Source organism: Corallibacter sp. (assembly GCF_048381695.1).
GTDB classification, from domain to species: Bacteria; Bacteroidota; Bacteroidia; order Flavobacteriales; family Flavobacteriaceae; genus Corallibacter; species Corallibacter vietnamensis.
Window position 1 is genome coordinate 1 of sequence record NZ_JBLXHI010000006.1, and the last position, 57,671, is coordinate 57,671.

The window sequence follows — 57,671 nt, forward strand, 5'->3', positions numbered from 1 at the left end:
GTGGGTTGTCTGTTGTTGGTTGTGGGTTGACTGTTGTTGGTTGTGGATTCCGCATCAAGTGCGGAATGACAGCGTGTGGGATTTGAGTAGGGAGTGGTGCGTAGTGAGAATGGAAAATAGGTAATTGATAATGGGGAATTGAGGATTATGGAGATCGGTTGTTGGTTGGTGGTTGACGGTTATTGGTTGTATGTTATTGGGTGTGGGTTGTCTGTTGTGGATTATTACATAGAGCCTGTAAAAATGTATCCCATTTTGCAGCTACGTTTTTGGGGTGGTAGTTTTGTAATGTTTCTTCTGGGTATGTATAGGTGTTTTTATACATTTGGAATGCTTTGTTTAAGGCTTTTGTTACACTACTTATATTATTAGGGTTGTACATAGGTAAGTTAAACCGGTGTAACACTTCAGATATGTTCCCTATTTCTGGTCCTACAACGACTTTATTAAAGGTCATGCCTAAAAAGACTATACCGGAGTTTAGGGAGTTTATTCGAGGTATGAATACTACATCAGCAGCAGCCATTAGCAATGACAACTGTTCTGGTGGCACAAAACCATACGAAAAGCGATATTTTTTGTTATATTCATTATTATGTATGTACTCTAGCAGACGTTTTATATCGATATATTTTCTAATTCTGTATCTCCCAGGGAACTCACACGATACTTTTTTATAGTACATATGTGGCGCTAGTAATAGCTTGTTTTTAATTTTTAATTTATTGAAAGCCTTTAGTACTAAATCACGTTCTTTAAGCGACCTGACTGCGCCTGGTATAATAACCACATGCTGGTTTGATTTTATGCCCAATTTCTGGCGTGCATAGGTTTTATCATAGTTTTTAAAGGGTACTTGATATAGTGGATGCGGTATAACCACCTGTGTTTTTTGAGGGTACTTTAGTTTGTATGTCTCACAACTAAAAGCACCTAAGTGTACAATAGCATGGCAATAATTATAAACTAATTTATATAGCGTTTCAAAATTGGTGGTCATCCCATAATGCCGCTTTTCATTATGCATTATATACACTATACGTGTATTGTTTTGCCATATTTTAAGTCGCTGTTCTAGTAGATTTAGTTGCTCTTTTGTAGGCTCTTGCCAATTAAACAGGTGTTCTGGCCAGTGTATTAAAACCACTGCATATCCTTTTACAGAGGTGTTTAAATTACCATAATGAAACTGCCATGTACTTGCTTTTTCAATACCATCAAAAAATACGTTTTCTGGTTTTAGTGCTGGTATCAAGACCCGTTTTTCCATACTGTATTAGCGTATTTTTTTTAAAATAGCTTTCACTAGTGTTTTAATACTATGCGTGTTTTTTAAGGTATTGGTGCTTAACAAACGTTTTTGTTCTTTGTTATAAAAGTCAAACAACAAGTCTCTAGATGTTTTTATGCCGCCCATAGATGCAATCATAAGGTATGTTTCCATAAGCATTTGCTCAACATCGGCGGTTGTTTTTGCTTGCTCATGTATATAAGCGTGGGCTATTTGCTGTGGTATTCGTAAAAACTTAAACTGCTTTGAAATTGCAATCCACAGCGCTACATCCATGCAATAGTTAAGCTCGGTATTTAAAGGACCGCAAGTATCCCAAGCGTTTTTAGAAAAAAAACAACTAGGCTGCATAAAATTTTTACCTTTTGTCCACATAAAGAGTTTGTCCGTTGTTATGTTTTCGTAATATTGAGGTGTATAAACAATGCTTTTATTTAAAGCCACCTTATGCCCTATACCCACTACCGCACCTATATCAGGCTGCCAATTGGCATTTGCAATATGAAACAAGGCTTTTGGCAACAAATAATCATCACTGTTTAGCCACCCCAAAATGGTGCCTGTTGCTTTTGCAAATCCTTTGTTTATCGCATCGCTTTGACCTTGATCTGGCTCACTTACCCAATAGGTAATTTGTTTATCATATTTTTTTAAAATAGCTAGTGTATTGTCGTTACTACCACCATCTATAACGATATACTCTAGGTTAGGATATTGTTGTGCCAAGACCGATGTTATGGTTTCTTCAATAAAATCGCCTTGGTTATACGATGGTGTTACTATTGATATTTTTGGATAATGGGCTTGACTCATATAGATTACATTATACTATGACAAACATACTTATATTGTCATATTAAGATAAGAAATGTTTTAAAGTTTTTATAGGCTTTAAGATGATTGTTCCAATTTTATAAGCTCTTGATGTTTTCATAAATTTTTGTGTTATTTCAAAACGATCGAAATCTAAATACGTATTAAATGCATCGGTTTCTTTAAAAGGCACATTACATTTATAGTTACCATAATCTTTCAAAAAGTTTTCACCTACATATTTTGCATAACCTGACAGAAACGCCATAAATAAAGGGTCAAGTGGTTTCTCTTTAGCTTGCTGTCTTAAAGCATCTATATTTTTTGCATCAGTATTTTGATAAGGGTCTCCATATTTACCTTTATACTTATTATTTTTAGAACTATCCAGCACTTCAAAAGTAAACGGAACCTCTAACCAACTGTAAAGTTTTTCTACTTCATGTTTTGTATCTGATATTAAATCTTCATAACGTAACGTGTAAACTTGCGGGTTTGTTTGGTGTGTGTTACAAAAATCTTGCAGCACTTTTGGGGCTAATAAAATATCGCGATGGTAATAACGTAATGCTTTTAGGGAATCAACCTGCCATGTTTTGATAATAGATGTTATGACATGAAACGGGTTTCGTTTTAATATAATAAATCTACTTTTTGGGAATAACGCTATAAGTTCATTTAGCAACTCCCAATATCTTGGTGTTTTATCAATAACATACGTATAGCCATCTTGCATAGGCTGATATAAACTCAATAAAAATTGCTTTTTCTTTTCTTGAAAGTTTAACGCTTCATGTGTTTTTAAATACTCTTCAAAAGCTTTATTAGCTAAAGCACTATCATAGGTAGCTTGTGATAACTCGGGCTTAATTAAACTAGACAAATGTAACATAAGCCAAGGTTCACTACACGTATTTACCTTACTGTTGTTAGACAACAAGTTTTGCAAATACGTAGAGCCTGCTCTTGGTTGCGATATTATGAATATGAGTTGTGATTCGTTCATTTACAAACGCTTAATAATATTTATGAGTTTGTTTTTTATACGTGTTTTTAACCGATTGCCTTTAAGGTTTTGTGTGGAGCCCTTTTTAAAATTTTCTATTTTAATTAATAGTTTTTCTTTCTTGACTTTATCTAATTGATCGATATCATTTTTATATTTATTTAATATATAATTTAATGATATAAGATGATTTTTTAAGGGCAATTTAGATAATCCATTTTTACTAATTCTAATTTTAGAAGTTGGTTCTATAGAGCAAGTAAAACTCAATTCTTTTGCTAATCTAATTCTTAAATCATAATCCTCATAAATCTTTAAGTTAGGATCATGAAATCCTACTTGTTTTAGTTTTTCATAATTAATTAACTCCATTCTAAATAAACTGTCCCTTGGAAAATCTCTTGAAATAGTTTTATAAAATAAATCTACATTAGAGTCAACACTAATATTATTTGCTGCCCAAATCCATTTTATATCTTTAGGATCGTCTTCTTTGACATACATATTATTTGAAAAAGCTAAATCGCATTTACTTTTGGCTATCAAGTCTGATTCAACTTCTAATTTATGAGGCAAATACAAGTCATCACCATCCAAGTAAGTAACGTAGTCTCCTTTTATTTCGTTTAGCGCTGTTATCCTCACTTGAGAAACTCCTTTGTTTTTATCATGAAAGACATACCTTATGTTTACATATTTGCTAGCATAACTTTTAATTAAATCTTGTGAGCCGTCAGTTGAGGCATCGTCTACAATAATAATCTCAAAAGGTTTAAGCGTTTGATTTAAAACACTGTCTATCGCCTCTCTTAAAAAGTCTTTTTGATTGTAAGATGTTATGTAAACAGATATCTTCATTTACAAACTATAATTGTATTGTGTAGACAAATTTTTGACTATTGATATTAAAGCTTTTTTATCATTATCGCTCCATTCTAAATATTTTGGATAACTGCTTAATTTATGCATATTTTTAGGCTCATTTTGTGATACAGTAACTTTATTTATTTTATGATTTAATATATCATTTATTTGCTGGTTATTCAGATGATTCTCAACACCGACAAATTTTAAAAAGACATTAAATGTATCACTGTTTGATGTTAAATCCTCTAATCTTAAAGTTATAAAACCATCAGGATTATTAGCTTTAAACATCTCTATAAAATAATGCGTTTCATACCAAACCCATCCCAGTTTTTCAATATGACTGTAATTACTCCATAAATCGGTTTGCTTACTTTTTATTCTTCCCAATTCCCATACAGAGTCATTTTTGTGCCAACCTTTCATAATAGCACTTCTAACAAAATCACCAGGATGTCTTGTTAAGTGTACAAATTTAGCATTTGGAAAAATTTTTGTTATTTGATTAATGTAAAACACTAGACATTGATTAGACTCTAAATAAATCTTATGATTTACTGAGCTGTTTAAAATTAACTCTAACCTTGCTGCTTCAAATATTTTGGTTAAAACTTCGTCATTTTCTTGATTTGAAAAGGCATAATTAGAAAGAAGAAACAAGTTTGGTGATGCTTCATGATAAGCATCTACTTTATCAAAATGATTAAATATAGTTTGAATAAATGCAGACCCTGAACGTCCTGTGTTTAATACAAAAACAGGCGCGTAATCTTTAAAAAAATTATTTAAGTAGGATGTATTTACATGATGTATGTGTTGAAACTTCATCGTTTCTTCAGTTTTTGCAAAACTTTGATTTTTTTTAAATATCTTTTTCAAGGTCTTTTTCATATTAGCCTTTTAGTCCTTTAAAAATTGTTTTGATTATATTATCATCTATAAAGTTTAAGTATTTTAAACCTGTATTTTTTCCTTTTGATGTAAAATTTAGCCAAAAAATATCAGAAGAAACTTCATATTCTAAATTTAATTTACCTTCTGTATATTGGTTTATAAATAAAAATTTTGATTTTTCATTATACTGCTTTACTTTATAAATTAAGTCTTCAAATGTTTTTTTGTTTTGTTTTATTGGCAAAATATATTGCTTATCAAAGCCTTTAGACCAAGCTATACGTTTTTCAGGCTCATGAATTACAAAACAAACAAATAGTATTGGTTCATTATTCGTTAATACCTTTCTAAATCTTTTAACACACCTAACATAATACTGATAATTTTCTGCTGTAGCTATAGGGTTTTTATGATTAAATAAGCTTGAATGATAATAATTATGTCCTGCCTTATTTTTATTCAAATTGATTATTTGTTCTTTATCTAAAAACGTAAGAAAATTATCTTCAATACTATGTAATACTATATCTGAAGAAGAAAAAAATCCAATCATAAGGATAAGATGCCTTTTTATTGTTCGTTTCTTTTAAATACCATGCCGCATTACAGTTTTGACCTATTGATATTTTTTCATATTCAATACCTTCACGCCATTTAAACAAGTCTTTTTTTATTTTAAAAGCTTTTACTAAAGCAAATAAAGAATTTAGTGATAGACTGCTAACAAAACTTTTAATTTTAATCATTTATATTATAGTATGTTGCATTCAACAAAAATGGTGGCCATATCTCTTCTTCATGTAAAACTTGAAATATTAAAACTCCATTAATCCTCAAATGTGGCGACCTTGTTTTGCCTTGACTAACCAATACGTCAATAGAATAAAAACCTTTTGAAAGCTGTATTTTTTTATGCACTAATTTAAATTTTAAGGTATTACCGTTTCTGCATATATCGCTTAATTTATTTTTCCAATCGAAAACAGCAATTGGTCTTTGTTCTTTGTCTAAAATCATAATTGAAAATTCCGGCTCTTTTATTTCTTTCAAAAATTCCCATTCAAAGGTAAGTTCTAAATTTTCACCCCATTTGACCAGATTAAATTCGTTGTTAGTAATTTTATTCTCTACACGAATTTTTTTTAATTCAATACTATTATCACTGAACATTACTTGGGATTTATTACTATTAAATCTTTGATAGTAAATATCTATAGCCTCTCCAATATTTTTTCCTTTATACTTACAATTTCCTTTATCCATAAGTATTATTTGATTACATATTCTAGACACCATTGGCATACTATGCGATACAAATATAATTGCTGTTCTAGGTAGTATTTTATCTATAGTATTAAAACACTTTAATGCAAAACCTAAATCTCCCACCGCCAACACCTCATCTATAATGAGTACATCGGGTTCCATTTGGGCTGCTACAGCAAACCCCAAACGTACTTTCATCCCACTACTATAATGCTGTACGGGCATATCAATAAACTCCTCCAGTTCAGAAAAGGCTATAATATCTTGTAACTTGGTGTCAATCTCTTTTCGGCTAAAGCCTAAAATAGCACCATTGTTATAGATATTTTCACGCCCCGTAAGTATTGGGTTAAAGCCAGCTCCCAACTCTATAAGCGCACCTACTCGCCCTTTTATAGTTACCGTACCAGCATCAGGATTTATAAGTCCGTTAAGTATTTTAAGCAAGGTACTTTTTCCGGCACCATTATGCCCAATAAGACCTAAACACTCACCACGGCGTAGTTCAAAATTAATATCCTTTACAGCCCAAAACTCTTTAGGTCGTAATTCACGTGCAACATTAGAACCTCGCACACCACTTACCAAATCTTTCACGCCATACCACAAGCTGGTTTTTAGGTCTTTGCAAAACTTTTTGCTTAAACCCTCAACCTTAACAAGAACCTCGTTATTATGCTGTATGTTACTCATTAGTTATTTAATTTAAAATCATGAATCGGATAGTCGTGAATCGAAAATCGGATAGTCGTGAATCGTGAATCGGATAGTCGTTTCACTACTCACCACTCACTTTTCACTACTCACTTCTCACTACTCACTTCTCACGTCTTCCTCCTCACATAATTCCTATATCCCAACAATAGTTGTTTCACATCAATCAACAAATCATTTAAAATAGTATTAGGCTCTGAAAACTTCAAACGTAATACAATTAAATACTGTGTTTCCAATTCAGCAACAGAACCTAAAGCAATATTTATAAATTGCAACAACTCCTTATCTCCTTTTCTAGCACTCCCTTCAGCAATATTGGAAGGAATAGAAACAGCAGCTCTACGCATTTGCGAAATCAAACCATATTTTTCTTCATCAGGAAACAATGTCGTCCAGTCATAAACCTCAACCACTAGGTCCATGCTTTTCTTCCACACATCTAAATCCTTATGATTCATATCTTTATTTTCTTTAATATTTTATCGTGAATCGAAAATCGCATAGTCGTGAATCGTGAATCGTTTAACCGTTTCACTCCTCACTTTTCACGTCTCACTCCTCACGCCAAACTACGCACTCAACCGTTCTACAATAATAGGAATGGCAATACGGTATATGACTAAACCTAAAAATAATAAAGGTACGCATAGGGCAAGTACTCCTATAAAATAGTTTAAAAACTCTGGCTGAAACCCAACAACCAAATCACGTGTTGTTAGTACAATAGGTGTAATTGGGTTATACGTCATAAGTGTTTTCATAATACCCGTTTTAGGAATAGCATACACCACAGGCGTTACGTACATTAAAAACTGCATCCCAAACGAAATGATTTTACTTATATCCTTATACAACAACCCTAAAGGCGTTAAAAACAATCCTAACGTACTACCAAAAAGCACTGCAGCTAACACCGCAAAAGGCAGTAACAACAAGCTATAATGAAACCCCACACCAAAAACAAAAACAAAAACTACCAACAAGAGTATTTTTATAGAACTATCAAACAACAGTTTATAAATACCTGAAAGCAATAAAGCCTCTTTTGGAAAGTTTATTTTGGTTAAAATACCTTTGGCAGCATTGGTACTAGTCATAGGTGAATTTATAGAAGCTACAATTATAGACCATATAAGCGTTCCTGAAAACGCATACACCGGATAAGGCACACCGGTATCAGACAAACGTACCGTGCCACTATTATTTAAAAATATCCAAACGGCAGCTGTTGCCAGTGGCGTCACAAACGCCCATAAAATACCTAAATAAGACTGACGGTATTGCGCCTTGATATCACGCTCGGCCAATTGACGGGCTAAAAATCGCGAACGGTACATATCCGAAAGACTTGCTTTTAAAAGCGCGCCCATTTTTATTGTCCGTTCTTTTTTATATACTCGGGTTTCTAAAGCCATACATTGATTCTAATCACCATCACACTTTTGTGCTTTTTTTTGATAAGGGCTAATATAATAAAACCATTGAAAACCTTTTATGTAGAATATGTATTTAATGTAAAGGTAATAGAGTAGTGAGATGTTGGTTGTTGGTTGTTGGTTGTGGATTCCGCATCAAGTGCGGAATGACAGCGTGTGGGATTTGAGTAGGGAGTGGCCGTAGTGAGAATGGAAAATTGATAATTGATAATGGATAATTAAGAATCGGTTGTGGGTTGTATGTTGACTGTTGTGGATTCCGCATCAAGTGCGGAATGACAACATGTGAGGCGTGCGTAGTGAAATGAGGATTATTTGTTATACTCAATACTAAACACTCAAAAACCAATCCCAAGTAAACCTCAACCCTTCTCTAACACCATATTCAGGCTTATAGCCTAAAAGCGTTTCAGCCTTTGAAATATCAGCAAGCGAATCACGTACATCACCCTGTCTTGGCGGTCCGTAAATAGCTTGTAAATCAGCGTTGGCTGCTTGTTGTAAAGATTCCCAAAGATCATTTACCGAAATACGCTCACCACAAGCCACATTAAACACTTGGTTTTTGGCAGTTTCTGGCGCAAAAAAGCCGCGTACATTTGCTTGCACCGCATTGGCAACAAATGTAAAATCACGTGTTTGCTCGCCATCGCCATTTATTTTCGGTGCCTTATTATCTTTCAAAGCTTGCATAAACAAAGGTATCACAGCAGCATAAGCCCCATTAGGACTTTGTTTAGGACCAAATACATTAAAGTATCGTAACCCAACAGTATCGGTATCATAAGTCTTTCCAAAAACATCCGCATACAACTCGTTTACATACTTTGTTACCGCATACGGAGACAAGGGTTTCCCAATCGTGTCTTCAACTTTAGGAAGCTGCTTACTATCACCATACGTAGAGCTAGACGCTGCATATACCATGCGCTTTACCGTAGCACTTTCCTTTAGCGCAATCATCATATTAAGAAATCCAGAAATATTCACCGCATTAGTTGTTGCCGGATCATTTATAGAACGTGGCACCGAACCCAAAGCCGCTTGATGACTTACATAATCCATACCCTGCATAGCCGCTTTACAAGTATCCAAATCTCGTATATCGCCCTCTATAAGTTCAAAATTAGGAAGCTCCATAAACTCGGTAAGATTTTCCCTATAACCGTTCGAAAAATTATCAAGTACGCGTACCTGTTTTGCATTATGCTTTAGTAAATACGCCACAAGATTAGACCCAATGAACCCTGCACCTCCGGTAATTAGGAATTTCAAACTAGAGATCTCTTGATTATGAAAAGCATTATTGTACATAGTATTTATAAATATGATTTTACAAGCTAAAAATACTATTAATTATAACAAACCTAATAGAATACCATAAGTATTAGTTAAAACGGCAACCAACACCGAGTAACTACAAAAACACATAACCCAATTCCTGCATAGCAAGAACAAAAACGACCTACTAGTTCTTAACATTTCAAAATAGACAAAGTAAAGCCGTAAAAAAGCTATGAAACACAGGAGCCATGCAATGTAAATTTTTGGATGAGGTTTGCTATAAAGCAAAATACCTACCGACAGTAAAAACACTTTTTGATTCGTTTTTGGTTCCTCAAAAATGAACAGATAAACAAACACCAAGGACAACCCTAAAATCACCCATATCTACTTCATATCTAATTCAGGTTTACTTAAGGTCTCCTTAAGGTCAACCCGTGAAAATTCCTACAAAATGAACATGGCCATTTCACATGGCTTTGTTAACCTTTCAAAAGGAAAAAAAAGAAATAAATCCACTATGATAAATTTAAAAAAGACGTTTAAAGAAGAAACACATTACACCCCTGAACAAGACTATCTTTTCTCAAGAACAAAAAGTGTTATAGTACAACATAATATATTTAGAAAACCAACACCTATCTATAACCTGTAGTTAAAATATAGACGTGTAAAAATTATAAATTACAACCTAGCATCCACTTGATTTGCTGGCAGCAACGATTTAACATCAAAAATAACAGCATTCGTAGCTTTTAACGCCTGAATATCTATTTGTAAAAACTCCTTATGAGATACTGCAAGAACAATAGCATCATAGTGTACTTTTAAGGCATTAGTTGTTGTTATTAAGTCAAGACCATATTCATGCTTCACTTCGTCTACAGAAGCCCAAGGATCATAAACATCTACCTGAACATCATACGTTTGAAACTCTTTAATGATATCTATAACGCGTGAATTTCTGATATCTGGACAGTTCTCCTTAAATGTAATGCCCAATACCAAGACATTAGACCCTTTGATTGTAGCTCCCTTTTTTATCATGAGCTTTACAGTCTCGGTTGCCACATAAGCTCCCATACTATCATTCATTTTACGGCCCGCTAAAATAATTTCAGGGTTATACCCAGATTCAATGGCTTTTTGGGCTAAATAATACGGATCTACACCTATACAATGCCCGCCAACCAAACCAGGTCTAAAGTTGATAAAATTCCACTTGGTTCCAGCTGCTTTAAGCACGGCCTCTGTATCAATATCTAATAACCTAAAAATTTTTGATAACTCATTAACAAACGCAATGTTGATATCACGCTGTGAGTTCTCAATAACTTTGGCAGCTTCAGCTACTTTTATTGATGGCGCCATATGTGTTCCGGCTGTAATAACAGACTTATATAAATCATCAACAACCTCGGCAATTTCTGGCGTAGAGCCAGAGGTCACTTTAAGTATTTTAGTTACCGTATGCGTTTTATCACCTGGATTAATACGTTCTGGAGAGTAGCCTGCATAGAAATCTTTATTAAAGCTTAAACCAGAAACACGCTCTAAAATAGGCACACAAATATCTTCAGTAACACCTGGATATACGGTAGACTCATAAATAACAATATCTTGTGGTTTTAATATACTACCAACAGTTTCACTAGCTTTAATAAGTGGAGTGAATACCGGTTTATTTAAGTCGTCTGTAGGTGTAGGTACTGTTATAATATACACGGTAGATTGCGCCATATCATTTACATCGCTACTTACATACAACCCATTAGGTTGGTTGGCTGTATTTACTAAAACAGCATTTAAATCAGCATCTGTTACTTCTAGAGTTCGGTCTTTACCTGCTTTTAATTCGGCAATACGGTTGTCATTAATATCAAAACCTACTACAGGATACTGCTTTGCAAACTCTACCGCCAATGGTAAACCGACATATCCTAACCCAATAATTGCAATACGATGTGAACTCATAATCATGTATTATGTTTTTTTAATAAAGCTTTTTATACGCTGAAAAACCGATTTTTTAGCGTCAGCATGGTATGCATTACCATACACGCCATACCCATAACCATAGCCGTAGCCGTAGCCATAGCCGTAATTATGATTTGTTTTATGCTTGTAAAAGTTAAGTACAAAGTTGATGTTTTTAATCTCACCGCCGTGATGTTTGGCATTAATGAGCTGTAACATCCCTTTTTTGGTATAATCTAAGCGCACCATAAAGATCGATGTGTCTGCATACTTAACTAGCTCTAATGCATCTGTTACCAAGCCTAAAGGCGGTGTATCAAGAATAATAATATCATAGTTTTGACGTAAATGTGTCATTAACACTTTCATACGATTACTCATTAAGAGCTCTGATGGATTAGGCGGAATTGGTCCAGACGGAATAACATCTAAATTATCTATATGCGTGTGATTATTTACTTCGTCAAAGGTTTTTTCTCCAATTAAATAGTTGACAATTCCATGATCATTTGTCATGTGAAAGTCATCAAATATTTTAGGTTTTCTTAAATCTAAGCCTAAAAGGATGGTTTTCTTTCCAGATAGCGCATACACGGTGGCTATATTTATAGAGCAAAACGTTTTACCCTCACCACTTACTGATGAGGTAATCATGATTGCTTTACCTTGTTCAGATTCGTCTTTATTTAATATAAACTGTAAGCTAGAACGAATGGCTCTGAATGATTCTGCTACGGCCGATTTAGGTTTCTCAAAAACCACCAAATTATTATGGTAACGATACTTACCAATAAGGCCTAAAATAGGAATGTTTGATAAGCGTTCAATCTCATCAGAACCATGAATGGTATTATCTAAAAGAAAAACAACAAATATGATAAACATAGGAATAAAAAAGCCCATCATTAAAGCCATCATATAATTGAGAGACTTATTAGGCCCAATTAATCCACCTCCTATATCTTTAGCCTCATCAACAATAGATATATCTGATATATTCGCCGCTTTTACAATAGCCGCTTCGCTGCGCTTTGCCATATACACATTGTAGGCTTCTTGGCTAATAGTAAGTTTACGTTGTATTCTTAAATATTGTTGTTGGTCTTCAGGGAGATTACTTAATTTGGCCTCTAAAGCTGCTATATTTCTATTGATGGTATTAAGTTGTAGTCTTATGGTTGTTTTGGTGGCGTCAATGGTTTCAAGTAAGACATTTTTTTCTGCATCAATTTGTCTATCTAAATCCAAGAACAAATCAGATCCTTCACGTGTTGTGTATTCTAGATTTTGTCTTTCAATAGCTAGATTAGTTATTTTGCTTACACTATTTAAAATGTTAGTTTCATCAATTCCAACTGAAGTAGGCGCCGCAATATTGATATAATTTGTTTTAGTTTTAAGGTATTGTTCTAGTGATTGCAAATAGTTAAGCTTGGTGTTTTCAGCTTCTTTTTGAGCTTCAAAAGCTTGTAATTTGCTAGAAGCTTCGGCCATTTCAGCACTTACATCAAAGACTTTATTCTTTTTTCTAAAGTCGTTCATTTCCTTATTAACATCTTGTAAATCTATATCAACAGCAGCTAGGCTACTATCAATAAATTTAATAGTATTTGTTGCATATAGGTTTTTACGTTCTAATTCATTTTTACTTAAAATAACCGCAGTTGTATTTAAATAATCAACAATTTTTGCCTTATTACTACCAGTTAACACCAGTTTAATTACCGAAGACGAGGCGTTGAAAGGAGCAACGCCAATTGTTTGTTTATAGCCATGAACAACGCTATCATAGTTACTAAAAAGGATAAAAAACTCTTTTCCTGTCTGGGCAGTTTTTGATTTATTACGCCATGTTAAGCTACCATTTAAAAAAGGTAAGTTTATCTTTTGTCCTATTTTATACTGCTTGGTAAAATCTCCTTGAGGTAAATCAACACGTGATTTCGTTTTGGTATCATAACGCTGAACTGTAGCTTGAGGTTGCTCAAATTGGGCAAACACTTCAAATGTGTTAGCATCTAAAAAACGTATTCCTATGTAGTGTCCTAAAATTTGTGGTTTTTGCAAGTCTAAATTAAACACAAAAGGTGCTTTTTTGTAGATATCCACCTTACGGTATTTTCCTTCAACAAAATAGTTCATGTATGACTGCAATGAATCTACCACCTTTTCATTGTGCGTTCTGGTTTGTAGGGTTGTTATTGTTTTTCCCATTTTACCGGAAACGCCGCCCCAGTTAAACGAAATACTTGTATTAGCTGTAAAAAAAGGGTTCTGGTCATTTTCTACAGAAACCAGCGATTCTAATCTGTAAACATTTTGCTTTCTAACATTGATAAGATATGCAATAACTAATGCTATACCAATACAAGCAACAACAAATTTCCAGAGATTCAGTACTTTAAAGAGGTAACCTCTAAAATCAAATGTTATGCTACTAGATTCATGAGATTCTATATCGTAATGCTCCTGATTTGACATGGACTAAATACGGTTGATTAATAATACTGTTGTGGTTACCAAAGATATGGCTGTTATAATAGTACCCATGGTTTGTACACCAGTGGTTCCTGTTCCCCAGGTTTTTTGCTTTAAAGGCTCTACATAAATAATATCATTAGGCTGAATGTAGTAGTATGGTGACTCCATAACCTTAATATCTGTTAGGTCTATACTATGTATTTTTTGACCTTGCGGATACTGCCTAATAATTTTTACGTTCTTTTTATTTCCTGTAACAGGTATTTCACCAGAATTGGCAATGGCCTGAAAGACATTAACACGTTCTTGATATAAGGTTTTAGAACCAGGACTACCAATCTCTCCACTAGCTGTGTAGCGTAAACCTGTTAGCTTTACCGTAACGAATATATTTGCTGTTTCTTTAAATTGCTCTTTCAGCAATTTATCTTCAATCATTTTTTCAATCTCCTCTGTTGTATATCCTAATACGCCTATTTTCCCGAGTACAGGAATACGAATTTCTCCGTGTAAATCTACTGTAAAGCCATCAAAATATGCTCGTTGATCTCTATCAGCTCCTAAAGCTTCATCGCCTACTGGGTTAAAAATTGTAAGATTACTTTGATCTAATCCTCTAACACGTATATTCAGAATGTCATTTATTTGTATCCGATATGGTGTTTGTTTTTCTGTAATTACAGGAATACTATCTGTAGCCGCTTCTTTATTTTGTAAATACACAATATCTCGATGCGGAATACATGAGCTAAAAACAACGGGAATGGCAAGTAAACAAAGGACAAGTAAATTCTTCATTATGAAGCTTAAAAGTTTATTCACAAATATAACTTTTAGATAGGAATATCAAAACTAAAGTGGGTATTTTTGGTTTTTATACGTTTATTTGCAAAAAAACAGCTTTTTGAATTACCTTAACGTTGAAAATATAGCCAAATCTTATGGAGAAGTCTCTTTGTTTAGTGAGATTTCTTTCAGTATTCATAAAGATCAAAAAATAGCTTTTGTAGCTAAAAATGGCACCGGAAAAACATCTATTTTAAATATGCTTGCAGGTTTAGACCAACCTGATACTGGGCAAATTATTTACAGAAAAGATATAACTGTTGCTTTTTTACCACAAGAGCCTATTCTAGATAACAATTTAACTATTGAAGCCTCTATATTTGACACAGAGAATCCTATATTAAACGTTATCAAAAACTATGAACATGCGTTACAAAACCCTGAAGACACAGAAGCATACCAAAAGGCTTTTGAGCAAATGGATAGTCACCAAGCATGGGATTTTGAAACACAATACAAGCAAATATTATTTCAACTAAAACTTGATAATCTAGACCAAAAAGTAAGCACGCTTTCTGGTGGGCAAAAAAAACGTCTAGCACTTGCCATTGCTTTACTAAAAAAACCTGATTTACTTATACTTGATGAGCCTACCAACCATCTTGACCTTGAAATGATTGAATGGCTAGAAGATTTTTTTGCTAAAGAGCAAATTACCCTTTTTATGGTAACTCACGATCGTTATTTTTTAGAACGTGTATGCAATGAAATTATAGAGTTAGATCAAGGGCAACTTTACACCTACAAAGGAAATTACTCCTACTATCTAGAAAAACGCGATGCTCGTATAGAACAAGAAGCCATAGAAACAGGTAAAGCCAAACAGCTCTTTAAAAAGGAGCTTGATTGGATGAGGCGTCAACCTAAAGCACGTACTACAAAGTCTAAGTCTCGTATTGATGATTTTCATGAAATAAAGCACAAAGCTCATCAACGTCGTAAAGACCACGAGGTACAGTTAGAACTTAATATGGAACGTTTAGGTAGTAAGATTTTAGAACTGCACAAAGTTTCAAAATCTTACAAAGACAAAACTATTTTAAACAGCTTTGACTACAACTTTCAGAAAGGTGAGCGTATTGGTATTATTGGTAAAAACGGCACCGGAAAATCTACGTTTTTAAATATATTAACTCAAAGTATTTCGCCTGATTCCGGTAAAATTGTGGTTGGTGAAACTGTAAAGTTTGGCTACTATACGCAAGCAGGAATCACCCCTAAACCAGACCAAAAGGTTATTGATGTTATAAAAGAATTTGGCGATTATATCCCTTTAAAAAAAGGACGACAAATAAGTGCGCAGCAGCTTTTAGAGCGCTTTTTATTTGACCGAAAAAAACAATATGATTTTGTAGAGAAGTTAAGTGGTGGCGAGCGCAAACGCCTATACCTATGTACAGTGCTTATCCAAAATCCTAATTTTTTAATTCTAGATGAACCTACTAACGATTTAGATATTGTAACTCTAAATGTTCTTGAGAGTTTTTTACTAGATTTTCCGGGATGCCTTATGGTTGTATCTCACGACCGTTATTTTATGGATAAAATTGTAGATCACTTATTTGTTTTTAGAGGTCATGGTGTCATTGAAGATTTCCCTGGTAACTACAGTGACTTTAGAGCTTATGAAGACAGCCAAGAAAGCACATCAAAATTACCCGAAGAAAAGAAGGAAAAAAAGGCATGGAAAAAAGACAGCAACAATAAGCTTTCTTATAATGAGCAAAAAGAATATAAAAACATAGAAAGCAAGTTAAACACACTTGATTACGATAAAAAAGCTTTAGAAAAAAAATTTAATAACCCTGATTTAACTCAAGAGCAAATAAATGCCCTATCTCAAGAGCTACAAACCATTATTGATGAGATAGAGACAAAAGAAATGCGCTGGTTTGAATTGGCTGCAAAAATGGAAGATTCCTAATGAATAATTCATGCGTTGGTGTTTCATAATTCGTACATAAAACATGTGGTATTCCTTATTAGCATACATTAAATTCTTATTTAAATCCACCAATCAACATGGTGTGCACTCGCCTTTTGTGTATCATTTAGTTACTCAATGCTTTTATGACAAAACAAAGCACCCTGAATATGAGGTCTTAAAAACCTACCGTAAAGCATTGCTAAAAAACAACACTAAAATTAGCATAACCGATTTAGGTCCAGGCTCAAAAAAAACAGCTTCAAAGCAACGACTGGTTTCTGAAATCGCAAAAACATCAGGAAGCTCCTTAAAACGTACACAATTACTCTTTAGGTTATCAAAGTATTTTAAAAGCCCTGCTGTTTTAGAGCTAGGCACCTCATTAGGTCTCGCTACACAAGCGATGCATTTAGGGCATAGATATTCAAAAATCACTACCATTGAAGGCTGCCCAAACCTTTCATCTTTTACTAAAAGTCAAATCAACAATGAAAATATCTGTTTTAAAACAGGTAATTTTTCAGACGTATTAGAAACTCTAACGCAACCATCTTTTGATATTGTATTTTTTGATGGCAATCACACCCAAGAGGCAACAATGGCTTATTTTGAAACCTTATTACCTAAAGCCCACAATAACACGCTTTTTATTTTTGATGACATTTATTGGTCAAAAGGCATGACAGCTGCTTGGGAAACCATTAAAAACCATCCTAAAGTTACTGTAACCATAGACACGTATTTTTGGGGCTTTGTGTTTTTTAGAAAAGAACAAGCAAAAGAACACTTTACTGTTAGACTCTAACAAGCACTAGCCATAATTCCTTCAATTTTTTAACTCATAATTTTTAGCTTTTTAGTAAATAACCAGTAACTTTGTTAGTGTAAAACGCGCTTTTTACAGATGCTTCTCCTCTACTAAAGAACTCTAAAAAAACGCTTTATTTAATCTCTAAACACCTAGAATTACTTAATGAAAATTTACACAAAAACAGGCGACAAAGGTACCACAGCATTATTTGGTGGCACACGTGTTCCTAAACATCATATTCGTATAGAAAGTTATGGTACCGTTGATGAATTGAACTCTCACATAGGGCTCATAAGAGATCAAGATATACAGGAAACATATAAAAATGTACTCATTCACATTCAAGACAGACTGTTTACTGTTGGAGCCATACTGGCTACAGATCCGGAAAAAGCTATCATGAAAAACGGTAAAGAGCGTTTGAACATACCTAAAATTTCGGAAGAAAACATCACCCTTTTAGAACAAGAAATGGATGCAATGAATGACGCCTTACCACAAATGACACACTTTGTTTTACCTGGCGGTCACCAAACCGTGTCATTCTGTCACATAGCCCGCTGTGTTTGTAGGCGTGCCGAGCGTTTAGCCTCTGCTCTTAATGATTTAGAACCTATAGATCCTAACACATTAAGGTACCTAAACCGTCTTTCTGACTATCTATTTGTCTTGGCACGGAAGTTGTCTTTAGACTTGCAAGCAAATGAAGTTAAATGGATTCCTGAAAAAACATAAATTCATTAATACATCTAACTATCACTTGAATTTTTTACAACAATTAGTAAAAAAACAAACGTTCTTTTTAATAATGAGTAATTAATTGTTTTTTTTCTTGCTTATTTAAACTAAAAATTTATTTTTGCAAAAAATAAAACGAATTACAAATGTATTGGACATTAGAATTAGCATCTTATTTAAGTGATGCACCTTGGCCAGCAACAAAGGACGAACTTATTGATTACTCGATAAGAACGGGAGCACCACTTGAAGTCGTAGAAAACTTACAATCTATTGAAGATGAAGGTGATCAATATGAATCCATCCAAGAAATCTGGCCTGATTATCCAACAGACGAAGATTACCTCTGGAATGAGGATGAATATTAATATCATTAACATTTTAAAAGTCTCGTATAGAGGCTTTTTTTATGCTTAAAAAACACGTCATTAGTCACATACAAAAAACATCAAGACATTTTTAAGTCTTGATTATAAATAACATACGCATTGTTATTATATTTTAACAGTGCAACAATAATATAAACACACATGAGTTTTTTAGATTCTGTACTAAAAGTATTTGTCGGCGATAAGTCGAAACAAGACGTTAAGGCCATTATGCCTATCGTAAATAAAATAAAATCTTTTGAAAGTGCTCTTGAAGCATTATCTCACGATGAATTAAGAGCTAAAACAGCAGCTTTTAAAGCACAAATTGCAGAAGCCAGGAAGCCTCATAATGAAAAAATAGACGCTTTACTTAAAGACGCTGATGCCACCGACGATATAGATAAACGTGAAGATATTTACCAAGAAATAGATCGTATAAAAGACGATATTTATAACGTTACAGAAGGTGTACTAAACGACATACTACCAGAAGCTTTTGCTGTTGTAAAAGAAACTGCAAAACGTTTTGTTCACAACACCTCTATCCCCGTTACGGCCAATGAATTTGACCGTTTAATATCTGGAGATAAAGACTATGTAAGTTTAGAAGGCGATCAAGCTGTATGGGCAAACTCATGGGACGCCGCTGGAAAACCTATTACTTGGGATATGATCCATTATGACGTTCAGCTTATTGGTGGTATTGCCATGCACCAAGGAAAAATTGCAGAAATGCAAACAGGTGAAGGTAAAACACTTGTAGCAACCTTACCTGTTTACTTAAACGCTTTAGCTGGTAAAGGTGTACATCTTGTAACAGTAAACGATTATTTAGCAAAACGTGATAGCGCTTGGATGGCTCCTATATTTGAATTTCATGGTTTAAGTGTAGACTGTATCGATTATCACCAACCAAATTCTGAAGCAAGACGTAATGCTTATAAAGCAGACATTACTTACGGAACCAATAACGAATTTGGTTTTGACTACTTACGTGACAATATGGCTCACGCGCCTAACGATTTAGTACAGCGCCCACATCATTACGCTATTGTAGATGAGGTTGACTCTGTATTAGTTGATGATGCTAGAACGCCTTTAATCATTTCTGGCCCAATACCGCAAGGTGATCGTCATGAGTTTAACGAACTAAAACCAAAGGTTGATTCTATTGTAGCAACCCAACGAAAATATTTAACTGGTGTATTAGCCGAAGCAAAAAAACTAATTGCTGAAGGCGATACCAAAGAAGGTGGTTTTAAATTATTGCGTGTTTACCGTGGTATGCCTAAAAACAAAGCTTTAATCAAGTTTTTAAGTGAAGAAGGTATCAAGCAACTTTTACAAAAAACTGAAAACTTCTACATGCAAGACAACAATCGCGAAATGCCAAAGGTAGACGCAGAGTTGTACTATGTTATAGAAGAAAAAAACAATCAAATAGAACTTTCTGATAAAGGTATTGATTACCTATCAGGAAAAGATGACCCTAACTTTTTTGTAATGCCAGAAATTGGCACTGAAATAGCAAAAATAGAAAGTCAAGGCTTATCATCTGAAGACGAAGCCAACCTAAAAGAAGATTTATTCAGAGATTTTGGTATCAAATCAGAACGTATTCATACCCTTAACCAATTATTAAAAGCATACGCCCTTTTTGAAAAAGATGTTCAGTATGTTGTTATGGATAATAAGGTTATGATTGTAGATGAGCAAACAGGTCGTATTATGGATGGTCGTCGTTATAGTGATGGTTTACACCAAGCTATAGAGGCTAAAGAAAACGTAAAAATTGAAGCTGCGACACAAACTTTTGCAACGGTTACACTTCAAAATTACTTTAGAATGTACCGCAAACTATCTGGTATGACAGGTACAGCGGTTACTGAAGCAGGAGAATTCTGGGAAATCTATGAACTAGATGTTGTAGAAATTCCGACTAACAAGCCTATTGCTAGAGACGACAGAGAAGATTTAGTTTACAAGACAAAACGTGAAAAGTACAACGCTGTTATTGATGAAGTTACCAAACTATCACAAGCAGGACGCCCTGTACTTATTGGTACAACATCTGTAGAAATTTCTGAATTATTAGGAAAAATGCTTTCTATCAGAAAAATACCTCACAATGTCTTAAACGCCAAACAACATAAAAAAGAAGCCGAGATTGTTGCAGAAGCTGGTAATGCAGGCCAAGTAACTATCGCTACCAATATGGCTGGTCGTGGTACCGATATTAAACTAACCGATGCTGTAAAAAAAGCAGGAGGTTTAGCTATTATAGGTACAGAACGCCATGACTCACGCCGTGTAGACAGACAGCTTCGTGGTCGTGCTGGTCGTCAAGGAGATGTTGGTAGTTCACAATTTTACGTATCTCTAGAAGACAACTTAATGCGTTTATTTGGTAGTGAACGAATTGCCAAAATGATGGATAGAATGGGATTAAAAGAAGGTGAAGTTATTCAACATTCTATGATTTCAAAATCTATAGAACGTGCACAGAAAAAAGTTGAAGAAAATAACTTTGGTGTTCGTAAGCGATTATTAGAATATGATGATGTTATGAACTCACAACGTGAGGTTGTATACAAACGTCGTCATCATGCCTTATTTGGAGAACGTTTACGTGTTGATTTAGCCAACATGATTTATGACACCTCTGAAGGTATTGCTGAAACAAACAAAGCTGCTAATGATTATAAGAATTTCGAATTTGAACTTATTCGTTATTTCTCAATGAGCTCGCCAATTACCGAAGTAGAATTTAATAAACTATCAGTACAAGATATCGCTGGTAAAATATATAAAGCTGCTTTTGAGCATTACCGAACAAAAATGGAGCGTAATGCCGAAATTGCATTCCCTGTAATTAAAAATGTTTACGAGACACAGCGCGATAAATTTAGACGTATTGTTGTTCCTTTTACAGATGGTAAGAAAACATTACAAGTTGTTACCGATTTAGAAAAAGCTTATGAAACTAACGGAAAACAACTTATTACAGATTTTGAAAAGAACATCACATTAGCAATCATTGATGACTCTTGGAAAACACATTTACGAAAAATGGATGAGTTAAAACAATCTGTACAATTAGCCGTTCACGAACAAAAAGATCCACTACTTATTTATAAGTTTGAAGCTTTTGAGCTTTTTAAAGCTATGATTGATCAGGTAAATAAAGATGTTATTTCATTCTTATTTAAAGGTGAGTTACCATCCGAAGACACCAATACAATCAGCGAAGCAAAACAAACTCAAAAAAAGGAAAACCTTCAAACACAAAAAGAAGAAATTCCTAATATGGATGAACGTGCCGCTCAAAGTAGAGCTGCAGGAAACACACAACCACAACAAGAGGTTGTTGAAACCATAGTACGAGACAAACCAAAAATAGGTCGTAACGATAAAGTAACTATTAAAAATGTTATGAACGGTGAAAACAAAACTGTTAAGTACAAACAAGCAGAACCGCTTATAGCAAAAGGAGATTGGGTTATTATTGAAGAATAAACCTAAATCACTACAAAGTAACACATTAAAAAAGGTCATGATATTTCATGACCTTTTTTTCTTACTATAAATAACTACAACCGATATATTTTTCGTTTTAACGAAAAGTTATTCTAATACGTTTTTTATTAACTAAATTCACATCAAAATACTCCCTAAAGCATTTTTTCGATTAATAGCACCTAAAACGAAAAAAATATAATCATGGGGTTCTCTTTTTTAAAAAAACCTTTTTCCAAAGGCTTCTTGGTATTAAGTTTTACTGCGACACTATTTACCTTTCACAACACCATAGCACAATCTATTAGTTTTGGATCATCAGGACTTGCAAATGAAAATGTATTAAACCCAACTTCTTTAGAATTTGGACCTGATGAAAGACTCTATGTTGCTCAACAAAACGGCATTATATGGGCTTACGAGATTGAGCGTGATGCCGCTACAGCTGGCAATGGCACTTATACTGTAATAAGTAGCGAAGAAATTACCAACATACGTTTTGGCATTCCTAATCATACCGATGGTGGAAACCCTAATCCTAGTCAACAACGACTCATCACTGGCTTAGCTACTGCCGGAACTTCTGAAAACCCTATTATTTACGTTAGCTCTTCAGATTATCTTCTTGGCGGCGGTGGCGGCGGTAATGACACAAATCTTGACACAAACTCCAGCATGCTTTCAAAATTAGAATGGGATGGCAGCGCATGGACTAAAATAGATTTAATAAGAGGATTGCCTCGCTGTGAAGAAAATCATGCTATAAATGGCATGGATCTTTTTGAAAAAGACGGAAGCACCTATATGTTAATAGCTCAAGGAGGACAAACCAATAAAGGCGCTCCTAGTAATAACTTTGCTGGTACACCAGAATATTTTTTATCTGGAGCCATTTTAATAGTCAATCTAACGCAGTTAGAATCTATGCCTGTGTATACAGATCCTAGAACAAACACACAATATGTTTACGACTTACCTACCCTAAATGATCCAACACGATTAGATATTGATAATACTAGCGAAGACTTTCCTTACCCTTCTGGACACCCAATGTACAATGCAACCATTGACGTTGGCGATCCTTTTGGAGGAAATAACAGTCTTAATCAAGCCTTTGCAGAACCTGGAGCGCCTATTCAAATTTTTTCACCTGGATATAGAAATCCATATGACATCATTATTACAGAAAACGGACGTATTTACACCTCTGACAATGGTCCAAATTCTCTTTGGGGCGGATTTCCTAAAATATATGACAGTGCTACAGACATCTATTTAGGTGATGAAAGCACCATTACTTATGACCCACTAAACCACTATATCAAGAATGAAATTAACGAAAGTGGTAGTACTATTGTGAGAGATCCTTTGCATTTTATTGGCTCTACAAATGATGCTAATGGTACTTATTATGGTGGTCATCCTAACCCGATATTAGCATTTCCATCAAGAGCCGATGTTATTACTTATAACAATTCTGGAGGTGTTTGGACTGCTACAAACACTTATGATTTAGAGACTTTACTACCAAATGTCTCTGGGTATTTTCAATCATCTTTTACCATAGCAGATTTTCCAGACCAGCCTAGACTAGGCGAATATCTTGTTGATGAACCTACAACCAGTACTCGTGTAAATATTTTAGACAATGTAAACGCCTCAACCAATGGTATTACAGAATATACAGCGACAAATTTTGATGGCGCTATGCAAGGCAATATCCTTACAGCCTCTTTTAACGGTGGTATAAATAGATATGTTTTAAATCCTGAAGGCGATACTGTTTTAGAACATGAAGTTACCTTTAATGGATTTGGTAGTTTACCACTTGACGTTACTGCACAAGGAGACAATGATGTTTTTCCTGGTACTGTTTGGGCTGCTACCTATGGCTCAAATAGCATAACCATTTTTGAACCTACAGATTTAAGTTGTTTTTTACCTGGAGATCCAGAGTATGACCCTCAAGCAGATTATGATGGCGACGGTTACACAAATCAAGACGAAATAGATAACGGTACGAATATATGCTCGCAAAGTAGCAAACCCAATGATAACGATGGCGACAACGTATCTGACTTAAATGATGATGATGATGACAACGATGGCATTTTAGATGTTAACGATGCTTTTGCTTTAGATCCAGATAATGGCACAACAACTAATTTACCTATAGATTATCCTTTTTGGAATAACGACCCTGGAACAGGACTTTATGGTTTAGGTTTTACAGGTTTAATGGTAAACCCTGCAGGAACTACTGACTACCTAACACAATTTACAGATGCGTCCTTATCATTTGGTGGTGCTGCAGGAAAGGCAACCGTTGAAAATGTAAATGGCGGTGATGCATTTCAAAATAATAACGATCAACGTAACGGTTTTCAATTTGGGATTAATGTAGATACAAACTCCCCTAACCCATTTACGATACACAGCAAAGTAGAATCGCCATTCTTTGGATCAAACGGATCGCAACAAGACCCTATAGATTTTCAATCATATGGAATTAGCTTTGGTACTGGAGATCAAGATAACTATATGAAAATGGCCATTATGAATGGCACATCAAACAGCGATAATATAAGTGGTTTACAAGTTCTTCTTGAAGAAAATGGTATTGTAACTCAAAATTTAATTTATGACATCCCTGGTATTTTAAATGCAAGCTCTGTTGATTTATATTTCTCTATAGATCCTGATACTAACGAGGCACAACCTTTTTACTCTATTGACGATGGAAACAACTTAATACTATTAGGAACTCCTATTGCTTTACCCACTAGCTTTTTAGATCCTAATGACAATAAAGGACTTGCCATAACATTGATGTCTACATCACGAGCAGGTGCTACTTCAAATCCTTTTACAGCCACTTGGGATTTTATTGAAGTTTATGAAAATTTAAATGGTCAGGTTTCTGTTTCTCCTAATCCGCTAGATTTTGAATTAACACCTGTTTCTAATACGCAACGTACCAAATATGTAACTTTAAAAAATGATGGCGGACCTATTGACGATCCAATCACCATAACAGGAATTACCTTTGGAGGCACGGATGCTAGTTTATTTTCTAGTGATGCTATTTTTCCTATAGTAATTGGCCCTGGTTCATCAATTGAAATCCCTATAGACTTTAGTTCAGATAATATTGTTGGTGTTAAAAATGCCACAATGAATGTTACACATTCTGGTATTAACTCACCAACAGCCAACATAGATATCACAGGAGAATTGACTGATATTTATGGTCCAATAATACGTATTAACGCCGGTGGTCCAATGGTTACTGCTTCTGACGATGGTCCAGACTGGGAGGAAAACACAACTACTACAGGTATTTCTTATGCTGTAACTTCTGGGTCTTCTTTTTCTGTTACAGGAATGTATTATGAAGATAGAGATGTTTCAATACCTGACTATATAGATTCAGACTCGTATTACGAGGTTATGCGTTATGAACGTAGTAATAGTGACGAATCGTTTCCTATGATTTTTTCTATTGCATTGCCTAACGGAAATTATATTGTTAATCTTTATTTTAACAACCTATATAATGGAACTTCAGAGCCTGGAGAACGTATTTTTAGTGTTAACCTTGAAAACGAAAGGCGCATAAACCATTTAGACCCATCTGGTGAATTTGGATACCGATCTGCGGGAATGATTCAAAACAATGTAACCATTACTGATGGTCTTTTAGAAATTGAATTTATTGCTGAACTTCAAGACCCGCTTATTAATGCAATTGAAATCATGGGAATTCAATATCCAGAAATACTTGTATATCCTATTGCTGACCAATCAAACTGTGAGTTAGAGTTTGCTGATTTCGCTGTTGTTGCTTCTGGAGGAAACCCTTCTGATAATCTCTTATACGAAATGAGTGGCCAACCTCTTGGCGTGCATATGGAACCTACAAATGGATTAATATTTGGAACTATTGATGAAAGCGCTGTAACAGGCGGACCAAACAGTGATGGCGTTTACCAAGTAACTGTCACCGTTTCTAAACCTGGAAGTTTATCTAAATCTGTCAATTTTGAATGGACTGTAGTTGATGACACTGAAGCACCAATAATAACTTGCCCAGAAGCTATTTCTGAAACTATTTCTAGCAGTGAAACACATGCAAATATTACTATTGTAGAACCTTCGGCTTCTGACAATTGTGCTACAGACATCTCATATTCAGGAGAACGCTCTGATTTACTACCAATTACAGATCCTTATCCAATAGGTGAAACAACAATAACTTGGACAGCTACTGATGCTTCTGGTAATACCTCATTAAGTTGCGACCAAACTATAACCGTTACATCTTTAGACCCTATAATACTTTTACCTAAAGCTTATTTACAAGGAGCTTCTTTATACCCTAATACCGGTGAAGAAGCACTAATGCGTGATGATTTACGTATATCAGGACTTATACCAACGACAAGCCCTTATTCAGATATGAAAACTTGTTCATCTGGAGTATTCACTACAACTGGAACAAACGCTATTGTAGATTGGGTTTGGGTAGAGCTTCGAGATGCAACTGATAACACAATAGTTATTGATAGCCAATCGGCTTTAATACAGCGCGATGGTGACATTGTAGATGCTGATGGAACATCGGCTTTAAACTTTTTACAAGCAGCAAACAGTTATTATGTTGTCGTTAATCATCGGAATCATTTAGGTGTTATGACTGCCACTACTCTAGCTTTATCTAACACTCCAACGGTTGTTGATTTTTCTAATGGAAGCACCGCTACTTATGGCACAAACTCACAAACAACTTATGGCACACCTAGCGGATTTTCAGGATTATGGGCTGGAGATATTAACAATAATAATGAAATTCGTTACTTAGGGCCTAGCAATGATTCTGCAGTAATAAAAACTACGATACTTAATGCTCCTAGTAATACCACAAATAGTAATTATTACCCTTTTGAAGCTTACCACCAAGGTGACATAAATATGGATGGACAAGTACGCTATTTAGGGCCTGACAATGACAAAGGGATTTTAAAAGAAATAATAACCAACCACCCTAGTAATCCATCATCAAACTATTATCCAATTAACGAGCAGTTGCCAAATTAAAAAATCAAGCATCATGAGAACATTATTTACTTTAATAACCATAGTATTAGCAACTAATTCTTTAAAAGCTCAAATCACTTATGAGTTTAGCTTATCTTTTGTAGGCATAAATAGCGCTACTGGAAATTACCAAATGGCTTTATTAGCAACACCCAGCGCTTCTGTTACAAATCACAGTACAGATGATATGGGCGCAGGTTTTTATGTTCCTACAGGCTTAACCATTGGTAATTTTGTAACCGGAAATTCAAACCTTCCTGCAAGTGAATGGTTTATTACACCTATGGGTTCAGGAACTGGTGGTGATGCTTACTTTTTAGGAAGAGACGAAGCAGGAGCTTTTTCTGTGTTACTTAACGGTTCTGGGCCATTTCAATTAGTGCTTTTTGATGTTATTGCTAATCCGAACCCTTCATCTGGAGAAATTAAATTTGTAGAGAATGGCGATCCTGTTTTTGACACCATTTTTATAGAAAACTATATCAATATTGCTGCTCAAAATTTATATGCTCAAAATAACCCTGCAGCAAGTGCTGTTCAGTTTAATACATTACATAGTAACAGTGCTATTGTTTTTCAAGATTTAAGTGTTTTTCCAAACCCTGCAAAACAAGAATTATTTTTGAAGTCTTCAACTTTAAGCCATATAAAATCTGTAATCTTTCATTCTATTGATGGAAAAAAAGTATACGAAAACAGTCATTTATCTATTGTAAATAACACCTCAAAAATTGATGTATCTAGTTTTTCAAATGCTTTATATTTTATGACTGTTACGTCTAAAAATGGCGATCAAGAAACCTATAAAGTACTTATTCAGAAATAAAGCTAAAGCTTTAGTAATAAATTAGGATCTAGGCAATTTTGTAAAAATTTGTCTAAATCTTTTTTACTACAAACGCCTGGGTAATCCCCATAAAAATCCTGAATGTCTCTAATAATTTGAAAATGTAAATGTGGTGCATAATCTCCATTTACAGAAGCATCACCCAATGTTGCTATTTTATCTCCAGCTTTAAAGCATTGACCTATTTGTAAATTAACCAGAGACTCTAAACTTAAATGTCCATAAAGTGTATAAAACTCTACAGTCTCTATTGTGTGCTTTAAAATAATGGTAGGACCATAATCTCCAAAATTTTCATTGTTTTTAAAGCTATGCACTTCGGCATCAAGTGGCGTAAATATTTCTGAACCTGCATCTAACCACAAATCGACACCTAAATGTATATTTCGCTCTGTATCAACATCTAAATTATTAAAGTGCTTACTGCGTTTATAAATATTTCTTACTTCTGCATAACCTCCATAAGCAACTTTAGCATGATGCTTTTGTAGATAAATGGTTATGTAGTCTTGCCAAGCACTTGAAGAGGATACATCAAATTCTTGTAAATCTAAATTATCTTGAGAAAGTTTAATTGGCACATAAGCCTGTAAAGGAATACTAGCGTCTAGAACCAAAAGTGGTTTTGAACTAATAGTATTTAGAAAAGAAGTGAATTTTTGTGAGTTCATTATTAAATAATTGAACTCAAAAGTAACAAACTATTGCATGATAACATCGCTAAATTTAGCATTAATCACAATAGTTTTATCACTGGTAAGGTTTCCTGTAGAAAATGATGATGTATTTTGATTTGAGTTATTTTTAGGATGCTTTAGCCTAGACTGCTTGCCTTTGTATTGTAAATTATAATCTGTTTTTGGAAGATAAACTACAGCCTCACTATTTTCTAGAACAACATTAAGGTTACTAAAAGTATCTGCTATATTTTTTATTATTAAGTCTCCGAAACTCCCATCAATGATTGCATTTTTTTGCAACGTATTTATTTTAATGTTTGATGAATTAGAGCTTAATACCAATCTGTCTACATTTGTAATAGCTGCTTTATCTACAAAATTAAGTTTTAGTTCTCCCATATTCCAATTAGTGATGGTTACTGGTGAATAAGAAGCATTGATGGAAGTCTGGCTTCCATCTATGCTATCTGCTATTAATGTTGTGTAAGATAGGTCTGCTTTTGTATTATAAATAACAGACGTTACTTTTAATTCTCCGTGACGTACATTCATTTTTAAATTAGCCTTTTTAGGCATTTTTATAATGATTGTTTTCTTAACTTTTAAATGTGGTTGTCTGTAAGCATCTCTTTCAGAACGATAATGCGCTCTTTCTTCAATATACTTTTGTCTTTCTTCTAAATGTTTTTCTCTTTCATGCATACGGTTTTGGCGGTGCGCTTCTGCATTAGCTCTTGCCTCAAGGCGTTTTGCTTGTAACTCCATACGTCTTCCATAGGCTTCGCCCCAAGCTTCCATTTGTTTTCCAAACTGCTCGCCCCAAGCCTCCATATCTTTACCAAACTTTTCTCCAAATTCTTTACCGAATTTTTCGCCCCAGGCTTCCATTCTCTTCTCAAAATCTTTCATTTCATCGCTTGACTCCCATTCTTTTGCCCAAGCTTCCATCTTTTTTGCATATTCATCACCGTATTTACTTTCATACTCTTTGCTCCATTTTTCTAAATAAACTTCTCCTTCTTTTTGATATTTTTCATAATCAAAATTAGTATCTGTCATACCTTTTGGTAATTTAGGCAGCTTTGGTAATTTGGGCATTTTTGGCATATCAGAGAAGTTTATTGACTCTATTAAACCTTCTACAATTGGAATATTTGCCAATTCTAATTCTAGAATTCTTAAAGCTTCTGCTGACTCATCGTTAAAAAAACCTGGCACTTGAGCCCAAGCATGATTTGATGCATCAGAATTTATAGATACATAATCACCAGATCCTTCTATGGCTACATGCCAATTATCAAAATATGGTTTTAATGCGTCTTTAGAAAGTTCATCACTCTCCATATAAGCCTCAATTTCTATCACATCTTTACCCCAAGTATCTATTATAATATTGGTGTAATTTGTGTTTAAGTTAATAGTAACATCTTTATTTGCTTTAACAGATTGTGAGGCTTTTTCAAGCTTGCTCTGCGCAAATGTTGATACAGATATCAACAATGTTAAACATAGTATATGTAATCGTTTCATAGTTTTTGTGTTATTAAAGGACATTTGTTTCTGTCTCTTGTAGGGTGTTTAATTGCTCTTTTAAGCGATACAGTAAGTTTAAACGTAATTTTAAATTTGTAATTAGTGCATTTACAGTTAACTCATTAGGCCCTTTTTCTGTAATTTCTTTTGATAGTCGCTTATATTCTTTATTAAGCTCTTCTAATTTTTTAATATAACCATCAATAAGCTCCTTGTTTTCTGGTGTTGGTTTTACTTTAGACAACTCATAATTGATAGTTGCCATGTAATAGTCTTCAACCTTTTTTAAATCAGGAGAAACATCACCTAAAGATTTTGTAGTTTCTACATTGGTAATTGTTGGTTTAGTAACAGTTTGTGAAGACTCAAAGTATTTAAAGGCTCCAAAACTCATTCCTAGTAAAATTACAACACTAGCAGCAATACGCATCCATGGCAAAGATTTTGAAGATCTTTTTTCTGGTAAAGCACGATCTAATTTATTTAAAAAACGTGCTTCATGCCCTTTTGACATCTGTTCGTTTGATTGATTTTGATGATTTTTTATTAAATCTCTAATATCTTGTGCCATGTTGCTTTTTTGTTAACTGTTCTTGTACTATTTTTTTACCTCTGTAAAGTTGCGTTCTAGAAGCTACTTCAGAGATATTTAAAATGTCTGAAATTTCTTGATGATCATAACCTTCTAACAAATAAAGCATCACAACATATTTATACTTTTCAGGTAAATTATCTATGGTTTGCTTTATATCATTTATAGTTACAGTATCACCTACCAACCATTTGTCATCATATTCATTATCAACAATTTTAAGATGCGCTTCATCCAACTCTATAAGTCGTTTTTTATTCGCCTTTAAAGTGTCAATACTGGTATTGATAACAATACGTTTTAACCAGGCTCCAAAAGTGACCTCTGCTTGATATTGTTCAAGTTTTGAAAACGCTTTAATAAACGCTTCTTGAACAACGTCTTCAGCTTCAGCATCGTTTGCAATAAATCGTTTGGCGACTATATACATACCATTGCAGTACTGGTTGTACAACTGCATTTGTGCCTTGCGGTTATTTTGCTTGCATTTTTCAATGATATCTGTTTGAAACACGCTTTACTTTTGGTTTTATTTGGTTAGTTCTCTTTAAAGACGACATAAAAAAAGAAGTGTTGCAAAATTTTAAAAAGTTTTTTAAGTTATTAAAAATAATAAAAGAATTTAGTGTTTCCTTTTTACATACTATGACTTTTGAAGTATCTTTATACTATAAAAACAGATAGACTATGAATAGATTTTTGAAATGGGTTTTAGGCATATTAGCTCTTGTTGCTGTTGGCGTATTTTTATATGCTTATTTTGTTGATGGCAGTTTATTGAGCAAACCTTTGAGTCCTAAAGACACTGTTTCTTTTGTTAAGAATGATTTAAAGCTTGATGTATTTTACAACCGTCCATCAAAACGTGGTCGTGAAATTTTTGGCGGATTGGTACCTTACAAACAAGTTTGGCGTACTGGCGCCAATGAAGCTACAACTTTTAGAACCAATAAAGCCTTAAAAGTTGGTAATGACTCATTGCCTGCTGGAAAATATACATTATGGAGTGTGCCTAATGATTCTTCTTGGCATGTTATGTTTAACTCTAAACAATATTCTTGGGGCGTTGATTTAGAAATGAAACCAATGCGCGAGCCTGAATTTGATGTTATTGATGTTACGGTTCCTGTAGAAAAAATTGACACCACTGTAGAACAATTTACTATTGGGTTTGATAATGCTTTAGACAACCTATCATTAACTATGGCTTGGGACAACACAAAAATAGCCGTTCCTTTAGAGCAATTTGAGTAAAAAAAACAAACATACATCAGCATTAAGCGAGCAAAAAGGTGTTTCTGATCCAGAAATGACCAACATTTCTTCTATAAAAAACATACGAAACAAACGCAGGTCTCAACCTAGCGCAGAAGATTTAATATCGGGAATTTTAAAAGGCGATGTTACTGCTTTAAGTCGTGCTATAACACTTATAGAAAGCACTAGCAGTACTCATTTTGAAAAAGCTAATGCCATTATAAAAGGGTGTTTACCATATGCTAATAAGTCTATACGTATTGGAATTACCGGTGTTCCTGGTGTTGGCAAAAGTACATTTATTGAAGCCTTTGGAAATCACTTAACACAGTTAAACAAAAAAGTAGCTGTACTTGCGGTAGACCCTAGTAGTTCTTTAACCAAAGGAAGTATACTAGGAGATAAAACACGTATGGAAACGCTGGTAAAAAACACAAATGCTTTTATAAGACCATCAGCGTCTGGAGACTCTCTTGGAGGTGTAGCCAGAAAAACCCGTGAAACCATTATACTTTGTGAAGCTGCTGGTTTTGATACTATTATTATTGAAACTGTTGGTGTTGGACAAAGCGAAACGGCTGTACACAGCATGGTAGATTTTTTCTTGTTATTAAAACTGGCTGGCGCTGGAGATGAATTACAAGGAATTAAACGTGGTATCATTGAAATGGCTGATACTATTGCTATAAACAAAGCTGATGGAGATAATTTAAAACAAGCTAAACTTGCTAAAGTAGAATTTAATAGAGCGCTTCATCTGTATCCTAATAAGGATTCTAACTGGCAACCCAAGGTTACACTTTGTAGTGCTTTAGAAAATGAAGGAATTGATGCTATATGGGAACTTATTTTAGAGTATGTAAATACGACAAGCACCAATGGCTACTTTGAAAACAAAAGACAAGAGCAAAATAAATTTTGGTTACTTCAAACAATAGAAGAACGCTTAAAATCAGATTTTTTTAAACAAGCAAAAATCAAAGAGGCTTTAAAAAAGCAAATGGTTTTAATTGAAGCTGGAGAAACAACGCCTTTTGCTGCTGCTGATTATTTATTGTCACTCTCCTAACAGAAATGCTCTTTGTACCAATCTACTTGTTTTTTAACAGCTTCTAAAAGTGTTGTTTGCGGATTATAATTAAGTAATTTTTTTGCTTTATCAATATTAGCTTTGGTTCGCCATTGATCTCCAGGACGTTTAGGCTTTATATCTATAGCGATTGGTTTTCCTAAAACGTCTTCAACAGCCTTGATACCTTCTTGAGTTGTATGTTCAACCTCGGTACCTAAATTTATAATTTCGCCATCCAAAACAGTTTCCTTACCTATAACACTCACAACACCATCAACAATATCACCCACATATGTAAAACTGCGTAAATGAGAAGCGCTACCTTCAAACAATGGGAATGGTTTTCCTTTCAAACCTAAATCAATAAGTTTGGTGTACATTTTTTCTGGACGCTCTCTAGGACCAATAACAGAGTATAAACGCAATGAACATGCTGCCATAAGTTTTTCTCTACTTTTTTGAAGCACTAATTGTTCAGCAGCTAGTTTTGTAACACCATAATGTGATGCTGGTTTTGGAGCTTTGTCTTCAGGGAACGTTGCTTCAAGTCCATAAATAGATGATGTACCAATGTTTACAAAAAGTTTAAAATTTGATAATGACAGCGCATAATCAACCAAGTTTTTTGTAGCTATAATATTGTTGGTAAAATAGTCTTCAAATGTAGATGTAGAAGAAATACCTGGTTGTGCTGCAAAATGAAAAATATAATCAATATCATTAGGTAGTAACGCAGACAAATCATCCGTTCTTAAATCTAGCTTCAACACAGAAACACCAGCTTTTTTTAGCACATCTTCGTTAAGCTTTTTAAGGTTCTCACTGTAATAAGGAGAAAAATTATCAACTCCTACAACATTATGCCCTAAATGCGTTAAGCGCTCTGCTGTATGAGACCCAATAAAACCAACAGCTCCAGTTACTAATATTTTCATGTGTTTTTAATTAAACTATCTGTGTTTCTACACATTAAAAATAGGCATACCATTTATTTTATGGTATAAAACATCGAAAAAACTTAAAAAAATTAGATTAAAGTAACTTATAGCGGTTGTGTAGATAGTTTTGCAGTTTATAAAAGCCAAAACCTGACAGTGCTCCAAAGGTCATACCACATAATACATCTAATGGATAGTGAACTCCTATATAAATACGACTATAACCCATTAAAGCAGCCCAAAATAACAGTAAAAATATAAGGTTTTTGTATTTATACTTTAGAGTAAGTCCTGTAAAAACAGCTACAGCCATAGAGTTACTTGCGTGTCCTGAAAAGTATCCATAAAGTCCACCACACTCTGGTTTTACTCTACGCATTACATCTATAAAATCAGGATTATAGCACGGTCTAAATCTCATAAAGGAGTCTTTGAAAATATTGGTTACTTGATCTGTAAAAGCAACCATAGCAATAACAAGAACAACCGTTAACAAAAAAGCATTTCGCTGATACTTTTTAAAAAACAGAAATAACAACAATCCATAAAATGGAATCCAATAAAATTTAGTTGTATAAAACATCCAAAAAGGATCCCAGGTTGATGAACCTAAGTTATTAAGAAATAAAAACAGTTTTTCGTCGTATGCTATTAGCTTGTCAATCATTGTGTATTACTCTTCGTAGCGTTCTATTTCTCTGTCATAAAAATCATTTGCCTGCTGAATTAAGTTTTCGGCTTCTAATTCTAGTTCTTTTTGATCATGTTGATCAAAATCTTCTAACCATTCTACATCATCATTTTCAAGGTTGATTATAAACCTAGGAAATTCAGTATGAATTACAAATATGGCATCAGGAAAGTCTGTATTATCACCAAGTAAAAATTTAGGAAACTCCATGTTTAGTTTTTATTAATTTGTTGGTTAAAAAATTGAATCTAATATACAATAAAATAGCTGCAGTTGTTAATCCTGCTAATAATCCAAGCCAAATACCAAAGCTACCATAAACGTGTTCTTTACCTAAATAAAAGCTGATAGGAAACCCTATAACCCAATAAGAAATAAACGTTATAAGTGTTGGTATTTTCACATCTTGCAATCCTCTTAAAGCTCCTAGCATTACAACTTGTATACTGTCGCTAATTTGAAAAAATGCAGCAGCAATTAATAATGTTGATGCAATACCAACTACTTCTGTATTATCAGCTAAATTTTTTAAATCGTTATAATCTACATACAGTTTTGGTAACTGTCCATGAAATAGAAAGAAAAACAGGCCAAATATAACAGCTAATATGGTCCCTAATAAGAATATAGAAAAAGCTATTCTTCGTAATTCTAAATAATTTTTTAGTCCTTTTTGATTACCCACACGAATCATTGCTGCTACGCTTAATCCTGTTGCAACCATAAAAGTCATAGATGACAAGTTTAATGCTATTTGATTTGCTGCTTGAGGATTTTTACCCAGTAATCCGCTTAACCAAATTGCGGCTGTAAAAATGGCTACTTCAAAAAACATTTGCATGGCACTTGGCATACCCAGATTGATAAGCTTTTTAAGCATGCTTTTATCTAACACAAAAATCTTAACATCTGTTACATAGTCTTTTGATTTACTATTTCTTTTTAAAATCCACCATATAAACAATACCATTATAATTCTAGAAAAAAGTGTTCCGTAAGCAGCTCCTACAATACCCATTTCTGGAAATCCTAATTTCCCAAAAATTAGCACATAGTTAAAAGCCACATTTACAACATTGGCGATAATGGTAGCATACATAGGATATCTAGTCATAGATAATCCGTCACTAAACTGTTTTAATGCCTGAAAAATAATAAGTGGAATTAATGAGAAAGCTACCAAGTCTAAATATGGAATAGCCAACTCAACAACCTCTACAGGTTGTTTCATTAAATACATAAGTGGCTTGGCAAAAAATACCAAAAGAAATAATGAAATTCCTAAAACCATACACAAAAACAACCCATGCTTAAAAGCTGATTTTCCTCCTTTAAAATCATGAGCAGCATCGGCTTCTGCAATAAGCGGTGTAATAGCTGTAGAAAAACCTATTCCTAGAGACATTGCTATAAACATAAAGCTATTACCTAATGATACAGCGGCTAATTCGGCTGTACCTAACTGCCCAACCATGACATTATCTATAAATGCTACAAAGGTATGACCTAGCATACCCAACATAACAGGAGCAGCTAATTTCCAGTTGTACTTAAATTCTTTTGTGTAGTCGCTTAAAACCATTTTGCAAAAGTAGGGTTTAGGTTTTGCTTAAAAGAGCTAAATTGAAAATAAATATGATGTATGGTAGTTAAAAATATGTTAGAAGTTTGCTACGCTTTTTTTTGCCAACTCAAACTCTTTTATCATATCATCAACTATAACAGATACTGGTTTTATATCGTGAATTAAGCCTGAAATTTGCCCTATTTCTAACTCTCCGTCGTCTAAATTACCTTCAAACATTCCTTTTTTAGCTCTAGCACGCCCAAGAAGCTCTTTTAACTGCTCTACTGTTGGAGCGTTTTTATAAAGCTCTTGCACTTCATTAAAGAATTTATTTTTTATTAATCTCACAGGTGCTAATTCCTTTAATGTAAGTTGGGTATCGCCTTCTTTTGCATTAACAACGGTTTCTTTAAAAGCTTGATGCGCAGAACTTTCTTCACTAGCTACAAATCTACTTCCTACTTGCACGCCATCTGCTCCTAAAACCATTGCGGCTAACATAGCTTGCCCTGTAGCAATACCTCCAGCTGCAATTAATGGAATTTCTAGCTGTTCTTTTACCATTGGTATTAACGTTATTGTTGTAGTTTCGTCACGACCATTATGACCACCAGCCTCAAAACCTTCAGCAACTACAGCATCAACTCCTGCCTCTTGGGCTTTTAATGCAAACTTAACACTGCTTACAACATGAACAACAGTAACACCTCGCTCTTGCAACCAGCTAGTCCAAGTTTTTGGATTTCCTGCCGAAGTAAAAACAATTTTCACTTCTTCTTCTATAATAATATCCATAATCTCTTTGATGTTAGGATATAGCATTGGCACGTTTACTCCAAAAGGTTTATTTGTAGCTTTTTTACATTTTTGAATATGCTCACGCAATACATCAGGATACATACTTCCAGCTCCAATAAGTCCTAATATTCCTGAATTACTAGCAGCTGATGCTAATCGCCAGCCACTATTCCAAATCATACCTGCTTGAATTATTGGGTATTGTATTTTGAATAATTCCGTGATTCTATTTGCCATAAATGTATTATTTTATGCTGAAATTTAAGAATATCTCAAAGCTTCAACAAGGTATTTTGTATTAAATATTTTTGAAATTTTTAATTAAGAAATAACACCGGAGCCAACCAACTCATCATCAAGATACCAGGCTGCAAACTGCCCTTCGGTTATTGCTGATTGAGGTGTCTCAAACTCAACATACAAACCACTATCTACTTTATGAAGGATTGCGTTTTGCAAGGGTTGTCTATAACGAATTCGTGCTTTTACTTGCATTGTTTCGTCTACTTGTAGCTTTAAATCTTCGCGTACCCAATGCAGTTCGTCGTTTGATATAAAAAGAACACTTTTATACAACCCAGGATGTTGTTTACCTTGCCCAGTATAAATGACATTCTCATTTACATCTGTATCAATAACAAACAACGGTTCTGTAGTTCCGCCAACAGCCAATCCTTTACGTTGTCCTTTTGTAAAGTAATGAGCTCCTTGATGTTTCCCTACTATTTTTCCGTCTGTAACAGCATAAGTTGCCTTTTGGGAAAGATATTGTAAACGCTCTTCGTTTGAGCTAAACTCTGGTTGACTTTTGTTATAAATAGTATTGCTTTCTGGTATTTCTACAATAACACCTTCTTTAGGTTTAAGTTGCTGTTGTAAAAACTCTGGTAAACGTACTTTTCCTATAAAACAAAGTCCTTGAGAATCTTTCTTTTCTGCTGTAATTAAATCTAATTCAGCTGCAATTTCTCTTACTTGAGGTTTTGTTAATTCTCCTATAGGAAATAACGATTTAGACAACTGTTCTTGAGAAAGTTGACATAAAAAATATGATTGATCTTTGTTACCATCAATGCCTGCCAACAATTGATAAACGTCTTTACCATTTTTTTGAATGGTTCCTTTACGGCAATAATGCCCAGTGGCTACATAATCAGCTCCAAGCTCTAATGCTATTTTCATAAACACATCAAACTTAATTTCTCTGTTACAAAGTACATCAGGGTTTGGTGTTCTACCTCGCTCGTACTCATTAAACATATAATCTACAATACGTTCTTTGTATTGCTCACTTAAATCGACCGTTTGAAAAGGAATGCCAAGTTTATCAGCTACTAGCATAGCATCATTGCTATCGTCTAGCCATGGACATTCGTTTGATATTGTTACTGAATCGTCGTGCCAGTTTTTCATAAATAGACCAATAACCTCATAACCTTGCTGCTTTAGCAAGTATGCTGCTACACTTGAGTCTACACCTCCTGAAAGTCCTATTATTACGCGTTTATTTTTCATATTTTACATTTGCAAAGATACAGCATTTTGTATCAATGTTGTATCGTATTGTTTTTTTAAAGTTTTACACACTTAACAATCAGCTATTTAATGCTAGTTGATGAAATTAATGCTTAAAAGATTTTAATTTTTAAGCTTAATTATATAAATTGCCAGACTTTTGTTTAGGTAATATCCATTCTTATACTAGATTGATTAATAGCTTACTCAACTTGAAGAAATACCTAAATAATAAAGCTCCTTATAAGTTTTATAAGGAGCTTTTATATTTTTAAAGAGGTACTTTTTTACTTCTTTTTATATGGGTTTTTGCTTCTTATAGTATAATCTTTCTCTTCGCTTACCTTGCCATCTTTATAATGTGTCCATATACCATCTTTTTTATCACGTTTATAACGCCCTTTTAAAATTAGCTTTCCTGTTTCATCATAAAATTTGGCTTCACCATGAAGTTCGTTATTGACGTATATATAAGACTTTATTAATGTTCCGTTTTCAGAATACCACTTGGCTTCTCCTTCTAAAAGCCCTTTATTGTAATGACGCTTTTCGGCAATTTGTCCGTCAGCATAATAAACCACACTTTCTCCATCAAGCAATCCGTTATCGTTATAGTGCTCTAATGTCATTATTTGGCTAGAGTTGTTATGATAATACACCCATTTACCAATATGCTTTTTACCGTTCATTTTACCTTGGCTTATCACTTTTCCGTTTGATGCTAAAAAAGTAACTTCAGCTATTTGGTTGTCTTTATTAAATAGTTTGGTTGCTGATAGAATCGCTTTATTTTGATATTTTTTATAGAATTTAAACTCCCCTATTTCTTTGCCATGAAAAAACTCTCCTTCGTATCGAAGAATGTTTGTGCCTTCATAGTTTTTTTTCCATATACCATGACGCTCACCATTAGCATCAAGTTGGTTTACAGTTTGAGCATGACCAATGCCTACTAATAGAAATGTTATGATACTTAAAATTGTTATTCTCATCTATTTTTATTTCTAATTAACGTATAAACGTTTCTTTTTTTAAAATGTTATGTAACAAAAAAGCTGCCAAAAGGCAGCTTTTAAAAAAATTATTTTCTTCGTTGCTGTGCTCTTTTTTGTTCTTCAGCTTGTTCCATCATTTCTTTCATTTTCTTTTGAAAACGACTTTCCTTCTTTGGTTTCTTTTTATTCACTTGAATTTGCGCGTGAATCTTGTCTTCATCAAGAATGTAATTTTTGATAACTAACATGATACCAATACTAATAAGGTTTGATATAAAGTAATATAAACTTAATCCAGATGCGTAGTTATTAAAGAAAAATAGCATCATAATTGGAGAGAAGTAAATCATGTACTTCATAATTTTACTCATATCTGGCATACCTTCTTGTTGTGGTTGAGATGCCATTTGTTGCCCTGTAGTCATTCTCATATAAAAGAATATAGCGATAGAAGCTAATATTGGGAATAAACTAACGTGATCTCCATAGAATGGTATATGAAATGGTAATTTTGCTACAATATCATAAGATGACAAATCGTCTGCCCAAAGGAAACTTTTCTGTCTTAAATCAAAAGCTGAAGGGAAAAATTGAAATAATGCATAAAACACTGGCAACTGTATTAAGGCAGGCAAACATCCGCTTAACGGGCTTGCTCCTGCTTTGCTTTGTAAAGCCATTGTTTCCTGTTGCGCTTTCATTTTATTATCCTTGTACTTTTCTCTAATCTCATCAAGCTCTGGCTTAAGTATTTTCATCTTTGCTTGAGACAGGAATTGTTTATACTGCACAAATGACAATAGCATTTTTATTAAAATTGTCATGATGATAATAGCCATACCATAAGGTAAGAAGCTACTTAACATGGCAAATAACGGTATAAACACATAACGGTTTATCCACCCAAAGATTCCCCAACCTAGAGGTATACTATCTTCAAGGCCAATATCGTAAGTTTTTAAAACCTTATGGTCTGTAGGACCAAAATACAAGCCTAAATCTTGATTAAACTCACCAGCTTGTAAAGCTATTGGTAATTTTGTTGCGTAAGCTTTTGTAAAAACAGTATCAATAGTTTCATCTTCTACCAAATTTGTAGATGCTAAATGTACTTCTTCAAATGGTGTTTTTGTAGTAAGAATGCTACTAAAGAAATGCTGTCTGTAAGAAATCCAGTTTACATCATTTTCGGTTTCATCATCTTCACTAGTCGGACTTAACTTATCTATTTTACTTCCGTCTAATTGGTATGTTAAACGCGTGTATCTGTTTTCATAAGAGATACTTTTATCGTGACGGTATGTTTTTAGTTTCCAATCTAAATTAACATCTTGAGAACTATTTACTACATTATTTAAACCTTGTGAGCGAATGGTAAAGTTTACCATATAATCGCTTGGTTTAAGCTCATAACGATATTCTAAAAACTTTTGTTCTGAAACTTTAAGCTTCATAGACACAACCGTATTCTCACCGCTTTTTGTTACAGTAGGCTGAAAGTATAAGTCTTGTGTGTTAAGTATACGACTATCTGTAGTACCAAAATTGATATTAAAAGCCGTGTTTCCGTCTTTTACTAAATAGATAGGCACTGAATCAAAATCTACAAATTGTTTCAGTTTTACTTCAGAAAGATATCCACCTTTATTACTAAATTTAAGAGCAAGCACATCATTTTCTACCAATGTTTCTTTAGGCGTTGCTGAAGGCAAACTAGCACCGTAGGCAAAAGCTCCTAATTTGTTTTGTAGTTCAACACGCTTTAATGAGTCTGCGTTTGATGATGCCGAGAAGTCATCAGAAGACGTAACGTATGTATTTTTGTCTTCTTTAGCTTTTTTACTTGCTTCAACCTGTTCTTGTTTTGCTTTTTCTTGCGCCTCAAGTTCTTCGGGAGTTGGTTTATTAATATACATCATGTATAGTAATATTCCGAATATAAGTACAAATCCTATGATAGAATTCAGGTCAAATTTCTTTTCTTCCATTTATAAATATGTATTATGGTTGGTTGCTTTTTGTTAATATGTTTATTTAAAAAACACAAACGTGATTTTCATACTCAAAAAGCTATCCATTTTTTATTTTATGCCATACTGACACTTATTTCTTTTTTTTATGCTTTAAGGCTGCCTTTACAAATGCTACAAATAATGGGTGCGGATTTGCCACGGTACTTTTGTACTCTGGGTGATACTGCACACCAACAAACCAAGGATGTGTAGGGATTTCTACAACTTCTACAAGCCCTGTATCAGGGTTTGTTCCTGTAGCTACCATACCAGCGGCTTCGATATCATTTTTGTAAGCGTTATTAAACTCATAGCGGTGCCTGTGACGCTCTTGTATTGTGTTTGCTTTATATACTTTTTCTACAATAGAATCTCTTTTTAGGTCGCATGCCCAAGCTCCTAAACGCATGGTTCCACCTTTGTCAGTGATATCTTTTTGTGCTTCCATAAGACTAATAACAGGGTTTTCTGTATTAGGATTCATCTCTGTAGAGTTTGCATCTTTAAGGTTAAGTACATTTCTAGAGAATTCTATGACTGCCATTTGCATACCTAAACAGATACCAAAAAATGGCATGTTATTTTCTCTCACATACTTAACAACATCTATTTTTCCTTCTATACCACGCTCTCCAAAACCTGGAGCAACAAGGACACCATCAAGATGTGCTAATTTAGCTTTTACATTATCTTCATTGATATATTCGGAGTGAATAGACTCTACATGTACTTTTACTTCATTTTCTGCTCCTGCATGAATAAAAGCCTCTAGGATAGACTTATAAGAATCTTGAAGCTCTACATACTTACCAATAAGTCCGATAGTCACTTCGGTATTTGGGTTTTTATGACGCTTTAAGAACTGATTCCATTGTGTTAGGTCTGGAGCATCACTTTTAAGTGCTAGTTTTTTAAGGACTACTTTGTCTAAACCTTGCTCTAACATTAAATTAGGTACATCATAAATAGTTGATGCATCTATAGATTGTATTACGGCTTCTTCACGAACGTTACAGAATAGTGCTAGCTTGGTACGTAAATCGCTTGGTAAATCGTGTTCTGTACGACATACAAGGACATCGGCTTGTACACCGCTTTCCATAAGTGTTTTTACACTATGTTGTGTTGGTTTTGTTTTAAGTTCACCAGCGGCTGATAAATATGGTACTAGGGTAAGGTGAATAACAATGGCATTGTTTTCTCCTAGTTCCCATTTAAGCTGACGAACAGCCTCTATATAAGGTAAAGATTCTATATCTCCTACTGTACCTCCTATCTCTGTAATAACGATATCATAGTCGCCAGACTTACCCAGAATTTGGATGCGTTCTTTAATTTCGTCAGTAATATGAGGAATTACCTGAACGGTTTTACCAAGGAATTCTCCACGGCGTTCTTTTTCTATAACGCTTTGATAGATACGTCCTGTGGTTACGTTGTTTGACTGGCTTGTAGGCACGTTTAAAAAACGTTCGTAGTGACCAAGATCAAGGTCAGTTTCTGCACCATCATCTGTTACATAGCATTCACCATGCTCGTAAGGGTTTAGTGTACCCGGATCTACATTGATGTATGGGTCAAGTTTTTGAATGGTGGTTCTGTAGCCTTGTGCTTGAAGTAGTTTTGCTAGAGAGGCAGCGATTATACCTTTTCCTAATGAGGATGTAACGCCTCCTGTTACAAAGATGTATTTTGTTGTTGTTGTCATGTTGCGCTGTTAAACGCAGGCAAATTTACAAAATTAAATTAGGTATTTAGGCATTGAAATAGTTTTAAAAAAGTGATTTTTTTAGGTATTGATTTTTGGTTGATTTTGAGTGCTGTATAATTTGGGGTGATAGGGCGAGTACTATTTTGTAGGAATTTTCACGGGTTGACCTTAAGGAGACCTTAATTAGACCTTAAGTAAACCTGAATTAGATATGGCGGAGATATGGCTGTTTTTTATACTTAATTTAGGGTGTTTTATGGTTGATGATTTAAGGCTTAAAATAAGAAAATAAGCGACTATGATATGTATGATTCATTGAGTTAGAAACACTCAATACTTATACATGAAATTTTGCTTTTGGAAACTGTAATACATAGGCGCAGAATATATCACCCTGTTTTACAACAGAAACCTTAAAATATACTCGAATATACTAAACACACAATTGGCTCTTAAGTCTGATAAAGTATTACTAATTATGGGACAGTTACACATAGGTGTATTGCGTGATTTGTTGCTAAAAAACCCTAATTATAAGGTTGTTGAAATATCAGAGTTTTTAAACTAACGCATCATTGCACATTGTTTTTGTAATGATTTAAAAGTTTGTTTTAGCTTTTTATAAAAAAGAGGTGGTTATAGTTTAGATTACTTTTAGGTAAGTTGATAAAACCTTGTTAAATGTGTTTAGGTTTAATTTTATTTAACAAAAAGCCATCTCTTATTTGCTATCTTTATTGTTGGGCAACAACCATTTACCGTTTTTTATTACCACTCATTTATGTACAAAAATGTTGTAAAAAGTTTAAAGAATGATTAGAATTTACTTCAAGTGCTTTATGTTTCTTGTTTGTGCTAGTGGCTTTAGTCAAGATTCAGAAAAAGAAACCAATAAAGAAACTACCAAAGAAAAAAAGCTGTATGTAGATGCTTTTAGTTTTCCTGAAGGTATGAATGGAGAAGCTTACAAAGGATTTACATTAAGCTACCCAATTTCTTCAAAACTAGATGCACAAGTGGGTGGTATGTATAATAAGACCTTTTCGTCTGAGTTGATACGCTCTTCGCTTATGCTAAAATGGTACACACGTGAAAGTTTGCATTTACGATCAGGTTTGGAGCGAGAATATGAAAGCAATATTTTTTCTAATCAACAATACATAGAAAGGAACCATTTTAATTTAGGAGTTGGTTACAAGTTAAAGCCTGATTTCTCATTGGAGGTAGGTTACAGACAACAAATTAATAGTCCTAGTCAGCAGCAAATTAATTTTCAAGGAAGCAAAAAAGCACTTTCTGTACGCGCAAAGTTTTAATATTCTTCTATTGTTTATCTTTGTGTAAAAGTTAATACGCTTACAAAACAAAGCCCTAAAACCGTTTAAGAAAATGAAAAACGCCTTATTATTATTTACAATTATATTATTGAGCAACTGCGCATCAAAAGACGTAGAAATAGAAACCGTTGCAAGTTTTAAAGGTCAGCAAGTTACTGGCGTAACAGTAAGTGATACAGGAAGGATTTTTGCTAATTTTCCTAGATGGCGAGATCATGTAACGCATGCCGTTGTTGAAGTTTTTGACAATGGGGAGTCTGTACCTTTTCCAGATAAATCTTGGAATAGTTGGTCGTTAAATGCAGCTGTGACAGACAGTGTTTTTATCGCAGTACAATCTGTAGTTGCTCATGAAAACACACTGTATGTTTTAGATACAAGGAACCCTTTGTTTAAAGGTGTTATAGACAACCCTAGGATTTTTGCTTTTGATTTACCAACAAAGCAACTAAAAAACACCTATGTTTTATCAGAAAACGCTTTTCATAAAGACTCTTACATTAACGATTTAAGAGTAGATAAAAAACGAGGTAAAATATATGCTACAGATTCAGGGCATGCTGGTTTGGTTGTGATAGATATTGCATCAGGCGACTCATTTAGAGTATTAGATAATCATACCTCAACACTTGCAGAAACTAATGAGTTGACATTTAGTAATGGCGTTTGGAAAAACACAGTGCACTCTGATGGTATTGCATTAGACACAAAAAATGATATGTTGTACTATCATGCATTAACCGGATATAATTTGTATGCCATTGCTACAAAACATCTGAAACCCAATAATGAAGAAAACATAGAGCTAGAAGTTAAACTCATTAAAAAAACTGCTGCTCCTGACGGAATGATTATTGATGATGCAGGGCGTTTGTTTTTTGCTGATTTAGAAAATGACAAAATATTGACATTAAACCTTACGGATGGTAACATAAATGTATTTGCTGAAGGAACTAAAGTAAAATGGGCAGACACTTTTAGCATATACAACAACGAACTTTACTACACAAACTCAAGAATCAATGAGGTAAAAGGCGCTATCAATGATTTAGAATTTAGCATCAATAAAATACCTTTACATTAAGTACTACTTTAATTATCGATACCTCAATATCACAATGAAGTATTTTGTACATTGCTTATCAAACAATACCTAACCATTCATAATTACCGCTATGGAATTTGATAAAAAGTATACCGTATATACTTGGAAAAACTGGATGTATTTACATTGGATTATTAATCCGGGACTTGTTATAAACGAACTTATTTTAGGGCAACGAATTCCTAAAATAACGCTTGTAGATAAAACCTCAAACAAGTCAAAACTAGAAAGCTCTTATATTCCATGTTCGCATTGCAATACCATTCATGATGCCAAAACATGGTCTACAACCAATAAAACAGCTTTTAAAAACTGGTTTGGTTTATATTGCCCAAACTGTGAAAACATTATTCCGTGCTTAATAAACATATTCTCTTATCTTATTCTGGCAATAACCTACCCTATTTGGGGCTGGTTTAAAAAACCATTAAAAAGCAGTTGGTTAGACAAGCAGCCTGAACGCTTTAAAAATTTAGATTTAGAAAGCAAACCAAACCCTTTTGCCGGAAAAGGATGGATAAAAATAGGGTTTAGCTGGGGCTTTTTTATGTTTGTTTTTATGACAATTGTATTTCCGTTAAGCCAAGGCGAAGAAATAACATTATTAAAAACGCTAATAGGAATACCTGTTTGGACCATAGCTAGCTTACTATTTGGCTACACGATGAAACTCCTAATGGGAAATCCGCAGAAAAAAAAAGTTAACAATAAGTAAGCAAATAAGAATGCTATACTGGGAGCATATTTTAAATTTAAAATCAAATCATTACATTAGAGAATTGATTTTTATTAAAATAAAATGAATCCAAAAGTAGACGCTTTTATAGAAAACAACACCGACTGGCAAAAAGCACTTACTATTTTACGAGACCTAGCGCTAGCATGTGACCTAAACGAAATGTTTAAATGGAAACAACCGTGCTATACCTTAAACAACAGAAATATACTAATAATAAGCCACCTTAAAGATTGTTGTACTTTAAGTTTTTTTAAAGGTGCCTTGCTAAAAGACACCGAAAATATTTTAATTAAACCCGGTGAAAACTCTCAATCTGTTCGCTATTTAAAGTTTTACAGTACTAAAGACGTTATAGAAAAAACAGCTACCATTAAAGCTTATATTTTTGAAGCTATTGAAGTAGAAAAGGCTGGTTTAAAAATCCCTACAAAAAAAGAGCAAGAGCCAATTCCTGAAGAATTAACACAAGAATTTATAAAAAATCCAGCGTTACAAAACGCTTTTAACGCATTAACACCTGGAAGGCAACGCGGTTATATTTTATACTTTTCTGGTGCTAAACAACCAAAAACCAGAATATCAAGAATAGAAAAATATCGTGATAGAATTTTAAATGGAAAAGGGTTTCATGATTGTGTTTGTGGGCTTTCTAAAAAAATGCCTACCTGTGATGGGTCTCATAAATATTTATAACTAGTAAATATGGCAAACACAAATTTTTACTTTAGTAAAGAAGAACCCTATAAAAGCTGCTTGCTTGCTATGCGTGATACGCTTCTTAATTACAACACCCATATTACAGAAACCACAAAATATGGCATGCCTTGTTTTTGCTATAAAGGAAAAGCTTTTTGTTACATTTGGACAGACAAAAAAACCAAGAACCCATATTACCTTATGGTTGAAGGCAAGCGTTTACTGAATTTACATTTAGAATCTGGTGATCGGGCTAAAATGAAAATACTTCCTATACAACCCGATAAAGATTTACCAATGAAAATAATTAATGCTGTTATGGATGAAGCTATAAGCCTTTATGAAAATGGTACAATAAAAATAAAATAACCAACCTATGCTAACCAAAACCGAAAAGCGATTTACCTTAATATTTGTATTACTACTGATTTTAGAGATTATTACAAGCAGTTATGCCGCTTTAGAAATGCTACATTATTTTGCTAAACCGGCTTTACTAATATCACTTATTATCTTTTTTTGTAAAGAAAGTGCGGCTATAAACAAACCGATAAAAAGACTAACCGTACTAGCGCTGGTTTTTTCGCTTCTTGGAGATATCCTCTTGATGTTTGTACAAATATCACCTCATTTTTTTATGAGCGGTTTAATAGCTTTTTTAATTGCCCATGTTTTTTATGTACTGGTATTTACCAAACAACGAAACCCACAAGCAAAACCAATTAGTTTTGTTTTAGCCTTATTGCTATATGCCTGTGTGTTATTCTACTTTTTAAAACCTGGATTGGGAGATATGCTTATCCCTGTTATTATTTATATGGCTGTAATTTTGAGTATGGCTACAGCCGCTTTTTTACGATTAGGATTTGTTATAAAAACAAGTTTTACATTGGTATTTTTGGGCGCTATTTTATTTATGATTTCTGATAGCTTGCTGGCTTTAAACAAGTTTTACAAACCATTACCATTATCAAACGTAAGTATCATGTTTACTTATGCTTTTGCACAACTTTGTATTGTATTAGGTTTACTAAAACAGTCTAAAAAGTCCTGAAAGTTATTTATTTAGATTTATGAAAAGGCCTGATAATTAAACGTGCTGCCTTATCAAAATTGATGTAATTATACGTCCAATTAAAGAACACGATAACACGATTTCTAAAACCAACGAGCGACATAAGGTGCACAAACATCCAAACAAACCAAGCAAAGAACCCTCCAAACTTATAAGCCTTTAAATCTACAACAGCTTTATTTCTACCTATAGTTGCCATAGAACCCTTGTCATGATATTCAAATTTTTTCATGGGCTTCCCTTCTATCTGCTTTAAAATATTTTTACCCAATAATTTTCCTTGTTGAATAGCTGGCTGTGCCACTTGCGGATGCCCTTTAGGATATGCTTCAGTTTTCATAAGCGCAATATCTCCCAAAGCAAAGATGGTATCATACCCTTGTACTTGGTTGTACTGATTTACAAGATATCTGTTTGCTCGCTCTACAACAGTACCTTCTTGCAGGCCGCTAACAGGGCTTCCTGTTACACCAGCCGCCCAAATTACCGTTTCAGACTCTAATTTTAAATCGGTGTTTGTAGTAACTTTTAATCCGTCATAGTCTTTAACAAACGTATTACAGTGTACTTTTACGCCAAGCGCTTTTAAAAATTTCTCTGATTTTTCAGAGGCTTGCTTACTCATAGGAGGCAAAACTCTTGCGCTACCTTCTAGCAAGTGAATTTGCATATCTGAAGCATTCAAATCATGATAATCTCTTGGTAAGATATTGTTTTTAAGTTCTGCTATAGCTCCTGCCAACTCAACTCCTGTTGGCCCACCACCAACTATCACAAAATTTAAGAGCGCTTCTCTAGCCTCTTTATCATTTGTTATTGCAGCTTTTTCAAAGTTTTGTAATATTAAGCTACGAATATTTAAAGCCTGCGGCACCGTTTTCATTGGCATACTATTACTCTCAATAGCTTTATTACCAAAAAAGTTAGTTTTTGTTCCCGTGGCAATTACTAAATAATCGTAAGCAATCTCACCTATAGACGTTTGTACAACACGAGCCTCATGGTTTATATTGTTGACCTCTGCTAATCTAAAAAAGGTATTCTTTTGCTTTTTTATAATTTTTCGGAGCGGATAAGCAATAGAGTCAGGTTCTAAACCAGAAGAAGATACTTGATATAATAGTGGTTGAAATGTGTGATAATTATGTTTATCTATTAAAACTACTTGAACAGGTTTATTAGCTAGTTGTTTTACCATGCTAATACCAGCAAAACCTCCACCAATTATAACAACACGTGGATTTTGAGACGCAGGGATATTCATAAAACAGTATAAAAAAATGTGTCTAACAAAGATACGACATACACCTATTAAACCCTATTTTTACATATTATTTATAAGAATATGTAACATTTATTTAAAACAAGCTACTTATATAATAACTAAACCACCAATTTGAGCAAAGAGTTAGAACATAGTTTTGTTGAACAGCTAGAGAAACATCAAAATATTGTGCATAAAGTTTGCAGGTTATACACCAATAACCAACAAGCACACAATGATTTGTTTCAGGAAATTACCATCCAGCTGTGGAAAGCCTATCCTAAATTTAGAGGCGATGCTAAATTTAGTACTTGGATGTACCGTGTTGGGCTTAACACTGCAATAACGCTGTACAGAAAATCAAAACGCCGTATTACAACTCAAGAGTTTGATGCTATTCAGTTTAAAATAAAAGCAGAAGCTTATGATGACACTGAAGAAGAGCAATTGAAACTTATGTATCAAGCTGTGCATCAACTAAACGACATTGAAAAAGCGCTCGTTTTCCTGTATTTGGAAGACAAGAATTATAAAGAAATAAGTGACACATTAGGTATAAGCGAGGTGAATGCACGAGTGAAGATGAATCGCGTGAAAACCAAATTAAAAACCATTTTAAATCCGTAATGCTATGGATGAATTAGATTTATTAAAGAAAGATTGGAAACGCTCTGAAGAAGCATATCCAAAGTTGTCATATAATGATATATATAAAATGATTCTTAAAAAATCATCTTCCATTGTGAAGTGGATTTTTATTATCAGCTTACTAGAGTTTATTTTTTGGACTGTGATATCATTATCCCTAAAAGATTCTAGCAGTATGAAGCACTTTAATGAGCTTGATGCTGATTATATTTTAATTCCGCTTTCTATAATAGGATATATTGTTTTAGGATATTTCTTTTTCTTATTCTTTAAAAATTACAGAACTATTTCGGTTATAGATAACGCCAAAGTGTTGATGGAAAACATTCTTAAGACACGAAGAATTGTAAAGCAATATGTTGCTTTTAACCTTATATTTTTAATAATTTCAACGCTAGTTGTTTTATTTATTGAGTTTGATCAGGATCAACAATTAATCAATAAAATAGAACAAGCATCTGCCAATGGTGAAGCATTTAAATTTTATGCCATGTTTATAATTACCGTTGTTGTTTTCTTGGGAATAGCTGTTGGTGTCTTACTATTATTCTATTGGTTGGTTTACGGTATATTACTGAAACGCCTGAATAAAAACTACCGAGAGCTTAAAAAATTAGAAGTATAAAATTCTATATACCCTTGATGCTACCATCTTCGTTGCTCGTTAAGTTTTTCTTGAGCTTCTAGTTCTTCTTGAGGAATCACTTTTAAAAATGAAGGATGTTGCTCTATGGCATATTCTATTTTCTCTACAATGTCAGCAATAGATTCATTTTCGTAATCAATATCTAAAGGCTTTTTAATTTCCATAGATTGAAGAATGTTTTTCTTCTTAACACGAAGTCCTTTTTTATCAAAAGAACGTCTAAAACCATCTATAACTATAGGTACTACAATAGGTTGATAATGCTTAATAATATGAGCTGTTCCTTTTCTTATTGGTTTAAAAGGCGTTGTAGTTCCTTGTGGAAACGTGATAACCCAACCATCCTTTAGTGCCTTTTTTATATTGGATATATCGCTCATTTTTACCTGTCTATTCACATCTTGTCCCGCTGCTCGCCATGTTCGTTCTATACTAATAGATCCCGCATAAGCAAGAATTTTGGGTAACAAGCCTGATTTCATTGTCTCTTTTGCAGCAACATAATATATATTCAACTTAGGGTTCCATAGGTAACCAACATTTTTAATATTATCTTCTCTGTTGCTTAAACTAGCATTAAACACATGAAACATAGCAACTACATCTGCAAAATATGTTTGATGATTTGAGATAAACAACACATTGGTATCAGGTAGATTTCTTATAATATCAGAACCCTCAATCTGTAATTCATTAAAGCCTCTAAAGCGTCTGTGGGTTAAAGTTCCGATAACTCTAATAACCCATTTTTTTATAAAGAGTGAGTGTCCAAAAGGATTTTGCTTAAACAATCCCATATATGCATTTACGTAAATTAGTTAAGCTACAAATGTAATAAATCTGAATCTTTACCAAAGTTGTTTTAACAAGTCTTTTACTTCACTCAACATCATAGCGGTAGCTCCCCAAACAATATGGTTGTTGAGATTAAAGGCAGGAACCTCTACTTTTTTATTATAGGAGGTTGATACAGATTCTGTTATCACATTGTCGTCATTTAAAAAATCTGAAAGGGTAACCTCTACAATATCTTCTACTTCTTCGTCTTGTTTTATAAATTTAGGTGTTTTATGAGTGATACCTAAAAACGGATGCACATAAAAGTTACTTGGTGGTATATAAACTTGAGTTAATTTTTTAAGCACTTTTATATCTTCTATAGGCACTCCTACTTCTTCATAAGTTTCTCTTAATGCTGTGTGTTCTATAGATTCGTCTAGAAGCTCTAACTTACCACCAGGAAACCCTATTTGAGCCGAATGAACACCTTTGTAGGTTTTACGAAGAATAAGTACCAGCTTTGTTTGATGTTGCAAATCTGGATAAAACAAAGCCATAACACCAGCTGTTTTGGCATGTTTCATTTTATCTTTTTGCATCTCTTGAAGCTTAAGCCTAAATGGTGGAGACATTTTAAACTGGGATGCTTCGGCTGGCAGTGGTATATTTTTTACTTTTGAAGTATATTTTAAAAAATCGTCGAAATTCATTTATATAAGAAATAATTATATCCGTAAAATACATTTATGATACAAAAAATAGCTTTAATAATAATCTGTAGCTTTTTTGCTTTAAGTTGTCAAGATAAACAATCTAAACCAAAAGAAAATCAAATAAAATCATCTAAAGTAACAAAAAATAAAAACGTAAAAGCAGATACAACAGCGGAGAAAAAACCCGAGTTTCCTTTTCTTACTGATAGTTTGGCGATGGAATTCTTTTTAGAATACGAAAAAACACACAAAGAGAATAAAGTTAGAATTACGACCAAATTTGGTGACATAGACATTTTGCTTTATGATAAAACAAAATTTCATAGAGCCAATTTTATTTACTTAACAAAGTGCGGATATTTTGATAACACACAATTTTACAGAGTTATAGACAATTTTATTATACAAGCAGGGAATACTGATGATCCTAAAGTAAAACGCAAACGAGGTAAAATAGGACGATATTTACTACCTAAAGATACCAAGCGTGGTTACAAACATGACAGAGGTGCTGTAAGTATGCCAAGTAGTGACATAGAAAACCCATACAAACTAGCATCACCTTATGAATTTTTTATTGTACAACAACAAGGTGGCGCACATCATCTAGATGGTGATTACACTATTTTTGGTACCGTAATTAAAGGAATGGATGTTGTTGATGAAATTGCCAAACAAAAAACCGATGATGGTGACTGGCCGTTAAGAAACGTGTATATACAAAAAGTTGAAATTATTGAATAACCTGTTAGTTAAAGGTTTCATCATCGTCATACAAACTAGGCAAGCTTATTTTAAATCTTACTGCTAGTAAGCGTATTACAATAACAACAATACCTGAAATTATAAACACCACATTATAATCTAGTGGGAATTTACGTAAAATAAAGTATGACAAACCACCAATAATACAGGCTGTTGCATAAATTTCCTTTCTAAAAATCACAGGAATTTCATTACATAATATATCACGAATTACACCACCAAAACAAGCTGACATAGTTCCTAAAGCAATACAAATTATTGGATGCAACTCTGCATTTAAGCCTTTTTCAACTCCTACAATGGTATATAATCCTATTCCTATTGTATCAAATAAGAGTAATGACGTTCTTAAATAATCTAATTTTCTTCTAAAAAGAACCGCAAATATTGTAGATGCAAGTATGACATATACGTAAGTCATGTTTTTCATCCAGGTTACTGGAGTTTCACCTATTAAAATATCTCTTAAAGTACCGCCACCAACAGCCGTTACAAAAGCAATAATAAGAATCCCAAAAGGATCCATACGTTTACTAAAAGCAACCAACACTCCAGAAATTGCAAATGCAATAGTTCCTAAAATATCAATGGTATAAAACATAGTTTAATGAGTTTGGATATGATTATATGCCGAATAAAAACTGTTTAATAACTTTCTTAAACATTGAAAGATAATAAAATTGCAATTATAGTATTTTTAGATACCAATAAAGCCTTATTGATTAGATCTTTTTTTTCGAATTCTCAAAACCTTAACTGTGCTAATTTTAATTTTTATGTCCTCTCATTTTAAGCTAATTATAAAAATTAAACAGTTCATCCTGTAAATTTTACAGTTTGGTTCTTTTTATTTCCTTGCTACTTGCTTTGCATAGATATTTGCCCTGTATTAATCAAAAAACAATCTTACATTTATGAAAACACTAGCCATTACATTAGCATTTGCGTTATCAAGTTTTATTTGCAACGCACAAAAAAATGACACATTAGCAACTTATACCATTACGGTTAAAATAAACAACACCCTTAATAATAACGGTCATATGCTGATTGGTCTTCATACAGCAGATACCTTTATGAAAACAAAAGGTATTCAAAATTCAAAAGCCGAGATAAAAGACGGTAAAGTTAAAGTAACTTTTAAAGATGTTGTTCCTGGTGAATATGCTGTTATGGTTTTGCATGATGAAAATGATAATAACCGCATGGACTTTGAAAGTAATGGAATGCCTAAAGAATCATATGGCATGTCTAATAACCCAATGCTTTTTGGACCTCCTACTTTTAGTGACGCAACCTTTAAGGTTACTAATGAAAACATTGATATGATTATCAGGTTATAAAAATCCATAAAAAAAAGCGACTCAATTGAGTCGCTTTTATCGCTATTAACCACTGTTTTTCTAGACTGTTTCGCCCAACCAAGCTTTCATCATCCAAACAGTTTTTTCTTGTTCAGTAATAAAATCACTCATCATAGAGTTTGTACCTTCATCATTGGCATCATCAGATTTATCTAATATTGCACGCTCTATTTTTAATAACTCTGTTAAAGATTGTACTATTAGGTTTACTGCTTTTTCATCTTGAGAAATATTTTTTCCTACAGGCACTTTTGCTGCATTGGTATAATCTTCAAAAGTATGTAACGGAGTAACTCCTAATGTTAAAATACGTTCAGCTATTTCATCAACCTTAACATTGGCATCAGTATAAAGTTCTTCAAACTTTACATGTAAATCAAAAAAACGCTTTCCTTTTATATTCCAATGAATGCCGCGTAAATTTTGATAATATATCTGAAAATTAGCTAATAACGTATTTAAATCGTTTGCTAACTCTTTTGTCTTTTCTGTATTTAATCCTATACTATTTAGTGCCATAATTTGTTTGTTATTTTGTTTAGTACAAATTTATTTTATTATTAACACTTCTACGCATAAATTTTATTGATAGTTTTTATATTTTTATAATCTAAATTGATACCATGACAATAACACAATTGTACTATGTTTTGGCTGTAGCCGAAAACAAAAACTTTACCAAAGCAGCAGAAAAATGTTTTGTTACCCAACCAACGTTAAGTATGCAGATTCAAAAACTAGAAGACGAATTAGATATCTTGATTTTTGATAGAAGCAAAAAACCCATAGAACTAACCGAAGTTGGTAAAAAAATAGTAACTCAAGCTAAAAACATTGTAAATGAATCCTATAGAATTCAGGATATTGTTGACCAACAAAAAGGATTTATAGGTGGCGAATTTAAGCTAGGTATTATTCCTACTATTATGCCTACGCTATTACCTATGTTTCTGAAAACTTTTATAAAAAAGTATCCGAAAATTAAATTAAAAATAGAAGAGCTTACCACTGAAGAAATTATTGCAAGAATTAATGACGGGCATCTTGATGCTGCAATAGCTGCTACGCCTTTAGAACATGATACAATAAAAGAACGTGTGCTATACTACGAACCCTTTGTTGGTTATATTCCAGAGCATCATAAATTACATAGTAAACAAAAAATAAACATTTCTAATCTAGATATAGATGACATGCTTTTGCTTGAAGATGGGCATTGTTTTAGAGAAGGCATTATAAATTTATGTAAAGCTTTTAAAAATCAAATAGATGAACAATTTCAATTAGAAAGTGGTAGCATAGAAACGCTGATTAAGCTATCAGACGAAGGTTTAGGCATGACGCTTTTACCCTATTTACACACATTAGATTTAAGTGAAAAAGCTAAAGGAAACTTACACTATTTTGAAGAACCAAGCCCAGCCAGAGAAGTAAGTATTATTTATCATAAAAGCGAATTGAAAATGCAAATTATAAACGCTCTTTATGATGTAATTTCTAGCATTATTCGTGGCGCTATTGCTTTTCAAAATGTAAAAATAATTAGTCCGTTACCAAACAAAAACTCCCACTAATTAAAACAATTAGCGGGAGCTTCTCTTCTTTAAATTATTATGCTATAATGCGTAATTAAGATAAATAGAAAAACGTTGTTTAGACTCTACATTATTACCAAATAATTCTTGTGATAATGGTAAGGTATAATTTGCCCCTAAAATAAATCGTTTTGTAGCAACTTCTACCCCTAAACTTGAGTTTACAATATAACCATCAGTATCTGCTAGCGTTTCGTTATACTGTTTTATTGAATCATAAACATCACCTGACACTCCTGCAAAAGGCATAACATTAAAAGATGTAAACGGAAATGCATAATATGCATTTAACGCATAACTAAATTGATTACCAAACTGGTAATCGTTCTTATTTTCTCCTTTAAAGTAATAGGTAGCTAGTGTGTTTATGCCAAATCTATCTAGCCCTAAATTATAACCAAGAGCAGCAATACCATCAAAACTTCCTGTTCCTAATTGAAACCCTGGATTAATTCTGTTTGTTAGTCTCTGTTCAAACTCACCTGTTGGCAATTTTAACCCTAATCCAAACTGAAATGAATGCGGTGACTTCTCTTGAGCAAGGTTATTGTAGTCTACATCTTTAGAATCGGTTTCACGTTTTTTATTAAACTGAAGTTTGTACCACGCAATTACATTCATATCACCCAAACCATTTATGTGCTCTTCTCTATCAGTATATACTCTTCGCAAATCTTGATAAGGTATTGTTGTACTTACATAAAAAGATTTGTAAACAGGTATTTGAGCCCAAGCTTGATACGTGTTAAATTGCTCTTTAATAATTGGTGAATTGGCATAAATACCATTTCTTGATTCAAAGTTTTGGTATATATACCTCACGCCAAAAAAATTAGCATTACTTAATGTACCAAAACCAAAACTACCACTGCTTGTAGAACAACCACATAAATCACATGCAAATTGAAATTCATAATGCTTGTGCGGTGGTTGTCCTGAATGTGCTTGTATTGTAAAATTGCATATCAAAAATAGTATGCCGAATACAAGTTTGTATTTAATATTCTGAAAAACGTTCATCGTTTAAAAATTCGTTATCTGTTAGTGTTTTTAAGAAAGCTATTAAACTTTCTTTTTCATAATTAGAAAGCGAGATACCATAGGTACCATCGTTTCTCAATAAAATTGGATCTACATTGCCATTATCTACCATACCTGAATCATAAAAATCAAGCACTGCTTCTAGTGATACAAAACGCCCATCATGCATGTAAGGAAAAGACTTTTCTACATTTCTTAAGCTAGGTACTTTAAATTTGTATAAATCGTCTGGGTTTTCAAAAACCACATACCTACCTTGATCGTTGAGTTGTGGGTTTACTGGCAATCCATTATTTCTATATTCCTGATTTGTAAATAAGGCTGTTGCATGACAGCTTATACATTTATCTTGAAACG

General features: G+C 33.6%; 55 protein-coding genes (1 of these 55 running past the window's edge). 21 read left to right on the top strand and 34 right to left on the bottom strand.

Annotated elements, in window-relative coordinates; translation table 11 throughout:
- Nucleotides 1–193: 193 nt before the first annotated feature.
- From ACN5J3_RS09325 to ACN5J3_RS09390, 14 genes are all read right to left on the bottom strand, one after another.
- Nucleotides 194–1,270, bottom strand: coding sequence for a glycosyltransferase (locus ACN5J3_RS09325; protein ID WP_418511560.1), 1,077 nt, complete (start codon nucleotides 1,268–1,270; stop codon nucleotides 194–196).
- A 6-nt stretch (nucleotides 1,271–1,276) separates the two neighbouring features.
- Entirely contained in the window at nucleotides 1,277–2,104 is an 828-nt protein-coding gene (locus tag ACN5J3_RS09330) for a glycosyltransferase family 2 protein (RefSeq protein ID WP_418511561.1), read from the bottom strand.
- A gap of 43 nt (nucleotides 2,105–2,147) precedes the next feature.
- The gene (locus tag ACN5J3_RS09335; protein WP_418511562.1) at nucleotides 2,148–3,110 is read right to left on the bottom strand and encodes a sulfotransferase family protein; all 963 of its coding nucleotides are present in this window, start codon (nucleotides 3,108–3,110) and stop codon (nucleotides 2,148–2,150) included.
- The gene (locus ACN5J3_RS09340; protein ID WP_418511563.1) at nucleotides 3,111–3,968 is read right to left on the bottom strand and encodes a glycosyltransferase family 2 protein; all 858 of its coding nucleotides are present in this window, start codon (nucleotides 3,966–3,968) and stop codon (nucleotides 3,111–3,113) included. It abuts the gene before it with no gap.
- Nucleotides 3,969–4,805 (bottom strand): sulfotransferase, encoded by an 837-nt coding sequence (locus ACN5J3_RS09345; RefSeq protein WP_418511564.1) that lies wholly within the window; start codon nucleotides 4,803–4,805, stop codon nucleotides 3,969–3,971. It abuts the gene before it with no gap.
- A gap of 64 nt (nucleotides 4,806–4,869) precedes the next feature.
- Nucleotides 4,870–5,424 carry a hypothetical protein gene (locus tag ACN5J3_RS09350; RefSeq protein ID WP_418511565.1) on the bottom strand — a complete coding sequence of 185 codons (555 nt, stop codon included), beginning with the start codon at nucleotides 5,422–5,424 and terminating at the stop codon, nucleotides 4,870–4,872.
- Nucleotides 5,384–5,617 (bottom strand): hypothetical protein, encoded by a 234-nt coding sequence (locus tag ACN5J3_RS09355; protein WP_418511566.1) that lies wholly within the window; start codon nucleotides 5,615–5,617, stop codon nucleotides 5,384–5,386. The genes ACN5J3_RS09350 and ACN5J3_RS09355 overlap by 41 nt, the downstream gene beginning before the upstream one ends.
- Nucleotides 5,610–6,830: a polysaccharide ABC transporter ATP-binding protein gene (locus ACN5J3_RS09360; protein WP_418511567.1), complete on the bottom strand. Its 1,221-nt coding sequence runs from the start codon at nucleotides 6,828–6,830 to the stop codon at nucleotides 5,610–5,612. The genes ACN5J3_RS09355 and ACN5J3_RS09360 overlap by 8 nt, the downstream gene beginning before the upstream one ends.
- A 131-nt stretch (nucleotides 6,831–6,961) precedes the next feature.
- The gene (locus ACN5J3_RS09365; RefSeq protein WP_335976750.1) at nucleotides 6,962–7,312 is read right to left on the bottom strand and encodes a four helix bundle protein; all 351 of its coding nucleotides are present in this window, start codon (nucleotides 7,310–7,312) and stop codon (nucleotides 6,962–6,964) included.
- 111 nt (nucleotides 7,313–7,423) lie between these two features.
- Nucleotides 7,424–8,224 (bottom strand): ABC transporter permease, encoded by an 801-nt coding sequence (locus tag ACN5J3_RS09370; protein ID WP_418511568.1) that lies wholly within the window; start codon nucleotides 8,222–8,224, stop codon nucleotides 7,424–7,426.
- Between the two features lie 396 nt (nucleotides 8,225–8,620).
- Nucleotides 8,621–9,604 (bottom strand): SDR family oxidoreductase, encoded by a 984-nt coding sequence (locus ACN5J3_RS09375; RefSeq protein ID WP_418511569.1) that lies wholly within the window; start codon nucleotides 9,602–9,604, stop codon nucleotides 8,621–8,623.
- A 654-nt stretch (nucleotides 9,605–10,258) separates the two neighbouring features.
- A complete protein-coding gene (locus ACN5J3_RS09380; protein WP_418511570.1) occupies nucleotides 10,259–11,548 on the bottom strand; it encodes a nucleotide sugar dehydrogenase in 1,290 nt (429 codons plus the stop codon).
- A 9-nt stretch (nucleotides 11,549–11,557) separates the two neighbouring features.
- A complete protein-coding gene (locus ACN5J3_RS09385; protein WP_418511571.1) occupies nucleotides 11,558–14,032 on the bottom strand; it encodes a GumC family protein in 2,475 nt (824 codons plus the stop codon).
- Nucleotides 14,033–14,035: 3 nt separating this feature from the next.
- The gene (locus ACN5J3_RS09390; RefSeq protein WP_418511573.1) at nucleotides 14,036–14,830 is read right to left on the bottom strand and encodes a polysaccharide biosynthesis/export family protein; all 795 of its coding nucleotides are present in this window, start codon (nucleotides 14,828–14,830) and stop codon (nucleotides 14,036–14,038) included.
- A 106-nt stretch (nucleotides 14,831–14,936) separates the two neighbouring features.
- Between ACN5J3_RS09390 and ACN5J3_RS09395 the strand changes: the two genes are divergently transcribed.
- The 7 genes from ACN5J3_RS09395 to ACN5J3_RS09425 all read left to right on the top strand — a co-directional run bounded on the left by ACN5J3_RS09395 (nucleotide 14,937) and on the right by ACN5J3_RS09425 (nucleotide 28,164).
- Entirely contained in the window at nucleotides 14,937–16,802 is a 1,866-nt protein-coding gene (locus tag ACN5J3_RS09395) for an ABC-F family ATP-binding cassette domain-containing protein (protein ID WP_418511575.1), read from the top strand.
- A gap of 43 nt (nucleotides 16,803–16,845) precedes the next feature.
- On the top strand, nucleotides 16,846–17,610 hold the full coding sequence (locus tag ACN5J3_RS09400) for an O-methyltransferase (RefSeq protein WP_418511577.1): 765 nt from the start codon (nucleotides 16,846–16,848) through the stop codon (nucleotides 17,608–17,610).
- 168 nt (nucleotides 17,611–17,778) lie between these two features.
- Nucleotides 17,779–18,351, top strand: coding sequence for a cob(I)yrinic acid a,c-diamide adenosyltransferase (locus tag ACN5J3_RS09405; RefSeq protein WP_417289557.1), 573 nt, complete (start codon nucleotides 17,779–17,781; stop codon nucleotides 18,349–18,351).
- Nucleotides 18,352–18,500: 149 nt separating this feature from the next.
- Nucleotides 18,501–18,722, top strand: coding sequence for a DUF2795 domain-containing protein (locus ACN5J3_RS09410; protein WP_007648604.1), 222 nt, complete (start codon nucleotides 18,501–18,503; stop codon nucleotides 18,720–18,722).
- 162 nt (nucleotides 18,723–18,884) lie between these two features.
- Nucleotides 18,885–22,241, top strand: a complete 3,357-nt coding sequence (secA, locus tag ACN5J3_RS09415) for a preprotein translocase subunit SecA (protein ID WP_417289558.1) — start codon at nucleotides 18,885–18,887, stop codon at nucleotides 22,239–22,241.
- A 204-nt stretch (nucleotides 22,242–22,445) separates the two neighbouring features.
- On the top strand, nucleotides 22,446–27,338 hold the full coding sequence (locus ACN5J3_RS09420; protein ID WP_418511578.1) for a malectin domain-containing carbohydrate-binding protein: 4,893 nt from the start codon (nucleotides 22,446–22,448) through the stop codon (nucleotides 27,336–27,338).
- A 13-nt stretch (nucleotides 27,339–27,351) separates the two neighbouring features.
- Nucleotides 27,352–28,164 (top strand): T9SS type A sorting domain-containing protein, encoded by an 813-nt coding sequence (locus tag ACN5J3_RS09425; RefSeq protein ID WP_418511579.1) that lies wholly within the window; start codon nucleotides 27,352–27,354, stop codon nucleotides 28,162–28,164.
- Between the two features lie 2 nt (nucleotides 28,165–28,166).
- On the opposite strand, the gene ACN5J3_RS09430 is transcribed toward ACN5J3_RS09425, so the two are convergent.
- Genes ACN5J3_RS09430 through ACN5J3_RS09445 form a run of 4 tightly spaced genes read right to left on the bottom strand, consistent with a single transcriptional unit; the run spans nucleotide 28,167 to nucleotide 31,504 of the window.
- Entirely contained in the window at nucleotides 28,167–28,856 is a 690-nt protein-coding gene (locus ACN5J3_RS09430; protein WP_418511580.1) for a peptidoglycan DD-metalloendopeptidase family protein, read from the bottom strand.
- Between the two features lie 30 nt (nucleotides 28,857–28,886).
- Nucleotides 28,887–30,395 (bottom strand): hypothetical protein, encoded by a 1,509-nt coding sequence (locus tag ACN5J3_RS09435; RefSeq protein ID WP_418511581.1) that lies wholly within the window; start codon nucleotides 30,393–30,395, stop codon nucleotides 28,887–28,889.
- 13 nt (nucleotides 30,396–30,408) lie between these two features.
- Nucleotides 30,409–30,969 carry a hypothetical protein gene (locus ACN5J3_RS09440; RefSeq protein WP_344729020.1) on the bottom strand — a complete coding sequence of 187 codons (561 nt, stop codon included), beginning with the start codon at nucleotides 30,967–30,969 and terminating at the stop codon, nucleotides 30,409–30,411.
- Nucleotides 30,953–31,504, bottom strand: a complete 552-nt coding sequence (locus ACN5J3_RS09445) for an RNA polymerase sigma factor (RefSeq protein ID WP_418511582.1) — start codon at nucleotides 31,502–31,504, stop codon at nucleotides 30,953–30,955. The genes ACN5J3_RS09440 and ACN5J3_RS09445 overlap by 17 nt, the downstream gene beginning before the upstream one ends.
- 173 nt (nucleotides 31,505–31,677) lie before the next feature.
- Here ACN5J3_RS09445 and ACN5J3_RS09450 point away from each other — a divergent pair, with 173 nt between their 5' ends.
- Entirely contained in the window at nucleotides 31,678–32,244 is a 567-nt protein-coding gene (locus ACN5J3_RS09450) for a DUF2911 domain-containing protein (protein WP_417289564.1), read from the top strand.
- Nucleotides 32,237–33,316, top strand: coding sequence for a methylmalonyl Co-A mutase-associated GTPase MeaB (gene meaB, locus ACN5J3_RS09455; RefSeq protein ID WP_418511583.1), 1,080 nt, complete (start codon nucleotides 32,237–32,239; stop codon nucleotides 33,314–33,316). The genes ACN5J3_RS09450 and meaB overlap by 8 nt, the downstream gene beginning before the upstream one ends.
- On the opposite strand, the gene ACN5J3_RS09460 is transcribed toward meaB, so the two are convergent.
- From ACN5J3_RS09460 to ACN5J3_RS09500, 9 genes are all read right to left on the bottom strand, one after another.
- Complete coding sequence (locus ACN5J3_RS09460; RefSeq protein ID WP_418511584.1) at nucleotides 33,313–34,254, bottom strand: NAD-dependent epimerase/dehydratase family protein; 942 nt, start codon at nucleotides 34,252–34,254, stop codon at nucleotides 33,313–33,315. The two genes, meaB and ACN5J3_RS09460, sit on opposite strands and share 4 nt — an antisense overlap.
- 97 nt (nucleotides 34,255–34,351) lie before the next feature.
- On the bottom strand, nucleotides 34,352–34,924 hold the full coding sequence (locus ACN5J3_RS09465; protein ID WP_417289567.1) for a phosphatase PAP2 family protein: 573 nt from the start codon (nucleotides 34,922–34,924) through the stop codon (nucleotides 34,352–34,354).
- A gap of 6 nt (nucleotides 34,925–34,930) precedes the next feature.
- Nucleotides 34,931–35,158 (bottom strand): hypothetical protein, encoded by a 228-nt coding sequence (locus ACN5J3_RS09470; protein ID WP_418511585.1) that lies wholly within the window; start codon nucleotides 35,156–35,158, stop codon nucleotides 34,931–34,933.
- Nucleotides 35,145–36,530, bottom strand: coding sequence for an MATE family efflux transporter (locus tag ACN5J3_RS09475; protein WP_418509466.1), 1,386 nt, complete (start codon nucleotides 36,528–36,530; stop codon nucleotides 35,145–35,147). The genes ACN5J3_RS09470 and ACN5J3_RS09475 overlap by 14 nt, the downstream gene beginning before the upstream one ends.
- 78 nt (nucleotides 36,531–36,608) lie before the next feature.
- A complete protein-coding gene (locus ACN5J3_RS09480; RefSeq protein ID WP_418511586.1) occupies nucleotides 36,609–37,550 on the bottom strand; it encodes an NAD(P)H-dependent flavin oxidoreductase in 942 nt (313 codons plus the stop codon).
- 84 nt (nucleotides 37,551–37,634) lie between these two features.
- Nucleotides 37,635–38,828: a tRNA 2-thiouridine(34) synthase MnmA gene (gene mnmA / locus ACN5J3_RS09485; RefSeq protein ID WP_418511587.1), complete on the bottom strand. Its 1,194-nt coding sequence runs from the start codon at nucleotides 38,826–38,828 to the stop codon at nucleotides 37,635–37,637.
- Between the two features lie 287 nt (nucleotides 38,829–39,115).
- The gene (locus ACN5J3_RS09490; protein ID WP_418511588.1) at nucleotides 39,116–39,820 is read right to left on the bottom strand and encodes a toxin-antitoxin system YwqK family antitoxin; all 705 of its coding nucleotides are present in this window, start codon (nucleotides 39,818–39,820) and stop codon (nucleotides 39,116–39,118) included.
- An 89-nt stretch (nucleotides 39,821–39,909) separates the two neighbouring features.
- Nucleotides 39,910–41,811 carry a membrane protein insertase YidC gene (gene yidC / locus ACN5J3_RS09495; RefSeq protein WP_418511589.1) on the bottom strand — a complete coding sequence of 634 codons (1,902 nt, stop codon included), beginning with the start codon at nucleotides 41,809–41,811 and terminating at the stop codon, nucleotides 39,910–39,912.
- A 115-nt stretch (nucleotides 41,812–41,926) separates the two neighbouring features.
- Nucleotides 41,927–43,543, bottom strand: coding sequence for a CTP synthase (locus ACN5J3_RS09500; RefSeq protein WP_418511591.1), 1,617 nt, complete (start codon nucleotides 43,541–43,543; stop codon nucleotides 41,927–41,929).
- Nucleotides 43,544–43,919: 376 nt separating this feature from the next.
- On the opposite strand from ACN5J3_RS09500, the gene ACN5J3_RS09505 reads away from it, so the two are divergent.
- From ACN5J3_RS09505 to ACN5J3_RS09535, 7 genes are all read left to right on the top strand, one after another.
- Nucleotides 43,920–44,114 (top strand): DUF5694 domain-containing protein, encoded by a 195-nt coding sequence (locus tag ACN5J3_RS09505; RefSeq protein WP_418511673.1) that lies wholly within the window; start codon nucleotides 43,920–43,922, stop codon nucleotides 44,112–44,114.
- Nucleotides 44,115–44,358: 244 nt separating this feature from the next.
- Nucleotides 44,359–44,862: a hypothetical protein gene (locus tag ACN5J3_RS09510; protein ID WP_418511592.1), complete on the top strand. Its 504-nt coding sequence runs from the start codon at nucleotides 44,359–44,361 to the stop codon at nucleotides 44,860–44,862.
- A gap of 73 nt (nucleotides 44,863–44,935) precedes the next feature.
- Nucleotides 44,936–45,967, top strand: a complete 1,032-nt coding sequence (locus ACN5J3_RS09515; protein WP_418511593.1) for an L-dopachrome tautomerase-related protein — start codon at nucleotides 44,936–44,938, stop codon at nucleotides 45,965–45,967.
- Nucleotides 45,968–46,058: 91 nt separating this feature from the next.
- Complete coding sequence (locus ACN5J3_RS09520; protein WP_418511594.1) at nucleotides 46,059–46,703, top strand: hypothetical protein; 645 nt, start codon at nucleotides 46,059–46,061, stop codon at nucleotides 46,701–46,703.
- Nucleotides 46,704–46,787: 84 nt separating this feature from the next.
- Nucleotides 46,788–47,420, top strand: a complete 633-nt coding sequence (locus tag ACN5J3_RS09525; protein ID WP_418511595.1) for a DUF1801 domain-containing protein — start codon at nucleotides 46,788–46,790, stop codon at nucleotides 47,418–47,420.
- Between the two features lie 9 nt (nucleotides 47,421–47,429).
- Nucleotides 47,430–47,792 carry a DUF1801 domain-containing protein gene (locus tag ACN5J3_RS09530; RefSeq protein ID WP_418511596.1) on the top strand — a complete coding sequence of 121 codons (363 nt, stop codon included), beginning with the start codon at nucleotides 47,430–47,432 and terminating at the stop codon, nucleotides 47,790–47,792.
- A 7-nt stretch (nucleotides 47,793–47,799) separates the two neighbouring features.
- A complete protein-coding gene (locus ACN5J3_RS09535; RefSeq protein ID WP_418511597.1) occupies nucleotides 47,800–48,477 on the top strand; it encodes a lysoplasmalogenase in 678 nt (225 codons plus the stop codon).
- Between the two features lie 7 nt (nucleotides 48,478–48,484).
- Here the strand turns inward: ACN5J3_RS09535 and ACN5J3_RS09540 are convergent, their stop codons facing one another.
- Complete coding sequence (locus ACN5J3_RS09540) at nucleotides 48,485–49,762, bottom strand: NAD(P)/FAD-dependent oxidoreductase (protein WP_418509455.1); 1,278 nt, start codon at nucleotides 49,760–49,762, stop codon at nucleotides 48,485–48,487.
- A gap of 132 nt (nucleotides 49,763–49,894) precedes the next feature.
- Here ACN5J3_RS09540 and ACN5J3_RS09545 point away from each other — a divergent pair, with 132 nt between their 5' ends.
- Both ACN5J3_RS09545 and ACN5J3_RS09550 read left to right on the top strand, forming a co-directional pair.
- Nucleotides 49,895–50,389, top strand: a complete 495-nt coding sequence (locus ACN5J3_RS09545) for an RNA polymerase sigma factor (RefSeq protein ID WP_344728962.1) — start codon at nucleotides 49,895–49,897, stop codon at nucleotides 50,387–50,389.
- Nucleotides 50,390–50,393: 4 nt separating this feature from the next.
- A complete protein-coding gene (locus ACN5J3_RS09550) occupies nucleotides 50,394–51,035 on the top strand; it encodes a hypothetical protein (RefSeq protein WP_417289582.1) in 642 nt (213 codons plus the stop codon).
- A 20-nt stretch (nucleotides 51,036–51,055) separates the two neighbouring features.
- On the opposite strand, the gene ACN5J3_RS09555 is transcribed toward ACN5J3_RS09550, so the two are convergent.
- Both ACN5J3_RS09555 and ACN5J3_RS09560 read right to left on the bottom strand, forming a co-directional pair.
- Complete coding sequence (locus tag ACN5J3_RS09555; protein WP_418511598.1) at nucleotides 51,056–51,853, bottom strand: lysophospholipid acyltransferase family protein; 798 nt, start codon at nucleotides 51,851–51,853, stop codon at nucleotides 51,056–51,058.
- Nucleotides 51,854–51,904: 51 nt separating this feature from the next.
- A complete protein-coding gene (locus tag ACN5J3_RS09560) occupies nucleotides 51,905–52,546 on the bottom strand; it encodes an NUDIX hydrolase (RefSeq protein WP_418511599.1) in 642 nt (213 codons plus the stop codon).
- 36 nt (nucleotides 52,547–52,582) lie between these two features.
- Between ACN5J3_RS09560 and ACN5J3_RS09565 the strand changes: the two genes are divergently transcribed.
- On the top strand, nucleotides 52,583–53,293 hold the full coding sequence (locus ACN5J3_RS09565; protein ID WP_418511600.1) for a peptidylprolyl isomerase: 711 nt from the start codon (nucleotides 52,583–52,585) through the stop codon (nucleotides 53,291–53,293).
- Nucleotides 53,294–53,297: 4 nt separating this feature from the next.
- On the opposite strand, the gene ACN5J3_RS09570 is transcribed toward ACN5J3_RS09565, so the two are convergent.
- Nucleotides 53,298–53,915, bottom strand: a complete 618-nt coding sequence (locus tag ACN5J3_RS09570; protein WP_344728951.1) for a trimeric intracellular cation channel family protein — start codon at nucleotides 53,913–53,915, stop codon at nucleotides 53,298–53,300.
- Nucleotides 53,916–54,228: 313 nt separating this feature from the next.
- Here ACN5J3_RS09570 and ACN5J3_RS09575 point away from each other — a divergent pair, with 313 nt between their 5' ends.
- Nucleotides 54,229–54,657 (top strand): DUF2141 domain-containing protein, encoded by a 429-nt coding sequence (locus ACN5J3_RS09575; RefSeq protein ID WP_418511601.1) that lies wholly within the window; start codon nucleotides 54,229–54,231, stop codon nucleotides 54,655–54,657.
- A 60-nt stretch (nucleotides 54,658–54,717) separates the two neighbouring features.
- Here ACN5J3_RS09575 and ACN5J3_RS09580 read toward each other — a convergent pair whose 3' ends face one another.
- Nucleotides 54,718–55,197 (bottom strand): Dps family protein, encoded by a 480-nt coding sequence (locus ACN5J3_RS09580; protein ID WP_418511602.1) that lies wholly within the window; start codon nucleotides 55,195–55,197, stop codon nucleotides 54,718–54,720.
- A gap of 104 nt (nucleotides 55,198–55,301) precedes the next feature.
- Between ACN5J3_RS09580 and ACN5J3_RS09585 the strand changes: the two genes are divergently transcribed.
- Entirely contained in the window at nucleotides 55,302–56,252 is a 951-nt protein-coding gene (locus tag ACN5J3_RS09585) for a LysR substrate-binding domain-containing protein (RefSeq protein ID WP_417289589.1), read from the top strand.
- Between the two features lie 42 nt (nucleotides 56,253–56,294).
- Here the strand turns inward: ACN5J3_RS09585 and ACN5J3_RS09590 are convergent, their stop codons facing one another.
- Together ACN5J3_RS09590 and ACN5J3_RS09595 are read right to left on the bottom strand one after the other, a co-directional pair.
- Entirely contained in the window at nucleotides 56,295–57,242 is a 948-nt protein-coding gene (locus ACN5J3_RS09590; protein WP_418511603.1) for a hypothetical protein, read from the bottom strand.
- Nucleotides 57,243–57,270: 28 nt separating this feature from the next.
- Nucleotides 57,271–57,671 carry the 3' portion of a cytochrome-c peroxidase gene (locus ACN5J3_RS09595; protein ID WP_418511604.1) on the bottom strand. The gene runs 655 nt beyond the window's last position, so only the last 401 of its 1,056 coding nucleotides appear in the window; the start codon falls outside the window, past its right edge; it ends in the stop codon at nucleotides 57,271–57,273.

Coding starts and splice junctions, on each gene's coding strand:
- ACN5J3_RS09325 (WP_418511560.1), bottom strand. CDS start 1,270: ATGGAAAAACGGGTCTTGATACCAGCACTAAAACCAGAAAACGTATTT.
- ACN5J3_RS09330 (WP_418511561.1), bottom strand. CDS start 2,104: ATGAGTCAAGCCCATTATCCAAAAATATCAATAGTAACACCATCGTAT.
- ACN5J3_RS09335 (WP_418511562.1), bottom strand. CDS start 3,110: ATGAACGAATCACAACTCATATTCATAATATCGCAACCAAGAGCAGGC.
- ACN5J3_RS09340 (WP_418511563.1), bottom strand. CDS start 3,968: ATGAAGATATCTGTTTACATAACATCTTACAATCAAAAAGACTTTTTA.
- ACN5J3_RS09345 (WP_418511564.1), bottom strand. CDS start 4,805: ATGAAGTTTCAACACATACATCATGTAAATACATCCTACTTAAATAAT.
- ACN5J3_RS09350 (WP_418511565.1), bottom strand. CDS start 5,424: ATGATTGGATTTTTTTCTTCTTCAGATATAGTATTACATAGTATTGAA.
- ACN5J3_RS09355 (WP_418511566.1), bottom strand. CDS start 5,617: ATGATTAAAATTAAAAGTTTTGTTAGCAGTCTATCACTAAATTCTTTA.
- ACN5J3_RS09360 (WP_418511567.1), bottom strand. CDS start 6,830: ATGAGTAACATACAGCATAATAACGAGGTTCTTGTTAAGGTTGAGGGT.
- ACN5J3_RS09365 (WP_335976750.1), bottom strand. CDS start 7,312: ATGAATCATAAGGATTTAGATGTGTGGAAGAAAAGCATGGACCTAGTG.
- ACN5J3_RS09370 (WP_418511568.1), bottom strand. CDS start 8,224: ATGGGCGCGCTTTTAAAAGCAAGTCTTTCGGATATGTACCGTTCGCGA.
- ACN5J3_RS09375 (WP_418511569.1), bottom strand. CDS start 9,604: ATGTACAATAATGCTTTTCATAATCAAGAGATCTCTAGTTTGAAATTC.
- ACN5J3_RS09380 (WP_418511570.1), bottom strand. CDS start 11,548: ATGAGTTCACATCGTATTGCAATTATTGGGTTAGGATATGTCGGTTTA.
- ACN5J3_RS09385 (WP_418511571.1), bottom strand. CDS start 14,032: ATGTCAAATCAGGAGCATTACGATATAGAATCTCATGAATCTAGTAGC.
- ACN5J3_RS09390 (WP_418511573.1), bottom strand. CDS start 14,830: ATGAAGAATTTACTTGTCCTTTGTTTACTTGCCATTCCCGTTGTTTTT.
- ACN5J3_RS09400 (WP_418511577.1), top strand. CDS start 16,846: ATGTGGTATTCCTTATTAGCATACATTAAATTCTTATTTAAATCCACC.
- ACN5J3_RS09405 (WP_417289557.1), top strand. CDS start 17,779: ATGAAAATTTACACAAAAACAGGCGACAAAGGTACCACAGCATTATTT.
- ACN5J3_RS09410 (WP_007648604.1), top strand. CDS start 18,501: ATGTATTGGACATTAGAATTAGCATCTTATTTAAGTGATGCACCTTGG.
- secA (WP_417289558.1), top strand. CDS start 18,885: ATGAGTTTTTTAGATTCTGTACTAAAAGTATTTGTCGGCGATAAGTCG.
- ACN5J3_RS09420 (WP_418511578.1), top strand. CDS start 22,446: ATGGGGTTCTCTTTTTTAAAAAAACCTTTTTCCAAAGGCTTCTTGGTA.
- ACN5J3_RS09425 (WP_418511579.1), top strand. CDS start 27,352: ATGAGAACATTATTTACTTTAATAACCATAGTATTAGCAACTAATTCT.
- ACN5J3_RS09430 (WP_418511580.1), bottom strand. CDS start 28,856: ATGAACTCACAAAAATTCACTTCTTTTCTAAATACTATTAGTTCAAAA.
- ACN5J3_RS09435 (WP_418511581.1), bottom strand. CDS start 30,395: ATGAAACGATTACATATACTATGTTTAACATTGTTGATATCTGTATCA.
- ACN5J3_RS09440 (WP_344729020.1), bottom strand. CDS start 30,969: ATGGCACAAGATATTAGAGATTTAATAAAAAATCATCAAAATCAATCA.
- ACN5J3_RS09450 (WP_417289564.1), top strand. CDS start 31,678: ATGAATAGATTTTTGAAATGGGTTTTAGGCATATTAGCTCTTGTTGCT.
- ACN5J3_RS09460 (WP_418511584.1), bottom strand. CDS start 34,254: ATGAAAATATTAGTAACTGGAGCTGTTGGTTTTATTGGGTCTCATACA.
- ACN5J3_RS09465 (WP_417289567.1), bottom strand. CDS start 34,924: ATGATTGACAAGCTAATAGCATACGACGAAAAACTGTTTTTATTTCTT.
- ACN5J3_RS09470 (WP_418511585.1), bottom strand. CDS start 35,158: ATGGAGTTTCCTAAATTTTTACTTGGTGATAATACAGACTTTCCTGAT.
- ACN5J3_RS09475 (WP_418509466.1), bottom strand. CDS start 36,530: ATGGTTTTAAGCGACTACACAAAAGAATTTAAGTACAACTGGAAATTA.
- ACN5J3_RS09480 (WP_418511586.1), bottom strand. CDS start 37,550: ATGGCAAATAGAATCACGGAATTATTCAAAATACAATACCCAATAATT.
- mnmA (WP_418511587.1), bottom strand. CDS start 38,828: ATGAAAAATAAACGCGTAATAATAGGACTTTCAGGAGGTGTAGACTCA.
- ACN5J3_RS09490 (WP_418511588.1), bottom strand. CDS start 39,820: ATGAGAATAACAATTTTAAGTATCATAACATTTCTATTAGTAGGCATT.
- yidC (WP_418511589.1), bottom strand. CDS start 41,811: ATGGAAGAAAAGAAATTTGACCTGAATTCTATCATAGGATTTGTACTT.
- ACN5J3_RS09500 (WP_418511591.1), bottom strand. CDS start 43,543: ATGACAACAACAACAAAATACATCTTTGTAACAGGAGGCGTTACATCC.
- ACN5J3_RS09510 (WP_418511592.1), top strand. CDS start 44,359: ATGATTAGAATTTACTTCAAGTGCTTTATGTTTCTTGTTTGTGCTAGT.
- ACN5J3_RS09515 (WP_418511593.1), top strand. CDS start 44,936: ATGAAAAACGCCTTATTATTATTTACAATTATATTATTGAGCAACTGC.
- ACN5J3_RS09520 (WP_418511594.1), top strand. CDS start 46,059: ATGGAATTTGATAAAAAGTATACCGTATATACTTGGAAAAACTGGATG.
- ACN5J3_RS09525 (WP_418511595.1), top strand. CDS start 46,788: ATGAATCCAAAAGTAGACGCTTTTATAGAAAACAACACCGACTGGCAA.
- ACN5J3_RS09530 (WP_418511596.1), top strand. CDS start 47,430: ATGGCAAACACAAATTTTTACTTTAGTAAAGAAGAACCCTATAAAAGC.
- ACN5J3_RS09535 (WP_418511597.1), top strand. CDS start 47,800: ATGCTAACCAAAACCGAAAAGCGATTTACCTTAATATTTGTATTACTA.
- ACN5J3_RS09540 (WP_418509455.1), bottom strand. CDS start 49,762: ATGAATATCCCTGCGTCTCAAAATCCACGTGTTGTTATAATTGGTGGA.
- ACN5J3_RS09550 (WP_417289582.1), top strand. CDS start 50,394: ATGGATGAATTAGATTTATTAAAGAAAGATTGGAAACGCTCTGAAGAA.
- ACN5J3_RS09555 (WP_418511598.1), bottom strand. CDS start 51,853: ATGGGATTGTTTAAGCAAAATCCTTTTGGACACTCACTCTTTATAAAA.
- ACN5J3_RS09560 (WP_418511599.1), bottom strand. CDS start 52,546: ATGAATTTCGACGATTTTTTAAAATATACTTCAAAAGTAAAAAATATA.
- ACN5J3_RS09565 (WP_418511600.1), top strand. CDS start 52,583: ATGATACAAAAAATAGCTTTAATAATAATCTGTAGCTTTTTTGCTTTA.
- ACN5J3_RS09570 (WP_344728951.1), bottom strand. CDS start 53,915: ATGTTTTATACCATTGATATTTTAGGAACTATTGCATTTGCAATTTCT.
- ACN5J3_RS09575 (WP_418511601.1), top strand. CDS start 54,229: ATGAAAACACTAGCCATTACATTAGCATTTGCGTTATCAAGTTTTATT.
- ACN5J3_RS09580 (WP_418511602.1), bottom strand. CDS start 55,197: ATGGCACTAAATAGTATAGGATTAAATACAGAAAAGACAAAAGAGTTA.
- ACN5J3_RS09585 (WP_417289589.1), top strand. CDS start 55,302: ATGACAATAACACAATTGTACTATGTTTTGGCTGTAGCCGAAAACAAA.